62 protein-coding genes (2 of these 62 running past the window's edge) are annotated in these 57671 nt (G+C 35.4%); 33 read left to right on the plus strand and 29 right to left on the minus strand.

Annotated features, from left to right (window positions below):
• The 5 genes from BUE24_RS15320 to BUE24_RS15340 all read right to left on the minus strand — a co-directional run.
• Window positions 1-100, minus strand: partial view of a DUF1501 domain-containing protein gene (locus tag BUE24_RS15320; protein WP_073317378.1) — the 5' portion only. 1094 nt of this gene lie to the left of the window's left edge; only the first 100 of its 1194 coding nucleotides appear in the window; it begins with the start codon at window positions 98-100; its stop codon lies beyond the left edge, outside the window.
• A gap of 13 nt (window positions 101-113) precedes the next feature.
• Entirely contained in the window at window positions 114-1502 is a 1389-nt protein-coding gene (locus tag BUE24_RS15325; RefSeq protein ID WP_073317382.1) for a DUF1800 domain-containing protein, read from the minus strand.
• Between the two features lie 101 nt (window positions 1503-1603).
• Complete coding sequence (locus BUE24_RS15330) at window positions 1604-2401, minus strand: hypothetical protein (RefSeq protein ID WP_073317385.1); 798 nt, start codon at window positions 2399-2401, stop codon at window positions 1604-1606.
• An 86-nt stretch (window positions 2402-2487) separates the two neighbouring features.
• Window positions 2488-2943: a pantetheine-phosphate adenylyltransferase gene (gene coaD / locus BUE24_RS15335; protein ID WP_073317388.1), complete on the minus strand. Its 456-nt coding sequence runs from the start codon at window positions 2941-2943 to the stop codon at window positions 2488-2490.
• A 56-nt stretch (window positions 2944-2999) separates the two neighbouring features.
• Window positions 3000-3980 (minus strand): D-alanine--D-alanine ligase, encoded by a 981-nt coding sequence (locus tag BUE24_RS15340; RefSeq protein ID WP_073317391.1) that lies wholly within the window; start codon window positions 3978-3980, stop codon window positions 3000-3002.
• 95 nt (window positions 3981-4075) lie between these two features.
• Between BUE24_RS15340 and BUE24_RS15345 the strand changes: the two genes are divergently transcribed.
• The 7 genes from BUE24_RS15345 (at window position 4076) to BUE24_RS15375 (ending at window position 10325) form a co-directional block, all read left to right on the plus strand.
• Window positions 4076-4660 carry a PASTA domain-containing protein gene (locus tag BUE24_RS15345; protein WP_073317394.1) on the plus strand — a complete coding sequence of 195 codons (585 nt, stop codon included), beginning with the start codon at window positions 4076-4078 and terminating at the stop codon, window positions 4658-4660.
• Between the two features lie 2 nt (window positions 4661-4662).
• The gene (locus BUE24_RS15350; protein ID WP_425290164.1) at window positions 4663-5712 is read left to right on the plus strand and encodes an RluA family pseudouridine synthase; all 1050 of its coding nucleotides are present in this window, start codon (window positions 4663-4665) and stop codon (window positions 5710-5712) included.
• 36 nt (window positions 5713-5748) lie between these two features.
• A complete protein-coding gene (nudK, locus tag BUE24_RS15355) occupies window positions 5749-6330 on the plus strand; it encodes a GDP-mannose pyrophosphatase NudK (protein ID WP_073317425.1) in 582 nt (193 codons plus the stop codon).
• A gap of 125 nt (window positions 6331-6455) precedes the next feature.
• The gene (gene yaaA / locus BUE24_RS15360; protein ID WP_073317428.1) at window positions 6456-7217 is read left to right on the plus strand and encodes a peroxide stress protein YaaA; all 762 of its coding nucleotides are present in this window, start codon (window positions 6456-6458) and stop codon (window positions 7215-7217) included.
• A gap of 78 nt (window positions 7218-7295) precedes the next feature.
• Entirely contained in the window at window positions 7296-7799 is a 504-nt protein-coding gene (locus BUE24_RS15365) for a TRAP transporter small permease subunit (RefSeq protein WP_073317431.1), read from the plus strand.
• Window positions 7799-9145 carry a TRAP transporter large permease gene (locus BUE24_RS15370; protein WP_073317433.1) on the plus strand — a complete coding sequence of 449 codons (1347 nt, stop codon included), beginning with the start codon at window positions 7799-7801 and terminating at the stop codon, window positions 9143-9145. The genes BUE24_RS15365 and BUE24_RS15370 overlap by 1 nt, the downstream gene beginning before the upstream one ends.
• A 40-nt stretch (window positions 9146-9185) precedes the next feature.
• Complete coding sequence (locus BUE24_RS15375; RefSeq protein WP_073317436.1) at window positions 9186-10325, plus strand: TRAP transporter substrate-binding protein; 1140 nt, start codon at window positions 9186-9188, stop codon at window positions 10323-10325.
• Between the two features lie 71 nt (window positions 10326-10396).
• Here BUE24_RS15375 and BUE24_RS15380 read toward each other — a convergent pair whose 3' ends face one another.
• A complete protein-coding gene (locus BUE24_RS15380; RefSeq protein WP_073317438.1) occupies window positions 10397-11233 on the minus strand; it encodes a hypothetical protein in 837 nt (278 codons plus the stop codon).
• A 265-nt stretch (window positions 11234-11498) separates the two neighbouring features.
• Here BUE24_RS15380 and BUE24_RS15385 point away from each other — a divergent pair, with 265 nt between their 5' ends.
• A complete protein-coding gene (locus tag BUE24_RS15385) occupies window positions 11499-14951 on the plus strand; it encodes a pyruvate carboxylase (RefSeq protein ID WP_073317441.1) in 3453 nt (1150 codons plus the stop codon).
• Between the two features lie 88 nt (window positions 14952-15039).
• Here the strand turns inward: BUE24_RS15385 and BUE24_RS23980 are convergent, their stop codons facing one another.
• Both BUE24_RS23980 and BUE24_RS15390 read right to left on the minus strand, forming a co-directional pair.
• Window positions 15040-15210, minus strand: coding sequence for a hypothetical protein (locus BUE24_RS23980; protein WP_170864608.1), 171 nt, complete (start codon window positions 15208-15210; stop codon window positions 15040-15042).
• A 265-nt stretch (window positions 15211-15475) separates the two neighbouring features.
• Window positions 15476-15658 (minus strand): hypothetical protein, encoded by a 183-nt coding sequence (locus BUE24_RS15390; protein ID WP_073317444.1) that lies wholly within the window; start codon window positions 15656-15658, stop codon window positions 15476-15478.
• Between the two features lie 258 nt (window positions 15659-15916).
• Between BUE24_RS15390 and BUE24_RS15395 the strand changes: the two genes are divergently transcribed.
• From BUE24_RS15395 to BUE24_RS15405, 3 genes are read left to right on the plus strand one after another with little or no spacing between them, the layout of a single operon-like run.
• Entirely contained in the window at window positions 15917-17392 is a 1476-nt protein-coding gene (locus tag BUE24_RS15395) for an SGNH/GDSL hydrolase family protein (protein ID WP_170864609.1), read from the plus strand.
• A complete protein-coding gene (locus BUE24_RS15400; RefSeq protein WP_073317447.1) occupies window positions 17382-18659 on the plus strand; it encodes a GDSL-type esterase/lipase family protein in 1278 nt (425 codons plus the stop codon). Before BUE24_RS15395 ends, BUE24_RS15400 begins: the two co-directional genes overlap by 11 nt.
• Window positions 18652-20310 (plus strand): MBOAT family O-acyltransferase, encoded by a 1659-nt coding sequence (locus BUE24_RS15405; RefSeq protein ID WP_073317450.1) that lies wholly within the window; start codon window positions 18652-18654, stop codon window positions 20308-20310. The genes BUE24_RS15400 and BUE24_RS15405 overlap by 8 nt, the downstream gene beginning before the upstream one ends.
• 21 nt (window positions 20311-20331) lie before the next feature.
• Here the strand turns inward: BUE24_RS15405 and BUE24_RS15410 are convergent, their stop codons facing one another.
• From BUE24_RS15410 to BUE24_RS15425, 4 genes are all read right to left on the minus strand, one after another.
• Complete coding sequence (locus tag BUE24_RS15410) at window positions 20332-22464, minus strand: DUF885 family protein (RefSeq protein WP_084549582.1); 2133 nt, start codon at window positions 22462-22464, stop codon at window positions 20332-20334.
• Between the two features lie 77 nt (window positions 22465-22541).
• On the minus strand, window positions 22542-23375 hold the full coding sequence (locus tag BUE24_RS15415) for an AraC family transcriptional regulator (protein WP_073317456.1): 834 nt from the start codon (window positions 23373-23375) through the stop codon (window positions 22542-22544).
• 130 nt (window positions 23376-23505) lie between these two features.
• Window positions 23506-24159: a hypothetical protein gene (locus BUE24_RS15420; protein ID WP_073317459.1), complete on the minus strand. Its 654-nt coding sequence runs from the start codon at window positions 24157-24159 to the stop codon at window positions 23506-23508.
• A gap of 38 nt (window positions 24160-24197) precedes the next feature.
• Complete coding sequence (locus BUE24_RS15425; protein WP_073317463.1) at window positions 24198-24518, minus strand: hypothetical protein; 321 nt, start codon at window positions 24516-24518, stop codon at window positions 24198-24200.
• 142 nt (window positions 24519-24660) lie between these two features.
• Between BUE24_RS15425 and BUE24_RS15430 the strand changes: the two genes are divergently transcribed.
• Window positions 24661-25314, plus strand: a complete 654-nt coding sequence (locus BUE24_RS15430; RefSeq protein WP_073317466.1) for a uracil-DNA glycosylase family protein — start codon at window positions 24661-24663, stop codon at window positions 25312-25314.
• Between the two features lies 1 nt (window position 25315).
• On the opposite strand, the gene BUE24_RS15435 is transcribed toward BUE24_RS15430, so the two are convergent.
• Complete coding sequence (locus BUE24_RS15435) at window positions 25316-25474, minus strand: 30S ribosomal protein THX (RefSeq protein ID WP_073317469.1); 159 nt, start codon at window positions 25472-25474, stop codon at window positions 25316-25318.
• Window positions 25475-25756: 282 nt separating this feature from the next.
• Here BUE24_RS15435 and BUE24_RS15440 point away from each other — a divergent pair, with 282 nt between their 5' ends.
• Entirely contained in the window at window positions 25757-27022 is a 1266-nt protein-coding gene (locus BUE24_RS15440; RefSeq protein WP_073317472.1) for a hypothetical protein, read from the plus strand.
• A 51-nt stretch (window positions 27023-27073) separates the two neighbouring features.
• Here BUE24_RS15440 and BUE24_RS15445 read toward each other — a convergent pair whose 3' ends face one another.
• The 4 genes from BUE24_RS15445 to BUE24_RS15460 are packed head-to-tail and all read right to left on the minus strand — an operon-like array spanning window position 27074 to window position 29802.
• The gene (locus BUE24_RS15445; protein WP_073317475.1) at window positions 27074-27721 is read right to left on the minus strand and encodes a response regulator transcription factor; all 648 of its coding nucleotides are present in this window, start codon (window positions 27719-27721) and stop codon (window positions 27074-27076) included.
• Entirely contained in the window at window positions 27711-28469 is a 759-nt protein-coding gene (locus BUE24_RS15450) for a sensor histidine kinase (RefSeq protein WP_073317479.1), read from the minus strand. Before BUE24_RS15450 ends, BUE24_RS15445 begins: the two co-directional genes overlap by 11 nt.
• On the minus strand, window positions 28469-29122 hold the full coding sequence (locus BUE24_RS15455; protein WP_073317482.1) for a hypothetical protein: 654 nt from the start codon (window positions 29120-29122) through the stop codon (window positions 28469-28471). Before BUE24_RS15455 ends, BUE24_RS15450 begins: the two co-directional genes overlap by 1 nt.
• A gap of 8 nt (window positions 29123-29130) precedes the next feature.
• Entirely contained in the window at window positions 29131-29802 is a 672-nt protein-coding gene (locus BUE24_RS15460; RefSeq protein WP_139242011.1) for a hypothetical protein, read from the minus strand.
• 261 nt (window positions 29803-30063) lie between these two features.
• Between BUE24_RS15460 and BUE24_RS15465 the strand changes: the two genes are divergently transcribed.
• A complete protein-coding gene (locus tag BUE24_RS15465; RefSeq protein ID WP_073317489.1) occupies window positions 30064-30882 on the plus strand; it encodes a hypothetical protein in 819 nt (272 codons plus the stop codon).
• A 74-nt stretch (window positions 30883-30956) separates the two neighbouring features.
• On the opposite strand, the gene BUE24_RS15470 is transcribed toward BUE24_RS15465, so the two are convergent.
• From BUE24_RS15470 to BUE24_RS15520, 11 genes are all read right to left on the minus strand, one after another.
• Window positions 30957-32096, minus strand: a complete 1140-nt coding sequence (locus tag BUE24_RS15470; RefSeq protein ID WP_073317492.1) for a glycerophosphodiester phosphodiesterase — start codon at window positions 32094-32096, stop codon at window positions 30957-30959.
• A gap of 185 nt (window positions 32097-32281) precedes the next feature.
• A complete protein-coding gene (gene trpA, locus BUE24_RS15475) occupies window positions 32282-33043 on the minus strand; it encodes a tryptophan synthase subunit alpha (RefSeq protein ID WP_073317495.1) in 762 nt (253 codons plus the stop codon).
• A gap of 42 nt (window positions 33044-33085) precedes the next feature.
• Window positions 33086-33604: a DinB family protein gene (locus tag BUE24_RS15480; protein ID WP_073317497.1), complete on the minus strand. Its 519-nt coding sequence runs from the start codon at window positions 33602-33604 to the stop codon at window positions 33086-33088.
• A 29-nt stretch (window positions 33605-33633) separates the two neighbouring features.
• Complete coding sequence (gene trpB, locus BUE24_RS15485; protein WP_073317500.1) at window positions 33634-34815, minus strand: tryptophan synthase subunit beta; 1182 nt, start codon at window positions 34813-34815, stop codon at window positions 33634-33636.
• Window positions 34812-35471, minus strand: a complete 660-nt coding sequence (locus BUE24_RS15490; protein WP_073317503.1) for a phosphoribosylanthranilate isomerase — start codon at window positions 35469-35471, stop codon at window positions 34812-34814. Before BUE24_RS15490 ends, trpB begins: the two co-directional genes overlap by 4 nt.
• Complete coding sequence (gene trpC / locus BUE24_RS15495) at window positions 35468-36253, minus strand: indole-3-glycerol phosphate synthase TrpC (protein WP_073317506.1); 786 nt, start codon at window positions 36251-36253, stop codon at window positions 35468-35470. The genes BUE24_RS15490 and trpC overlap by 4 nt, the downstream gene beginning before the upstream one ends.
• Window positions 36254-36255: 2 nt before the next feature.
• Window positions 36256-37251, minus strand: a complete 996-nt coding sequence (gene trpD / locus BUE24_RS15500; protein ID WP_073317509.1) for an anthranilate phosphoribosyltransferase — start codon at window positions 37249-37251, stop codon at window positions 36256-36258.
• A 7-nt stretch (window positions 37252-37258) separates the two neighbouring features.
• Window positions 37259-37831, minus strand: a complete 573-nt coding sequence (locus BUE24_RS15505; RefSeq protein WP_073317512.1) for an anthranilate synthase component II — start codon at window positions 37829-37831, stop codon at window positions 37259-37261.
• Window positions 37832-37862: 31 nt separating this feature from the next.
• Window positions 37863-39260, minus strand: a complete 1398-nt coding sequence (locus BUE24_RS15510; protein WP_073317514.1) for an anthranilate synthase component I family protein — start codon at window positions 39258-39260, stop codon at window positions 37863-37865.
• A 227-nt stretch (window positions 39261-39487) separates the two neighbouring features.
• Window positions 39488-40054, minus strand: a complete 567-nt coding sequence (locus tag BUE24_RS15515; protein ID WP_073317517.1) for a YceI family protein — start codon at window positions 40052-40054, stop codon at window positions 39488-39490.
• Window positions 40055-40083: 29 nt separating this feature from the next.
• Window positions 40084-40542, minus strand: a complete 459-nt coding sequence (locus tag BUE24_RS15520) for a MarR family winged helix-turn-helix transcriptional regulator (protein ID WP_073317664.1) — start codon at window positions 40540-40542, stop codon at window positions 40084-40086.
• Between the two features lie 239 nt (window positions 40543-40781).
• Here BUE24_RS15520 and BUE24_RS15525 point away from each other — a divergent pair, with 239 nt between their 5' ends.
• The 17 genes from BUE24_RS15525 (at window position 40782) to BUE24_RS15605 (ending at window position 53643) form a co-directional block, all read left to right on the plus strand.
• Window positions 40782-41303, plus strand: a complete 522-nt coding sequence (locus BUE24_RS15525; RefSeq protein WP_073317519.1) for a TlpA family protein disulfide reductase — start codon at window positions 40782-40784, stop codon at window positions 41301-41303.
• Window positions 41304-41340: 37 nt separating this feature from the next.
• Window positions 41341-41967: a thioredoxin family protein gene (locus tag BUE24_RS15530; protein WP_073317522.1), complete on the plus strand. Its 627-nt coding sequence runs from the start codon at window positions 41341-41343 to the stop codon at window positions 41965-41967.
• Between the two features lie 119 nt (window positions 41968-42086).
• Entirely contained in the window at window positions 42087-42401 is a 315-nt protein-coding gene (locus tag BUE24_RS15535; RefSeq protein WP_073317524.1) for a rhodanese-like domain-containing protein, read from the plus strand.
• A 2-nt stretch (window positions 42402-42403) separates the two neighbouring features.
• Entirely contained in the window at window positions 42404-42802 is a 399-nt protein-coding gene (locus BUE24_RS15540) for a rhodanese-like domain-containing protein (RefSeq protein ID WP_073317527.1), read from the plus strand.
• A 166-nt stretch (window positions 42803-42968) separates the two neighbouring features.
• Window positions 42969-43622 (plus strand): hypothetical protein, encoded by a 654-nt coding sequence (locus BUE24_RS15545; RefSeq protein WP_073317530.1) that lies wholly within the window; start codon window positions 42969-42971, stop codon window positions 43620-43622.
• 103 nt (window positions 43623-43725) lie between these two features.
• Entirely contained in the window at window positions 43726-44199 is a 474-nt protein-coding gene (locus BUE24_RS15550) for a DUF1905 domain-containing protein (RefSeq protein ID WP_073317533.1), read from the plus strand.
• A 75-nt stretch (window positions 44200-44274) separates the two neighbouring features.
• Window positions 44275-45099: a ChbG/HpnK family deacetylase gene (locus tag BUE24_RS15555; protein ID WP_073317536.1), complete on the plus strand. Its 825-nt coding sequence runs from the start codon at window positions 44275-44277 to the stop codon at window positions 45097-45099.
• 67 nt (window positions 45100-45166) lie between these two features.
• Complete coding sequence (locus BUE24_RS15560; protein ID WP_280174037.1) at window positions 45167-46348, plus strand: serine hydrolase domain-containing protein; 1182 nt, start codon at window positions 45167-45169, stop codon at window positions 46346-46348.
• Window positions 46349-46519: 171 nt separating this feature from the next.
• Window positions 46520-47278: an NYN domain-containing protein gene (locus tag BUE24_RS15565; RefSeq protein WP_073317541.1), complete on the plus strand. Its 759-nt coding sequence runs from the start codon at window positions 46520-46522 to the stop codon at window positions 47276-47278.
• A 34-nt stretch (window positions 47279-47312) separates the two neighbouring features.
• A complete protein-coding gene (locus tag BUE24_RS15570) occupies window positions 47313-47801 on the plus strand; it encodes a YybH family protein (RefSeq protein ID WP_073317543.1) in 489 nt (162 codons plus the stop codon).
• 148 nt (window positions 47802-47949) lie between these two features.
• A complete protein-coding gene (locus BUE24_RS15575; RefSeq protein WP_073317546.1) occupies window positions 47950-48393 on the plus strand; it encodes a GNAT family N-acetyltransferase in 444 nt (147 codons plus the stop codon).
• A gap of 329 nt (window positions 48394-48722) precedes the next feature.
• Window positions 48723-49091 carry a hypothetical protein gene (locus BUE24_RS15580; protein WP_139242012.1) on the plus strand — a complete coding sequence of 123 codons (369 nt, stop codon included), beginning with the start codon at window positions 48723-48725 and terminating at the stop codon, window positions 49089-49091.
• Between the two features lie 125 nt (window positions 49092-49216).
• On the plus strand, window positions 49217-49882 hold the full coding sequence (locus BUE24_RS15585) for a hypothetical protein (protein ID WP_073317552.1): 666 nt from the start codon (window positions 49217-49219) through the stop codon (window positions 49880-49882).
• Window positions 49883-49978: 96 nt separating this feature from the next.
• A complete protein-coding gene (locus BUE24_RS15590) occupies window positions 49979-50896 on the plus strand; it encodes a phosphate/phosphite/phosphonate ABC transporter substrate-binding protein (protein WP_073317555.1) in 918 nt (305 codons plus the stop codon).
• A 90-nt stretch (window positions 50897-50986) separates the two neighbouring features.
• Entirely contained in the window at window positions 50987-51694 is a 708-nt protein-coding gene (locus tag BUE24_RS15595) for a DUF6090 family protein (RefSeq protein WP_073317558.1), read from the plus strand.
• 285 nt (window positions 51695-51979) lie between these two features.
• A complete protein-coding gene (locus BUE24_RS15600; protein WP_073317561.1) occupies window positions 51980-52732 on the plus strand; it encodes an SDR family NAD(P)-dependent oxidoreductase in 753 nt (250 codons plus the stop codon).
• A gap of 5 nt (window positions 52733-52737) precedes the next feature.
• Entirely contained in the window at window positions 52738-53643 is a 906-nt protein-coding gene (locus tag BUE24_RS15605; RefSeq protein ID WP_084549585.1) for an AraC family transcriptional regulator, read from the plus strand.
• Between the two features lie 65 nt (window positions 53644-53708).
• On the opposite strand, the gene BUE24_RS15610 is transcribed toward BUE24_RS15605, so the two are convergent.
• The gene (locus BUE24_RS15610) at window positions 53709-56939 is read right to left on the minus strand and encodes a S41 family peptidase (protein ID WP_073317567.1); all 3231 of its coding nucleotides are present in this window, start codon (window positions 56937-56939) and stop codon (window positions 53709-53711) included.
• Between the two features lie 219 nt (window positions 56940-57158).
• Here BUE24_RS15610 and BUE24_RS15615 point away from each other — a divergent pair, with 219 nt between their 5' ends.
• Both BUE24_RS15615 and BUE24_RS15620 read left to right on the plus strand, forming a co-directional pair.
• Window positions 57159-57539 (plus strand): DUF2200 domain-containing protein, encoded by a 381-nt coding sequence (locus BUE24_RS15615; RefSeq protein ID WP_073317570.1) that lies wholly within the window; start codon window positions 57159-57161, stop codon window positions 57537-57539.
• A 108-nt stretch (window positions 57540-57647) separates the two neighbouring features.
• On the plus strand, window positions 57648-57671 hold the 5' portion of the coding sequence (locus BUE24_RS15620) for a LytR/AlgR family response regulator transcription factor (protein WP_073317573.1). Its footprint extends 795 nt past the window's final position; only the first 24 of its 819 coding nucleotides appear in the window; its start codon is at window positions 57648-57650; its stop codon lies beyond the right edge, outside the window.

Here is a 57671-nt window from a genome sequence, read left to right on the forward strand (position 1 = left end):
ATTGTTCTGGAGAAAGGAATTCCATCCCTTTTAGAAATGATGGAATCAATGTCATTCCTGATGCAAAAACGGATTGTCTTAAAAAATCTCTTCTTTTCATAATAGGGTTATTTTTAGCAGAGTTGATATTCTGGTAAGCTCAAAACGGCGGTAACATAATTTTTGAGATGATCTTCACTCAAATCCAATATCGATGTCTGCGCCGCAGGCGATAGTTCAGGTTGAATGAGGTAGTCGATGAGTTCAGTTTTGTTTTTTTGTTTGGCTATGGTTAAAAAACTATTCCAGTTGGGAGTTGCTTTTACCTTCTTCTGAAGTTTGGTCTTCATCTTTTGATACAATTGCTGTTTCATCATCGTATTTTCAGAAGGAGTTTCATCCCATTCGATGACACCAATATTCAAGGTGAGCGATGGCAGTTTTAATCGAAGCATCAGTGTAGAGTTGTCTATCCAGGCTTTGCCGCCTGGCCAACCGGCTACATTTGGTGGGAAAAATAACATTTGATTTAACTTCTTTTGAAGATACAGCAACACCTTCGGGTTCTCATAGGTAACCTTGAATGGTCGACTGAGACCGACGATCAACTCAATGGGTGATTTTATTTTAGACCCAATATTAACGGGTTTATAAAACCAATTGCTTTTCAGCAAGCTTTTCATCACAGCAGAAAGATCGTAGTTCGAGTTGTAAAGTACTTCAGTAAGTTTCTCTACATGTACGTCTACAATAGTATCGTTGACAAAGTATTGATATAGCTTTTGGCAAATATATCTAGCGGTTTGTTTTTCCTCTAGCAATATTCGTATAACATCTTCTCCTGTAAAATTTCCTGTTTTTTCCAAGATAGTCTTACTCCCATAATCATGGTGTGCGCTACGAAACACAAAGCTTCCCATTTTGGTAAAATTCCATCCTGTAAATGCTCTTGCCGCTTCTTTAATGTCATTTTCAGTATATCCATTATCTCGCCCCAGTGTGAATAGCTCCATCACCTCGCGCGCAAAATTTTCATTAGGATGATCTTTTCGGTTTTGCCTGTTATTCAAGAAAATTAACATCGCAGGAGATTTAGAAACTTCCATCAACATATCGCCAAAATTTTCTAATGCGTTTTTTCTGATGACGTTATTAAGATGAATACATGCTCGTGGAGTTCTTAAACGAACTGCAAAATGATCATGAAAAAATAAAGTCATCTTTTCTCTCAGCATGTTCTCTGTTGAGATAAGTTGATTGAGCCAAAGAAGATTCAGTTCGGTCATTTTTGTATTGCGAAGCTGTCTAAGCTTTCTACGTTCCTCTTTGGATAGTTCTCTAGGATTTTTGAGCAACGCACCAAAATCCATTTGTAGAGGTGCAATGGCAGTATGATTTTCAAATAATTGATCAACAATCTGATCTTTAGAAAGCGTATTAACGGTTTCTAATTCCTGATATGAAATCCCAAATCCGGCACGCCAGTATAGGTGTTGTATTTGTTTGTTTGTAAGACGCTTCATTACCAATGCTTTTTAGTATAGGACCGTCTATTTTAAAAAAGGTTTAAAAAAAGCCTTCAAAAAATATTGAAGGCTTTAGCATATGATGATGAGCACATTACTTACTCACATTGTATTTCACTTTTGGTATCATTACCTGTAGCATCATTTTGAGTAATGTCTTCGGTAAACAAAACGAACTTGTCGATACCATGCCCTTCAGATCTTCCTGAAACCTCTATAGTATAATCACCAGGAGTATCAAAGACTACAAAAATATTATGGGCGTCATTGTCACTGGTAGAAGATTGCCAATGCCATTTATTGGCCATGTTCATATATATTTTAAACCATCCATCTTTACCAGATCCGTTTGGAGTAGTGTTTTGTTGACCAGCACTCTCGGGAATAGGATCCAAAGTAGTTCCTTTTGGGTATACAATATTTCCATTGTTTTTTCTTCCGTAAAAGTGTTTGGCATTTGGTATTCTAAGCCAGGAATCATTATGTTCTGATCCATTAGATCCTATAGTGATATAAGATCTCCAAATAAAACGATAGGTACCTGTCTTGGTAATTCTTACTTTGTAGGTTAAGGTCCCATTGCCTGGTTCACCTAGAGAATTCTCTCCATTCCATACCAGGTATCCATCACCGGAAAATTCAGCAAGATCAGTTGTTAATGTCCAATCGGTATTAGAAAAATTTCCATTTTCAGATTCAATAATCAAAACTCCGTCTTTTTCAATATAGACAGCTGTTTTGCCTTCTTCACAGGAGCCATTAGCTGGATTTGTATCCGGAGTAGGAGTAGGATCACCACCGGTTTCATTGGGAGAGGCTTCATCATCACCACTACAGGCAATAACTAAAGTAACAAGAACAAGAATATAGAGTAATTTTAGATTTTTGGTTAGCATGAATAGTAAGCGTTAAGTTGATAAATAGAATTGGGTGTCTAATAAAAGGCTATAACGTAAAAAAATAAAAATAAGTATCGCTAAGGTTACTTTACTTTTACTGTATCTGGTACTAGTCCGGTTACATCTCCACCGTTACGGATGACATCACGTACGATAGAGGAAGAAATATAACTCTTACCCGAAGAGGTTAATAGAAAAACGGTTTCTATTTCAGACATTTTACGATTGGTATGAGCGATGGCTTTTTCGAACTCAAAATCTGCAGGATTACGCAATCCTCTAAGAATAAAATTAGCGTCCTGTTTTTTGCAAAAATCTACGGTAAGTCCTTGGTAAGTCATTACTTTGATTTTTGGTTCATCTTTGAAGGAATCTTCAATAAATTTTTTTCTTTCCTCGAGAGAGAACATGTATTTTTTTTCGGCATTTACTCCTATCGCCAGGATAATTTCATCAAAAAGAGTTAGACCTCTTTCTATAATATCATAGTGTCCTAAAGTGATGGGATCAAAAGATCCGGGAAAAACAGCTCTTCTCATGAGTTTACAAATGATGATGTGTTTACAAATATAACTGAAATAAAAAATTATATAAACTATCCTTTCTGTATTGCTTCTTCAATGGTATTGGTAATTAGTTCTTGTATACTTATCCCAATAGCAGCTGCCTGCTGCGGAAGAATACTGGCTTCAGTAAAACCGGGATTGGTATTCATCTCCACAAAATAAGGTTCCCCTTCATGAAAAATATACTCGCTTCTCGAAAACCCTTTCATTTTTAAGATTTGATATATTTTTAAAGCAAGGACTCTTACTTTTTCCTCATCTTCTTTGGGTAATCTGGCGGGTGTAATTTCTTGAGATTTTCCCAGATATTTGGCTTCGTAGTCAAAAAATTCATTTTCAGAAACAATTTCAGTAATAGGTAAAACCAGATCTTCTCCTTTGTAAGTAATGACACCAACTGATACTTCCGTACCGCTCAAAAAAGACTCAATAATGATCTCATCATCTTCTTTATAGGCTACCTCTATAGCAGGAAGGAGTTCATCTTCACTTTTTACCTTAGATACACCATAACTACTGCCTGCTTTATTAGCCTTAACAAAGCAAGGTAGGCCAACAGTATTCAAGATGTCTTTTGCGTTTATTGCGTCACCTTTATTCAAAAAATAATTGATAGCCGTTGGGATTCCGTATGGTTTTAAGGTACTGATACAATCTCTTTTATTGAAAGTAAGTGCTGCCTGGTAGAAATCACAAGCGGTTTGTGGAATGCCGATCAATTCAAAATACGCCTGAAGCAGTCCATCTTCTCCTGGTGTACCATGTACAATATTAAACCCAACATCAAAAGTGATTTTTTGCCCATCAAGTAAAAGGGAAAAGTCATTCTTGTCTACAGGGTGTTTTTTGTCGTCATCATCCAGGTAGTACCATTCGTCTTTACTAATGACAATTCGAAAAGGTTGATACCGATTTTTATCGATGTGTTTATGGACCACATTTCCACTTTGAATAGATATCTCATATTCGCTGGAATATCCCCCCATTAAGATCGCAACATTTCGCTTCATTAAAATGACTTTTGAAAACAAAAATATCATTTATCTTATAAGAAAAGCTTAAAACTTTCCGTTTTTATATATTTGTCCAAACTATGAAGACATTTATGAATTTTTTCAAGGATCTTTTTGGATTTGTATATAGTAAAATATTTCTAATCCAAGTGGTTATTGCCATAGCTATGGTTGCTATATTGGCTTTTGTGGCTTTAGAATGGTTAGAAAGTACGACTAATCATCATCAACGTATTGTTGTGCCAAGTTTAAGTAAGAAGACGCTGGATGAGGTAACCGGTATACTTGAAGAGAAAGATTTGCGATATGAAGTGCAGGATTCTGCGAACTTTAACCCGGATTATCCTAGATATTCGGTGATAGAGCAAAATCCACCCGCAGGAAGTGAAGTAAAGGAGAATAGAAAAATATATGTCACTTTAAACCCATCAGGTTATCGCAAAATTGAAGTTCCGGATGTGGTTCAAAAAACGAGAAGACAAGCAGAACCAAAACTGATTGCCCTTGGCTTTAAAATTGGTTCAATTACTTATCAGCCTAATATCGCAAGAGATATGGTCTTAGAAATGCGATTTAATGGTAAACGATTAAAACCAGGTACCAAACTAATGAAGACTTCTACTATTGATTTGGTTCTGGGTGATGGAAAATCAGGCTCAATTAATCTCTCAAATTAATTTTGGAAGAACACGTAGATACAGGAGATTTTGGTGCTAACGAAGATGATCTCTACGAACACTATCGATTTGTAGCTGGAGCAGGACAAGTACCACTGCGAGTTGATAAGTTCTTGATGAACTTTGTAGAAAACGCGACACGTAATAAAATACAACAGGCAGCCAAGGCAGGAAGTGTATTTGTTAATGATGTACCCGTAAAGTCTAATCACAAGGTGAAACCAAATGATATCGTTCGGGTATTGTTTGCACATCCACCTTATGAAAATCTGTTAACACCAGAAAATATACCTTTAGATATTGTTTACGAAGACGATGTGTTACTTGTGGTGAATAAACCGGCCGGGATGGTAGTTCATCCAGGGCACGGTAACTACTCGGGAACTTTGATCAATGCATTGATTTATCATTTTGATAACTTACCCAATAACAGCAGTGATCGACCAGGTTTAGTGCATCGTATTGATAAGGATACCAGTGGTTTGCTGGTGATTGCCAAAACGGAAGAAGCGATGACACATTTGGCGAAACAGTTTTTTGATAAAACCAGTGAACGCGAATATGTAGCTATTGTTTGGGGTAATATTGAAGAGGATGAAGGTACCGTAGAAGGAAATATAGGTCGTCATCCAAAAAACAGATTGCAAAATACTGTATTTGAAGGTGAGGAGGCAGAAAAGGGGAAGCCAGCTATTACACATTTTAAGGTTTTAGAACGTCTTGGGTATGTGACTTTGGTTTCGTGTCGACTGGAAACCGGAAGAACCCATCAAATACGTGTGCACATGAAACATATCGGGCATACGCTTTTTAATGATGAACGATATGGAGGTGAAAAAATCCTTAAGGGTACTACCTTTACCAAATACAAACAATTTGTAGAAAACTGTTTTAAGATATTACCAAGACAGGCTTTGCATGCTAGAACACTCGGTTTTGTGCATCCTACTACCGGAGAAAAAATGCATTTTGAAACTTCGATACCAGAGGATATGGAACAATGTGTTGAACGGTGGAGAAACTATGCAAAAAATCAGCTGTCTTCAGAATAGCTCTTAGCAATAAGCTTATAAATTCATACATTTTTAATGAATAACCCAAGGGTTAACATAAAAGAAAAAGAACTACTATCTGATCATTGGTATAAACTCCATAAGATTACCTACGATTATCAAAATAACGATGGTACATGGGAATCGCACCAAAGAGAAGTCTATGATCGCGGCAATGGTGCCACTATCCTTTTGTATAATAAGGAACATAAAACCGTAGTGCTTACCCGCCAATTTCGACTTCCTACCTATGTGAATCAAAACGAAACAGGCCTTTTGATAGAAACCTGTGCAGGATTATTAGATGGTGATCATCCAGAAGATTGTATACGAAAAGAGACAGAAGAAGAAACCGGTTATCGAATTTCTAAGGTGGAAAAGGTAATGGAGTCGTATATGTCTCCGGGAGCGGTTACCGAGATCATTCATTTTTTTGTTGCTGAGTATTCCAAAGATATGAAGGTAAGTGAAGGAGGAGGTGTGCAAGAAGAGCAAGAGCATATTGAAGTTATAGAATTAGACTTTGAGAAGGCTTATACTATGATTGCTACTGGCGAAATTAAAGATGGAAAAACAATAATGCTATTGCAATACGCCAAACTGCATCATTTGGTATAATCAGTTTTATGCGAGTTTGAGTCTTGGATAACTTTTACAAATACCTAAATAGATAAGAAATACATCTGCAGGTTTTATTTTTGATAGTACAATTGTATTTTTGGGTATCAAAAAAGAAATAGTAAATGAAAATTGTAGTATCTCCCGCAAAATCGTTGGATTTTGAAACCGAATTACCCACTCAAAGATTTAGTGAGCCAGTTTTTTTATCAGAATCAGAAAAACTGAATGGAGTTCTTAAGAAAAAATCTCCAAAGAAACTTTCAGATCTTATGGGGATTAGTGATAAGCTCGCTCAATTAAATTGGCAACGTAATCAGGATTTCCACCTTCCATTTACTAAAGATAATGCACGACCAGCGGTTTATGCATTTAACGGAGATGTCTACACAGGTTTGGATGCCTATAATCTTCCAGAAGGTAAGCTAGATGCCTTACAAGACAAATTACGTATCCTATCCGGGCTTTACGGAGTACTTAAACCTTTGGATTTAATACAACCTTATCGATTAGAGATGGGAACCAAGCTCAAGGTAGGGCGCAAAAATAATCTTTACGAATTCTGGAAAAAAACGGTTACCGAAAAGCTCAACGAAGAGTTAGACGAAGGTGAACTGTTTATTAATTTGGCCAGTAATGAATATTTTAGTGCGGTAGATAAAAAGGCATTAAAAGTTCCTGTAATTACTCCACAGTTTAAAGACTGGAAAGGAGACAAGCTTAAAATGATTAGTTTTTTTGCGAAGAAAGCCAGAGGTATGATGGTGCGCTATATCATTGATACCGATGCAAAAACTATCGAAGATCTAAAAGGCTTTAATTACGAAGGGTACGGTTTTAGCGAAGAGCATACTGTAAAGCCAAATGAATTAGTTTTTGTGAGATAGTACGGCTATTGTTTTTTATTTTTTGCTGCATCTAATTTTAGTATCTTTCCCTCAGATATGCTTCATACAAATTCTTAGATGCAAAAGATAATCAATATCCTTGATGAGATTGGTGAAAAAATTGGCACAACGGTGAGTTGGGTGTCGGTGTTATTGGCCATTATCATAGGGTTGGATGTTATCATTCGTTATGTTTTCCAATTTACTTACGTTTGGATGATAGAGATAGAAATCTATCTATTCGGGATGCTGTTTTTGTTAGCTTCGGGATATACCTTCAAATTTGATAAGCATGTACGGGTAGATATTTTTTATACCAAACTATCTCAAAAAGGTAAAGCCTGGATCGATCTTTTAGGAGCGGTTTTCTTGCTAATTCCTTGGTGTTATGTGGTTATAGTATCGTCCTGGTACTATGGATTATCTTCTTTTATGATAGGCGAAGGTTCTCCGCAACCTGGAGGATTGCCTGCATTGTATGTCCTTAAATTTTGCATTACTCTCGGGTTTGCCTTTCTCCTGTTACAAGGAGTGTCAAGCATCCTAAAATCAATTCAAACCCTTCGAAATAAAGATAATTAATGGAATATTTAGCAATTGTACTCTTTGTAATTATTTTTATTCTGATTTTAAGAGGTTATCCTGTGGCGTTCACTTTGGGCGGGATTTCCATAGCCTTTGCCTACGGCGTTTCCTTATTAGCGCCAGATGTTTTTCAGATGTCTACTTTCTATCTGTTGCCTTCCAGAATAATGGGAGTAGTCAATAACTACGTACTTATGGCGGTTCCCTTGTTTATCTTCATGGGGATTATGCTAGAAAAGTCAGGACTAGCCCAAAGTTTGTTAGAAACCATGGCCATGATGTTTGGAAGAGTAAGAGGAGGATTAGCCATCTCGGTTGTGATTGTAGGTGCCTTGTTAGCAGCTTCAACCGGAATCGTTGGAGCAACTGTAGTGACTATGGGATTAATAAGTTTACCCACTATGCTCAAAAGAGGATATAAAACTGAGCTAGCTACGGGGGTGATCGCTTCTTCCGGTACTTTGGGGCAAATTATCCCGCCTTCGATAGTTCTGGTATTGCTCGCAGATACCATCAATAGCTCTTCCAGAGGAGCGGCTTCTGTAGATGTGGGAGCTCTATTTTCTGCAGCATTATTTCCGGGGTTGGTATTGGTTGGTCTTTATATCATTTATATTTTGATCATATCCTGGATTCGTAAAGAAGATGCTCCAAGTATACCAGCAGAAGAGATACAGGAGTTTAGAGGATCCCAATTTGGAGCGAGAGTCATAAAGGTGTTATTACTTCCGGTATTACTGATTGTTTTGGTGTTAGGGTCTATTTTTACGGGAATAGCTTCTCCTACAGAAGCTTCTGCAATTGGTGCTATTGGTGCTACTTTACTTACGATTATTCAGAAAAAGTTCTCGTTACAGATTTTAAAAGAAGTAGGGCAGGAGACGGCTAAGCTCACTTCAATGGTGTTTTTTATTCTTTTGGGAGCTACAACTTTTACCTTGGTATTTAGAACTCTTGGAGGGGATGCGTATTTGCAAGAAATCATAATGTCTTCAAACTTGACTCCGTTGCTATTTCTTTTGTTGGTGATGTTGGTGGTTTTTATAGCAGGATTTTTTATTGATTTTATTGAAATTGTATTCATTATTGTTCCGGTGGTGACTCCGGTATTTAATGCTTTTGGGATGGATATGCTTTGGGTAGGGATTTTGATTGCGTTAAATCTACAAACCTCATTTTTGACCCCGCCTTTTGGCTTTGCGTTGTTCTATCTGAAAGGGGTCGCTCCAGAAACGGTAAAAACAAGTCAGATTTACAAAGGGATTATTCCGTTTATCGTGATACAATTGTTCATTGTAAGTTTGGTGGTGTTTTTTCCTGAAATTATTTTCATATCAAAATAATAGAAATCACTTGTTGATTTCATCGATAATATAGATAACTATGCGTTTTTTAAATTTCAAACTCTTTCAGCAATTTACAAAAGCTTCTTTTTGTGCTCATTTGTTGCCATTGCTATTTTCTTCCTGTTTGGGAGATCCCCCAGCAAGTATGGATCCCAATACGGTGTACAACACTTCAAAACCGGATAAAGTATTTTATTGGAAAATGACCACGACATGGCCTCCTAATTTCCCGGTTTTGGGAGAAGTGGCAGAAAAGTATTCAGAGTGGGTTGAAGAACTATCCAACGGACAAATAAAAATCAAAGTGTATGGAGGAGGAGAATTGGTACCTCCTTTAGAAGCTTTTGATGCAGTTTCGCAAGGAACGATAGAGATGGGGTGTGGAGCGTCTTATTATTGGGCGGGTAAGACACCGGCAGCTCAGTTTTTTGCTGCGGTTCCTTTTGGTATGAATAGCCAGCAAATTACTTCGTGGTTAGAAACCGGAGGAGGATATGAACTATGGAAAAAAACCTATGCCAAATTTAATCTGGTTCCTTTTATGGGAGGAAATACAGGAGTGCAAATGGGAGGTTGGTTTAATCGCGAAATCAATTCTGTCGAAGATTTTAAAGGGTTGAAAATGAGATTGCCAGGTATAGGAGGAAAGGTCCTTGAAAAAGCAGGAGGTGCTGCGGTATTGGTGGCCGGTAGTGAAATATATACCAGTCTAGAACGAGGAGTAATAGATGCTACCGAATGGATAGGTCCTTATCACGATTATAAAATGGGATTTCATAAAATTGCGAAATATTACTATACACCGGGTTGGCACGAAACGGGTTCCCAGCTAGAGTTTTTTGTAAATAAGAATTTATACGATGGTTTACCTCCCCATTTACAAGCGGTTTTGGAGGCAGCTTCAAAACGAGCACAAGTTTGGGTGTTGGCAGAATTTGATAGACAAAATGGAATTTACCTGGATAAATTAGTAAATGAAGAAGGGGTTGAGGTAAGAGAATTTTCCAAAGAAACTTTGGATGCGTTGAGAGGATATACAGACGAAGCTTTACAAGAAATGGTAGGAGACGATCCGTTGACCAAAGAGGTGTATGAGAGTTACTCCAACTTTCAGGAAAAAATCGCAAAATGGTCAGAAGTTACCGAAAAAGCATACTACAATAAGATACAGAAATAGCGTAAAAAAACCGTTTTGGCAAGGGGAGCCAAAACGGTGAATACCACAATATGACGATGTTTACTATGGTATTATAACTCTATGGTTGTTTCATTTCCGTCCTTATCGGTTAGTGTAGCTAAATTGTCGCAGGTTCCATCTCCATAATCCAAAGTAGAAGTATCGCTGTTTTCCGAAGTCACAACAACTCCACTCACCGTGTAGACACATCCTCTTTCATTTCGTAGCGGTGTTGTAATTTCTACCGAATACACATCTCCATTACTAAACGTTGTAGTACTAGTTCCAGAAGTAAGGTTGTAGAAATCAAAATTACCTGGGGCATCTGCATTCATTTCAAAGAAAGTTTCGTTTACAAAATTGGTAGCGCTAGTGGCAGAAAGACCATCTCCCCAACCAAAGGTGAAATTAGAATCAGTAGTGAATTTTCGAGTACCAGCATCACGATCAAACGTAAATATTGAGGTGGCAGTTCCGTTAACAGAAATATCTTTGTAAGTAAAATTCTCTACGGTGTAGGTAATGGTAACCTTATTTTCAGCATCCAGATCTACACTAAAACTCATTCGGATCAACCCGGTGATCACTTCATCTTGACCTACTTCGCATCCGTCTCCAAAATCTATAGTTATAGTTCGTGTAGTTTCGGTAACCTCAGAAGTTGTAGTCACGCAGTCGTTGGATTTTGTGGGTACTATTCGATTCGCAACAAAACCTGATTCTAAAGTAAATACATCCTGAACAAATGCTTGAATTCTTTGATTAGCCGCTTCAATATCCTTATATTGTATAGAGGTCGTGACCTGTTCGGTTGGAATCTCTTGCTCGTTGTCATCATCCTGGCAGCCAACAAATAAAAATAGACCGAAGCATAGCAGACTTAAAAGCGTAATTACCCTGTTTTTCATGCTTAATTGATTTTTTTAATTAGTGAATATTATATTGGAATGGTTGTTTTTAAAACGGTAAAGCGGCTGGTAATCTTATTATAGGATTCGTTAATTTATGTTAAGGTTATGTTAGAGAAAATGTATTGAAAAAGGAAAAAAGCTCAAAAAAGAAACTTTATATTCTTTTTCTAATATTTTAAAATATCTATTGCAAAGAATTTATCTTATCAATATCTTCGCAGCGAATGTTCGCTAAAAGTGTTCTAAACTCAAAATTTAAATTATGCAAATTAAAAAGGTTTTAGTTGCCAATCGTGGTGAAATTGCCATTAGAATTTTTAGAGCTTGTACAGAAATCGGGCTACAAACTGTAGGGGTGTATACCTACGAGGATCGTTATTCTTTACACCGATATAAAGCTGATGAAGCCTATCAAATTGGAGAAAATCACGAGCCATTAAAACCTTATTTAAATATTCCTGAGATCATTAAAGTTGCCAAAAGAAACAATGTAGACGCGATTCATCCGGGATATGGTTTTCTTTCTGAGAACGCTGACTTTGCAGAGCAATGTCAGGAAAATGGAATCATTTTTATAGGACCAAAAGTATCAGTATTGCGTTCGTTAGGAGATAAGATCACTGCAAAGAAGGTGGCTATAGAGAATAACATTCCTATCATCGAAAGCAACAAAGAAGATCTTGTAGATATAAAGGTAGCATTGAAAGAAGCTAAGCGAATTGGATTTCCGGTAATGCTGAAAGCAGCATCTGGAGGAGGTGGTCGAGGTATGCGTGTGATTAGAAATGCAGAAGAATTAGAAAAAGCGTATCCCGAATCAAGAAGAGAGGCTCTTAATGCATTTGGAGACGATACGGTGTTTCTTGAGAAGTTTGTGGAGAATCCAAAACATATCGAAATACAGATTGTAGCAGATCATCATGGTAATATGGTGCATCTTTTTGAACGAGATTGTTCGGTACAAAGACGCTACCAAAAAGTAATCGAATACGCTCCTTCGTTTGGCGTAGCTCAGGATATTTTGGACAATTTGTATAATTACGCACTTACGATATGTAAGGCAGTAGATTATAACAATATCGGTACAGTAGAATTTCTGGTAGATGATGATGGAAGTATTTATTTTATAGAAGTAAACCCAAGAGTACAGGTAGAACATACAGTTACCGAAATTGTAACTGGGATTGATTTAATCAAAGCTCAGATTTTTATTGCAGGAGGATACCAACTTTCTGATAAACAAATTAAAATAGGAAGTCAGGAGAGCTTAAAAGTCAACGGATATGCAGTACAGTGTAGAATCACTACAGAAGATCCGGAAAATGACTTTAAACCAGATTATGGAACCATTTCTACCTATCGTAGTGCTTCAGGATTTGGGATTCGATTAGATGCTGGTAGTGTATATCAAGGGGTAACAATTTCTCCTTTCTTTGATTCGATGCTAGTAAAAGTTTCTGCCAATAGTAGAACCTTAGACGGTGCTTGTAGAAAAATGAGGAGAGCGCTCTCTGAGTTCAGAATTAGAGGGGTGAAAACCAACATGCCTTTCCTGGATAATATTCTGAATCATGATACCTTCAGAAAAGGTGCGGTAACGGTAAACTTCATTAGAGATACGAAAGAACTTTTCAAAATAAAAGAATCTCGTAACAGAGCAACCAAACTGGCTAATTTCTTAGGGGATGTTATCGTAAATGGAAATCCAGATGTAAAGAAATTAGATCCAACCAAAACTTTTGTAACGCCACAAGTACCTAAGTTTGATGAAAAAGGTGGATACCAGAAAGGAACCAAAGACTTGCTTACAGAACTAGGGCCAGAAAAGTTTGCAGAATGGTTAAAAAATGAGAAAAAAATCCATTTTACAGATACCACAATGCGAGATGCGCATCAAAGTTTGTTGGCAACACGTATGCGAACCTATGATATGCTGAAAGTGGCAGAAGGTTTTGCAAAAAACCATCCACAAGTTTTCAGTATGGAAGTATGGGGTGGAGCAACATTTGATGTATGTCTGCGATTCTTAAGAGAAAATCCTTGGGAGCGTCTTAGACTGCTTCGTGAGGCGATGCCTAATATTCTGTTGCAGATGTTAATCAGAGGGTCAAACGGAGTTGGATATACAGCATACCCAGATAATTTGATTGGTAAATTTGTAGAACAATCCTGGGAAAACGGAGTAGATGTATTCCGAATTTTTGATTCTTTAAACTGGATGCAGTCTATTGCGCCTTGTATCGAGCATGTTCGGACTAGAACTGGAGGATTGGCAGAAGGGTCATTATGCTATACCGGGGATATTTTGGATCCAAAAAGAACAAAATACACCTTGGAGTATTATGTGCAATTGGCAAAGGATATAGAAAATGCTGGTGCACATATTTTAGGAATTAAAGATATGGCTGGGTTGTTAAAACCTTATGCAGCCTATGAGTTAGTTTCTGCATTAAAGTCAGAGATTAATATTCCTATTCATTTACATACGCATGATACCTCTTCGGTACAATCCGCTACATACCTCAAAGCTATGGAAGCAGGGGTGGATGTAGTAGATGTGGCTCTGGGAGGACTTTCAGGATTAACGGCGCAACCTAATTTCAACTCTTTGGTAGAAGTGCTTAAGTATCACGAAAGAGAGAACGAAATGGATATTCAAAAGCTTAACGAATATTCTAATTATTGGGAAGCGGTGAGAGAATACTATTATGTATTCGAATCTGGATTAAAAGCTGGTACGGGAGAAGTATATCAACACGAAATTCCAGGAGGACAATACTCAAACCTTAAACCTCAAGCTCAAGGTTTAGGATTAGCAGATCGTTTTCATGAGATTACAAAGATGTACGGAGAAGTAAACGAATTGTTTGGAGATATTGTCAAAGTAACACCAAGTTCTAAAGTGGTTGGGGATATGGCGCAGTACCTAGTGAGTAATAACTTGACCATAGAAGATGTAAAAGAAAGGGGAGAAACCATTTCTTTTCCTCAATCTGTAGTAAGCTTGTTCAAAGGTGAACTGGGGCAACCAGAAGGAGGATTCCCTAAAGAGCTTCAAAAATCAATATTAAAAGATCAAAAACCTTTTACAGATCGACCCAATGCGCATCTGGAGCCTATTGATTTTGAAGAAGAATACAAAGATTTTGAAAAGGTATTCAAAAAAGGAATGGGAAGAGAGTTAGACATTACTGATTTCCTATCTTATAAATTGTATCCAAAAGTATTTGCAGGAGCTTATAACCATCACTTAAAGTATGGGAATGTAATGAATATTCCAACAAAGAATTTCTTCTATGGGATGACTCCGGGAGAAGAGATTATTGTACAGTTGGATAAAGGAAAAATACTATTGATCGAATTAGTATCGATAGGAGAGCCTAATGAAGAAGGTAAAGTAACCGTTTTCTTCAAAGTAAATGGGCAAACTCGAAATGTACAGATACAAGACAATTCGATAAAAGTGGATAAAGTAGTACATGCCAAAGCAGATAAAGCCGATGCCAAACAAATTGGAGCACCGCTTCAAGGTTCTTTGTCCTCAATATTGGTGAAAACAGGTCAGGAAGTCAAGAAAAATGATCCATTATTTATCATCGAAGCGATGAAAATGGAAACTACCATTACAGCCAACGAAGATGCTGTAGTCAAAAAGATTGTCCTAAAAGGTGGAACAATGGTGGAAGCAGATGATTTGGTGATTACTTTAAAATAGCATTCTCATTACAGCTTAAAAACCTTATCTAGAACCTTGCAAAACTTAGTTTGCAAGGTTCTTTTTTTATAACAATAAACGGTTGTTATTAATGACAGGCAAAAATGCAATTATCATTATGAACACTGGATCTGCAGCCAAGTACATCCGGCTTAACACTTGGAAGATTGTCATAATTACCTCCTTGTACACTTTTCTTCTGAAGGTCAGAAATAACATTTTTCTTGAATGCCAGTTTGTTTAAATTCTGTTTTTTCATTTTTTAAATGATTTATGTATTAATGTGCCTGAACAGTTATAGACACTCAGGTTTGTGTCTAGAATAATATTCTTGAAAGACAGTACTGTTCTTTATTAATGTCGTGATAAAAAGAAATGTTATCCTAAAACTGAAACTTTTTTAATTCTTTTGAATATTGATTAGAAGTAGATGTTTGTTTATCTCTATGAAATAAGGTCATATGGATCAATTAAAAACGGGGCTTTCAAAAGCCCCGTTTCTTACTTATAAATAATTGGTTGGATTAACCAAAATGGCATGGTGCAGGAAAAGCTTCCAAACTTTCACCTGGGCCACAGGTACCTAAATCAGAATGACAAGTTCCTCCAATAGAACCAGGTAAGTTACCTCCATTTAATGTTTTCTTTTGAAGGTCAGAAATAATGTTTTTGTTTAAAGACAATTTGTTCAAATTTCTCTTTTTCATTGTGAAATATTTAAGGTTAATAATTATTAAACTAAAGTTAGGTTTTATGTTTATTAAGTTTTTCTCAACTTCAGTTAAACTTAACCCAAAATGGAATTTAATTAGCTTGATCCTTACCTCATTAAATTCATATAAAACTGTTTTTAATAATGATCAATGAGCAGTAAAAACTTTGAAGTTTGCAAAATCTTTCTATTTTTACTAAATAAGAGGAAAATACCCCGGGAAACGTTGAAAATTAGGCCTATTCAAATATCATTGTTTATATTTTTGGTGTTAGGAGCATTGTTTGGATTAATGTTCTTGAGTCAGAAAGGAGGAGTGCAAAAAGAGCAAACTCAGGATGATGGTTTTTCCTACGAAGGCGTTTCGTTGAAATATCCTACCTACACCACCTTTTTGGGCTTAGAAAAAGATTCGTCGCTTACCAGACAAGATATTCTGGAAGTTACTGAGATCGTTACTCCTTTGGAAATAGAAACTCCAGAGGATAATCAGATTGCAGAAGTGCAACAAATCAAACAATTACCGGATTTTTCGAAAATTGATACTACCCGGTTAGTACGAATACGATATCCCGATAGCAATCCGGATTTTGCTAACCAATTGCGTAGAAAGTTATCTTCAAAATCATGTAGAATTCTACATTATGGAGATTCTCAGATCGAAGGAGATAGAATTACCGCCTATTTACGAAACCGATTACAGCATATGTACGGAGGTAGCGGTCCTGGATTCATACCATTATTGCCTGTTTACCGTCAAATAAGTGCTATTGTAGAACCTAGTGAAAATTGGGAACGATATGCCTTTTTCGATCCTACAAAAAAGAAGTTTTCGCATAGGAAGTATGGAGCTTATCTTTCGGTATCTCGTTTTACCGAGTATCAGAAAAAACTACCTGATAGTGCTGTACTAGATTCCTTGCCAATAATCAAAGCTTCGGTTACCATTGGGAAGTCCAAAAAAACCTATGCAAAGTTTCGAAGGTTTACTGACATTGGTTTGCATTATGGCAATTGTAACGTTCCTATCAAGATTTCTGTGTACAATGAAGGGGAACTGATTCAGCAAGATAGTTTAATACCTGATGGACGATATCATCAATACAAAATTAGGACATTAACTACACCAACCAACCTCAAAATAGAATTAGAAGGGAAGGTAAGTGCAGATTTTTATGGATTAACACTGGATGGTGGATCAAGAGTACAAATTGATAATATAGCCATGCGTGGAGCCTCAGGAACCATATTTGCAAGGGCTAATGCAACTACTTACTCACGAATGGTGAGACAGTTGAAACCCAAAATAGTGATCATGCAGTATGGGGGTAATACTATGCCTTATCTCAAAGATTCTACCGATGTCGATAAATACGCAAATCGCATCAAAACCCAGGTCAATTGGATACGAAGAAGAGCCAAAAATGCTAACTTTATATTTATAGGCCCTACAGATATGTGCTTACCAGTTAATGGTAAAATGGAAACCTATCCCTTATTGCCTTATCTCAATACTAAGTTGATGGAAACCTGTTTGTCAAATGATGTAGCATATTGGAGTATGTATGATGCTATGGGAGGGAAAGGATCTATGGAGTTATGGGTAGAAGAAAAACTTACTGCCAAAGACTATATGCATTTTACCTGGAAAGGAACCAAAATAATTTCTGAACTATTTTTTACTGCCCTATACCTAGACCTTAAAGAACCCGAAAAAAATGAAGTGTAAAAAACTGTTGTTTTACCTATACTTAGTTGCGGTACCTGCTATGGCGCAAACTTATGTGTTAGATTCTATAGAAGGAAAATATCCCTTTGTGAACTGGAAAGCCAATACGATAAAAATGGCAGAGTATTCTCCCGCTTTCAAGACTCTTTTTCATAAAATGGACACCATAGCAAAGGGAGGAAAAACCGATTTGCATATTTTTCATATCGGAGGCTCTCATATCCAGGCAGATATTTATTCTAATCGTTTGAGATCGTATTTACAGACCATGGGCCCAACGGCCAAAGGGCAAAGAGGTTTTATCTATCCTTATAAAATTGCCAAAACCAATAATCCCGGTAACTACAGAGTAGAACATGATGGAGAGTGGCAAGGATATCGCTGTTCGGTAAGAAAAGATAGCGTAGCTTGGGGACTCTCTGGAGTAACCGCTGTATTCAAAGATTCTTTGGCCAATGTAAAAATTAAGGCTAATGGGAACAACTATCATCAAGATATGTATGATTTTGACAAGATCAGAATCTTTTATGATGATTGGAGTACGGACTACGAAATTGCTTTTAAAGAGGCTGGATTGGTCTCAGAAATAAAAGAGAACAAAGATGCGCACTTTATCGAGTATAAACTGACCAAAAAAGTAGAGGAGATCGACTTCTGTATTCGAAGAGTTGAAGATCATGAAGAAGCTGAGTTCTTAATGATGGGAATAGAATTGATGAATGATAATAAAGGAATTCAATATACCTCTATCGGAGTGAATGGAGGAAGTTTTTCATACTACGAACGATGCGAATATTTTGATGATCAACTGTTATTGTATAAACCGGATCTGTTTATTGTTTCGGTGGGAACAAACGATGCCTATCATCCAGATTTTGAGCCTCAGGAATACAAACAACAATATACCAATCTGATAAAACTGATTCAAAAGGCAAATCCCGAGTGTGCAGTACTGCTTACCGTACCCAACGATTCTTATTACAAAAAGAAAGTGCCAAACCCTAGAACGAGAATAGCAAGAAAAATGATTTATGAAGTTGCCAAAGAACAACAAATGGCAGTTTGGGATTTTTACGAAATTATGGGTGGCTTTAACTCATCTAGAGATTGGTATAATAACAAACTAATGCCCAAAGATCGAATACATTTTACCGTAAAAGGATATCGAATCAAAGCAGATTTGTTATTACAGGCATTAGCGAATGCCTGGGAAAAAGAACTGCAAGTACCGAACAATTCGATTTTGAATAACATTATTAATGAATAGATTATTAGACATATTTTCATTTTCAGAGGACTCTCCTTTAATCTTTACTCAAGCAGATTTTTGGGTGTTCTTCTCGGTGGTCTATTTTATCTATGCGATTGTTTACAGTAAAAAAAGCCTTAGGAGTGCATATCTTTTTGCGATAAGTATCCTTTTTTATTACAAAACAAGTGGGCTTTTTATTGGGATTCTGCTTTTTAGTACGATCAATGATTTCTTTTTGGGAAAAGCTATTTACAGGAGTAAATCGGTCATTTTGCAAAAGTTCCTGGTAGCGATTAGTGTAATTATCAATTTGGGTACACTCTGCTACTTTAAATATGCCTATTTTTTTACAGATTCCTATAATTATTTGTTTCAGACCAATTATGAGGTTATCAATTATCTTGCGCAATGGGCCAACACCTGGGGAGAGGTAGATTATTTTACAGTTGATAAGATCATTTTACCAGTGGGGATTTCGTTTTATACGTTCCAGACGATTAGTTATAGTGTAGATATTTATAGAAAGCAAATTAAACCGCTCAACTCTATTATCGACTTTGGCTTTTTTGTAAGCTTTTTTCCGCAGTTGGTTGCCGGCCCAATTGTACGAGCGGCGGATTTTGTTCCACAGATCCGAAAGGAAATAAAGATCACCAAAGTAGAATTCGGACAAGCAACTTATATGATCCTAAAAGGATTGATCAAAAAAATGTTGTTTGCAGATTATATCGCGGCAAATTTTATGGATCGGGTTTTTGATGTACCCGAAATGTTTTCTGGATTTACCAATATTATGGCGATGTTTGGATACTCCCTACAGATTTATGGAGATTTTTCTGGGTATACGGATATCGCAATAGGCTTGGCATTATTAATGGGATATAAATTACCGATCAATTTTGATTCTCCATACAAAGCGATTCACTGTGGTGATTTCTGGAAACGTTGGCATATTTCTTTATCAAGTTGGTTAAAGGATTATCTATACATTCCTATTGGAGGTAATCGTAATGGGAGTATTTTTTCATATGCTTTTATTTTGGTTTTTACCTTTCTTGGGGTATTTGCAGTGTCTGATTATGGAATAGCTCTGATAGCGGCTTCGGGGGTAGGTTTCATGTTGATTATTACTTTGTTTTCTTCGCGATTAGCTTGGCATTTTAATAGAAATGTAAATATTATGATCACCATGTTGATCGGAGGGTTGTGGCACGGAGCTTCCTGGAAATTTGTCATATGGGGAGGACTTAATGGAGTGGGAATTGTGGTGTACAAATACTGGAGAAAGATTAGTCCGTACGAAAATTCTAAAGCCTGGTATGCCTTATTATGGAGAATTGCATTGACTTTTGTTTTTATCACATTTACTAGAATCTATTTTAGAGGAAATAGTATGGATCATATCGAACGGTTTTACCAGCAAGTAGCAACAAACATGGACTGGGGAAATGCATTGGCTGTGCTTTGGGAATATAGAGTGGTATTTATCGTGATGCTTATAGGCTATATTACCCATTGGTTGCCATATAAAACAAAGGATTGGATAGAAGCTTTATTTATAAAGAGTCATTTTATCATTAAAGCTATAGTGGCTACTTTGGTAGCAATTATTTGCTATCAAACCTATGCTGCCGATTTCCAGCCATTCATATATTTCCAGTTTTAGAGATTTTTGCAAGCGTTATGCTTACATCTTTTCTGGTGCCTCAGAATATTTTTGAATAAAATCAGTAATCAAATCTCGGTATTCGCTTTTGGGAGCTTCTGATAAGTTTCTCCAAAGTTCGCCATGTGTTAAATCAACGTGACGTACTTCCAGTTTTTGGAAGTTCCGTTTTTTGATCCCTTTTTCAAAAATTCGAGTGTAATTAAATGTCCCTGTATCCGAAAGAAGTAATATTGGTACGGATAGATGATCCAGATATGAAGTGGCAGAAGCGGTTTCAAAATGTTTTTTGGTGTCACCAAATACGGATTGTACATGTAACTTGGCGAGATGAGGTCTGCTTCCATTAAGAAAAGCTTCATGATAGTTCTCAATGTCATAGGTGCCACTAACAGGAATGATGCCTTTAATGTGATTTTGGGTTAATCCATGTTCTTTTAAGAAACGTTCATCCAATGCGAGCATTGCAGTAAGATGTGCTCCCGAAGAAAACCCACCAACAAATATATGTTCTTTGTCATAGCCATACTCATCTGCATGGTCGATTAACCATTTTAACGCAGTACTTACATCTTTAACATGATCCGGATATTGAATGTCTACCACTGGATTAGGATCACGCCAATCTGCACTTAGGCGATGCCCAACAGAGGCAACGGCGATTCCTTTTTTGGCAATATTGCGCACTACATTCATTTCAATATTCCTATCTACGTAGGCCCAGGCTCCACCGCCAATCCAAATGAGTAAAGGAGCTTTTGTTGTGGTTTGTGGAAGCACAAGATTCAATCTTTGCAGAGGGTCATCTACTGCTCGAGTAGCTTGAACATAGGGGATATTATGAATTTCTCTAATATCGGCTATACCAATATGTTTTTCTAAAACATAAAAGGGGATATCTCCATATTGTAATATCTTTTTATGAAATTCTAGTGTTGAAAAATCTGCTTCTTTTTCATAAAGGCTTCTCCATTTTAGTATTTTATCAGCTCCGTATTTATAGGTAATCACTTGGGCAGGCCATTGCTTCATTCTCTTTATTTCCCGATGTGCGATATGATCCTGTTCTTGTATATGCTGTTGCCAAAATGCTAAAGCTTTTTCATCAGACCAACCAAAGTAGTTTAACCCTACATCCATGGCTACTCGAACAGACCGGATAAGGTCCCATTCCCATTTTCCATATTCATCGTAGCTGTTTTTATAAGCACCTATCTCATATCCAATTTCTTCAATGTAAGCAGCCCATCCTTCTTTATAACAAGCAGAACCTACAAGTTTTTGTATCTCTGATAACTCAAGTTTTTCGGCATATTTAATTTGGTAGTGGTGTCCAGGTAGTCCTTCATGAGTGTATAACCATCCTATTTGTCTTTTACTGTAGGGCTTCCCAAAGTATTTGAAATAAAGCGAATTCTCTCTGCTCCGATAAAAACCAGGGGTTTCGATCAGAGTTTCTTCTTTGTATTCTTTAATACTTACATCGGGTATCGAACTTAAGCCTGGAAACAACTCGGTAATCTTATGCCCAACTTCCCTCTTCTTCTCCTGGTAAGCTTTCAAAATTTCAGCAGGGTCATTGAAGAAGAAATCAGGCTTTGTAAGATGTTTTCTGAAACTAAGACTATCCATACCGGACGTACTTTGGATATCCTTCATTTTGTTTTTTACCCTTGCGATCTCTTCCAGACCAAAATCAAACATCATTTCAGGCGTTACTTTTACATCGACCCATTTTTTCAAAAAATAAGTATATAATAGTTTACCGTTGGGCACATTAACAATCCCCGTAGTAGGAATTTTATCCTGTTTTTCTTCATTCCATTTTTTCTCAAGATTGATTCTGAATTTGTTGAGGGCTATTTCATACTTCATTAAATTGAAGTCTAATCGTTCGCTTTCTGATAAATGACTGGTGTTAATTTTGATGAGTGCTGCTTCCAGGTCGTTAAACGTTTTTTCTTGAGCGAGTACTGCATCTTTGTTTTGGATATTGTTGAGGTTTTCTATGTAATCCAAAGTCAATGGAGGTAAGTCCATTGTTTGGTAAGCTGCTACAAATTGCTGGGATACCAACTCCAGACCTTCGGATTGAGCTTTGGTCTTACATGAAAAGAAGATGACGAGGGTAGAAAGACATAAATAAAAATGCATACCTGGCTAAATGATTTAAATGATACTGTACTTCATAAAATTAAGATGACAGGAACAAGGAGGCTTGTAAAATATTGCTAATTTGTCATTTTCCTGCGTTCAGAAGGAGATATATCGTAGTAGTTTTTGAATTTTTTGGAAAAACTTGCCAAATCATGATAACCCAGATCATAGGCTATAGTATTGAGCTGCATGGTATTGTTTTGAAGTAGCTCAATTGCCTTATCCATTCTTAACTTTTCTTGTAGTGCCTGGGGAGATTCCTGAAAACACAACTTAAACAATCTTGAAAAATGGTACTTAGAAATGCCGGTATAGATAGCCAGCTGGTCTAATGTTATCTTTTGGTTGAAATGTTGATAAATGAAGTTCTTACAAGAAATCATTTTAATGAGAATAGCTCTTTGTGTATCTGTGTTTCGAGACTGAACGAAGAGGCGTTCATGAAGACCTGTAATCTCTTTAGCGAAGCTGTATACCTGCTTGCTTAGAATAGTTAAGGTTTGATACAGTTCTGAGTTATTGTCTTTATTTGAGTGGGTAGTATGCAATTTTTTGACTAAAGGTGAAAAATGCAAACAATCAAATGGAAGATTAAAAAGTAGAGGATTGGCATACATTTTTGCAAGATCGATATCAAGAGCAGTGGGATTTAAGTCAATACATAGTCCATGGATACTTTGGGAAGCTAATTTAGATTTTGCTTCAAACGTTTGCCCTTCAGGAACCAGAATAAACTGTCCTTGTTTCACACGAAGAACTTGATCGTTTATTAAATAATCTTCATACCCCTGCTTGACATATTTTAGCGCAATACCTTTGGTCTCACCTTTGAAATAAAATTTTTCATAGGCATAGGATTCCTTGATTTCGCCATATTGACTTTGATATTTACTTTGATTACTAAACATACAATACAATCACGAACTATTTTTGTGTATTCTTAAGGCTTGTCTTGTTCTAATAAACTTAATACAAAATATTTACGGTTGCAAATCTTCTTAAGTTACTAGTGGTTATGAAACGAGTTAATAGGTTTTCTTATTCATTTATCTTGATGGTTTTGAAATCGAAATGAAACGTATCTTTTTTTGCTTGAATAATTTCGACCTTCTTGGCAAGTTTTCCATACATACTTTCTTCCCATTGTTGATAGACTACTTGGATGGTTTCGGTTGTGTCCATCATATTTAGAAACTCGACGGTTTTAATCTGTTCTATAGCGTTGTCATAATAGATTTTTACTGGGTTGTTCAATCTATCAATCCCTGAATATAAATCAATCCCGGGTTCAAAGTTTTTTTCATATTTGATTTGATTAAAAAAAGACCAAGGATTGGTTTGTAACCTATGGAAATCATGACTTCTAATCATCTCTACGGCAACATTTGATAAGGTGTCTAAAATTTTCCCGTCCTTATCAACAGCGTAGCCTTTGTTATCTGAGCTTAATTCCCCTATGAATGGGGAATCTCTATATTCGTAAACTTGAGAAAAAAGGAGGTATCCATTCTTTTTTGAGATTACTTGTGTAGTGTACCTGCCATTGGGGCCATTGCAATGGGCAAATGTGTTTATACTTTTGATATGAAAGTATCTTGGGTCAAGAGATAACTCATTTACGGTAATGTTTTTCTTTTTAGCGCAGGAAATCGATAATAATATTGAAATGATAACAAATGATCCTCTTTTCATAAATGTTTGTTTTGCCTGTACTATGAAAGATACTGGTTTTATTCTACTAATTTAATAGATTCGATGATAATTCCATTACCACAATATTCATCAGATGCTTCCCAATTTAATTGTACAGTTATTGGAAATGTAGAATTTTCTAAATCAATGATAGTGTTTTGTGGCAATTCAGAAAAACGCCTAGCAGATTCCTCTTCATCGATGTTAATAATCCATCCTCCACAGCAGGCACATAATGTTAAATCTAAACCTGAGATTGTTGCAGTTGATTCGAACTGGATTGTAGCGTCATCATCATTTTTGCAACTCAAAGCGATACATCCTAAAGCTAAACATAAAGTCAACATATTGATTTTCATTGTTTTTTTGTTTTTTGATTACGTTTAATAGATCCATTCACCATAGAAAAGTTGCGTGGGACTGAAGAATGCCGTAGTTCTTTTATTCTGTAGTTTTATATGTTAGTTTTTGTTTTTTAGAGAATACAGTTACATTCGTAACATGTTTCAACATATTCATCCGTACGAGCCTTTTTTTCCTCCAGAAGCAACAAAATTGATTGTGGGTACTTTACCGCCTCCCAGGTTTACTACGGGAGCACTTAATGATAAAGATGTAGATTTTTGCTATGGTAGCAGTAATGGTTTGTTATGGCCGGTCTTGGATCGAATTTTTGATCTTAGTCTTAAGTATGAGACGACCCACGAAGCCGCAGAGCAACGAAGAAGATTTTTGACGGCAAATCGAATTGGTGTTTGCGATATTGTACAACGTTGCGAACGTGACAAAGTCGATGCTTCAGACCTGGGAATGCAAAATGTTCAATTAAGAGATCTGGTAGGCTACTTAGAAAAATATCCAAAAATAAATCGTTTGATCTTTATGGGAGGCAACAGTAAAAATGGACCTGAGTATTTTTTTAGAAGGCTCTTAAAAGAACATGATCTAAAATTAGAAGTAGTTTCTAATACGGTACCTAGAATACATAAGGTGGTAATAGCTAATAGGGTGATTAAAACCGTATCACTTACAGCGCCTTCGGGTTCTGCAAATCGGGCTATTGGAAGTATGCAAATCTATAAGGATCTAAAAAGCAAAGACCCCAAATTCAATACCATCGATTTTAGAGTCATGCAATATCAAGAATTCTTTTAATTTACTCTGTTTCTTCCTCTTTGGTCTTTTTTGTAGTTTTTTTCGCGGTGGATTTTGCCTTCGGAGGAATTATGGAAACAGATTTTTTTCTTTTTCTTCGTCTTCCAAAGGTGCCCATATGAATCTTACCGCGTTTTGTCTTTTTATCTCCTTTGCCCATAAATCTTAATTTTTGTATTAAACTGTCTAAAAATTAAAGTGTTACTAATTTAATGAATTAAGACAGAAAAACGAAAAGAGTAGAATAACCTTTTCAGTTTACAGATCATTTTAAAATTAATTTCAGTGATTTGATCTATTTTATTAGATGTTTGTCGAAAGGTTTTGTTTTATAACATATTAATTCTTTTTTTTGGGAGCAGAATCCAACTACCCCTGGATCTTTCATCCTAACCAACCTCTTGAGTGATGGCTTAGACTAAAAGCTATACACCAACTAAACATGAAAATTAATTTTTTCACTTTACTTTTTTGTGCCCTTTGTATTCCTATATCTGCACAGCAGATTGATGAGAAGTTTGCTAGAAATGGACTTTACTTATTCAAGGAATTGGGGATGAATACCTCTCGAATCATCGACTACAATTTAACAGACAACGGCGAACTTTATGTCTTGCATTTATCTGATGATAACGGTAATTTGATTCGTTTGCTTAAAAATGGTCAGAAGGATACCTCTTTTAATTTTACTTCGGCCATTTTAAATAATGAAGGAACTACTCCGGTTGCGATGAGCGCTACGCCTTATGGTACCATAGTAGTGTTATCCAATTTGTGGAATGGATTGAGTTGGATGATCCATATTAATGAGTTTTTTGAAGATGGAACGCTGAATACTCAATTTGGTAGAGGGGGTATTTATACCAAAAGCATATTAGATAACTCTGATGATAATTTTGGTCAGTTTTTATATACCTCATCGAATGGAGAAATTGTAGTGGTTGCAAAAATCAATGATTTTAGTGTGTCTACTACCGAAGAGAAAATTGCGATTCTCAAATTGAGTAGTGAGGGAAGGACTTTATCCTCGGACTTGTATGCCAATCATTGTTATCGATTAGACAGTTCTGCTATGCGGGATGACTATTTATTTTTGGCGTATTCTGGAAGTTCCGAAAATGAAGTCGACCATGCTACTTATTTGGCTGGCTTGAACAGTGAACGAATGGAACGTCAAAACATACATTGTTTGTCGGTAGAAGGGGATTATGAAACTATTGATCATATAGTATTGACAGATGCTGCAGTGTATATTTCTCAAATAAAAACGAATTCTGAAGCATTATATCTTATTAATAAATACGATGTAGATGGTAATCGGGATAAGACCTTTAGAGATAGCGGACAGGTAGATGGCAATGCCGATTTGTACGATTCTAATTTTGTTGTAAACAAAAAAGGGGAACTATTTGTGGTGTCCAAAAGTCTAAATGATGATGCTGAAATATTGATCAAAAAGCTTAAGAACGATGGAACCATAGATGAAACTTTTGGAGTTGATGGTATTGCATCTATTATGCTTAGGCATCCAATGATAACATTGGGTAAAATGCAGATTGACGAAAATGATCTATTGTATATCGCAGGAGAGATGTCTATTGATGGTAATCCTTATGGTTTTATTACAAGAATCGATACCAGTATAATGCTTCTGAAAAGGGAAAAACTGGATAAGTTTATTCGTAATCTTTTTGTGAAACGAGAGTAAGATATCAAAAAAGAAAACAACCAAAATTATTGGGAATTAACGTTTTGTCTTTTATTCATCTAATGAAAATCCATTTTTGATCGCATAAACAGCCAAACCTACTCTTGTTTTCAAACCTAATTTGGTAAACAAACTATCTCTATAATTTTCAACCGTACGTGGGCTGCAGAACATTTTCTCTGCCATTTCTTTATAACTCATCTCGGTTGTGGAATATTTAAGGAATTCAATTTCACGGTTGGATAGTTTGATATTGTTTTTATCATCGTTATCTATATCGTTTAAACTTTCGAATACTTTTATAGAGGCCCATTCTGGAAAATACCTTCTCTTTTTGATCAGTTTTTGTAAAGACACTTCTAATTCCAAGGGTTGGATGTTTTTTAGCATATAACCTTTAGCTCCATTTTTGATCATTTTAATCAAACTAGCATCGTCATTTTGCATGCTTAAGGCCATGATCAAAATATCCGGGTATGTTTCGCTTAACCACTTGGCAGTTTCAAAACCATCCATTTCTGGCATACTCACATCGAGTAATATAATATCTGGTTTTATAGTAGAGTTGATTTTTTGCTGTAAATCCTTCCCGTTTTCACAAGTGTAGATCACATTAAAATCTTTGAATTTTGAAATGATTTCGGCCAGAGCATTGGCGATAAGAACATGATCGTCTACAATAACAATATTATAATTCATTTTCTGATATTTCTAAAGTTAATTGGGTCCCATGATTAATTTTGCTGTCATAATGTAGGGTAGCCCCAATCCATTTTGCCCTTTTTTCAAAATTATTGATTCCGATTCCTCCGTTTGTAATACTATTCATATCAAATCCAATCCCATTGTCTGTCAGATGCAAGACAATTTTATCAGCATTCTGAGCAAGTTTGATGGAGATAAGGGAGCACTTAGCATGTTTAATGCTATTTTGAATAAATTCCTGAGTAATACGATAGATGACGGTTTTTACGGCGACTGAATGTATTTTGATAGGATGAGGGTATTCAAATTTCACCTCGCATTTGTCCAAATGATTGACTCTGCTACTTAGTTGTTCAAGTAGGTCGACAACACTTTGATTTTTGATGCTACTTTTAGCCAGGGATCTGGAAATTTGCCGAAGTTCTTCCAATGAATGATCTACAAGGTCATTTATCGATTGTATTGAGGTGGTGTATTGTTCTAATTGATCGATAGGTAATTGTTTGATGTATAGACTGGCCAATGTAAGTTTCTGTCCAACGCTATCATGAATTTCTTGACCTATGTGATTCATGGTATTGGTTTGAATTTCCATCTGTACTTTAAGTATCTCTTTTTTATGGGTTTCATCTTTGTGAAGCAATTGTTGATTATGCTTTTTCTTTTTTACCTGATATTGATAGATAAATATGATGATGCCTGCAATAAATGCAAGAAAGATCACATTAAAAAGTACTAGCATTATTTTGAAAGATGTTTCCCCCATATAAACGAAATTGCAAATAGTATGTACATGATACTGTTAGCTATCAAAAAATAAGCGAAATACAGTTCCCAGATTCCTCTGTAGTGATTTCGCAATAAACCGTAAAAGCAAAATAAGGGGTAAGTGCCTACGTAAAGCATGATGACTCCCAAATTTATGTAAAACATCTTATTATCCCTAAAGTGCAAAATACTATCATCTTTAATCTGTTTTAAAAATTCTAGTATCACGAAGATGATCAAAAATAGGGTGCCCACAGACGGATTTAAAGAATACACAACTTCGAGCTTTTTAAAGAATAACTCTATAGGGAGATAGGTCAATAAATATATGCTGATGCATATGGTGAATAGCTTTCTGTTATTCAAAGATTGTACTCCATAGAGCCAATACAGAAAGGTATACTGAATGGGAATGCCTACATAGGCATAATACACTTGTTTTATTCTGGCGCCTATTCCGAGATCAAAATGCCAAAAAGCCTCTTGGGTAGCTATAAAAACCAGGTAATAAATAAAAAATCTCCAAGGACTATTTTTCAATTTAGATACATAAAACAATCCTACTACTGCAGCCATAATCTCAGACAATAGCAGGATAGGTTTTAAGATGTAAAAGTAGTCTGGCATAATATGGACTAAAAAGATTCTCCAGATCCATCAGCAGGAGGGATAAGACTTCCGTGATTTTGTGCAGAAATATTACCTGAAGCATTTGATCGTTTGGTAGAAGTTAAGGCAAAGATTGAGGTTGCAGTATTTGTAGACTGATATTCTGGAAATCCACTCATTTTTTCTCCGTATGTTCTTACATCCAAGGGGTGAAAATCCATATGAGTCTTTCCGTTCTGTATGGTAGGGACCATTACGAGTGTATGGTGTTCTTCAAACTTTTTTGTCAAGTCACTTCCCGCTAGATCCCTTAAATCAGGATATTTTTTCTCCCAGGTGCCATTATTCGGATATCTTGAATAATAAATTCGAATTCCCAAGTTTCTTTCTTCTCTGGCATTGCTATCAGTGTTCTTTTCAACTTGGTATAAAAACTTTTTTAAAGTCTCCAGATCAAACCAAATAGAGTGTGCGTCTTCTTGCATTACTGTTTTTATGAATCGAAGTTGGTTCTGTTTATAACCATTGGTCATAGCATGAACTAAATCTACGTTTAGGGTATTCAAAGGTTCACCAGAATAATCCATGCAAATTGTATTTTGATTCGAAGAGTTGGATTGTGATCTCTTTGGTGGGTTATAATAAACGTAAGATGCAAAGCCTGCTGTAACAGCAATTAAAAGTATTGTTGAAATCATTTTTTAGGTTTTAAAGAGTTAACATATTGGTTTTGCAAATAACGAAAATCTAAGCTAGTATTGAGCCCGAAAATGAACCTAAATTGGTAGGGTTAAACAACCTAAAATTTGAGGTTGATCATATAGAGAATTAAGGTTTTTGAGCGTTGCCTGCGATCAGCAAAATGATTGAATTTTGTCCTGTTAACAAAAAGTATCGGAATGCATAAAGATCGAGGAAGCCGAAAATCGTAAGAGTAGGCAATCTTAAAACCATTAATTATGAAAAATCTAAAATTTTTAATTGTACCTGTTATTGCATGCTTTTTTTTCTTACTAAGTTGTGAAAATGATTCACCAGATAACTTTAAGGAAGAAACAAAAGTGGATTTGAATCAGAATAGGAGGGATGCAGAATTCGATTTTGCGAAGGTAGAAGAACTTTCTCTAGAAGAAATTTCTGCCATTGAGAAATCTTTTATCGAAGAAACCAAAGATATAAGTCTAGTCAAGGCACTACAGGATTATGACGGACCAGATGAAGTAGATCATTCTATAGTAAATGATTATTTGGTGTATAAAGGGGAAAAACCTATTGATACGCGAGAATATTATCTAGTAACCGAAGAAATTATTAGAAATCCAGAAGCATCGGTAGAGGAGTTTACATCTGTATTGCAGGAAACTGGGGTGTATTCTGCAGTTCAATTGGAGTTGTTTACAGAACTGGATGCACAAATGGTTACTGCTACTACTTTTGAAGAGGCAATAGAAACGCTTACCGCCTTTGAAGGAGTAATCAAAGAAAACAGAGAACTAAACACTTTTGATAGAAACACAATGTTGTTGTATATGTCAACCATGAAAGGATTAATGTATACCGACTATGCAGCTCAAAAAGGGTTTTGGGATTGTGTGAATTGTGTTTGGAGAAATGGTTGGAAAATTCTTGGATGGGGTGTTTTCAGAAGTATACCAAAGGTAATAGGATGTATATTTTCGAATTTATCAAACGGATGGGGGATGTTTTGGTGTATTCTAAGAGCTTTAGGTTCTGGAGTCGCACATTCATTTAATCGCTTTTGCGGATCTGTTTGTTAAAAGTGGGGCTACAAAAAGAGAAACCGGGAAGAAGGCTTCCCGGTTTTATTTATTTTATCAAGTGATCCTTATGTCTAATCCTCCCAGGTGCTAACGGCTTGAACAGCTTCGTCTGTATAATCCGAAAATACACCATCTACACCTGCATCAAAAAACAAGTGATATTCTGCTTCAGGATTGCCCTGGCTCCATTGCATATTTTCATTTCTAAACGTGTATGGATGTACGAGTAAGTCGTTGTCATGTGCAAGATCTATAAAGTCCGTTGGCTCTAGTAAAGTTAGTTCTCCAGAGTCTTCGGTTCTATATGAAATGATAAAAGGTTTCCACGGACCAATACCATCTGCATAGGTAGTTGTAAACTTCATTCCTTCTTCTGTAGTAAAAAACTCATAGGTTCTGTCATCTCCATTTACGAAAAAATCATAGGGAGCACCATACGAGATGAAGTCTCCATCGGGTACATTATAGTCTAAAGATCCATCTTTGTTAATGTTGTAGGTGGAGATAAGCTGTACCAATTTTACAGTAGATTTTGAGTTGATGTATTGCAATGGCGCTACCTCAAAACATTGTACAAATACTGGTGCATTTTTGTGATTCCAATGCGCTTTAGAAAGCGCTTTCAACAGTTGATCTTCCATAAAATATGCTCCGAATATTTCATTGTGAAATAAGGGGTGTTTGATTTCAGGATAGATCCCTAATACTTTTCCTCTTGTCAGGGATTGTGCTTTTGCCAATTGTATCACCTCTTCAAAAGTTGGGATTTCAAAAAGGTTATCAAAGTCTGTTGGTCTTCCGCTAAATGCTTGTTTGGCTCTTAAAGTTTTGATTTCCTCCAGGGTAAAATCAGAGGCAAACCAATCGGTTACCATTTTACCATCTAGGTTTTTGGTTGTTTTTAAGTGTGCAAATTCGGGAAGATCTGCAACGTTGGTAGTACCAGATAACATCGGTTCATGTCTAGCTACCAGATGTCCGTCCTTGGTCAACACCAAATCCGGTTCGATAAAATCTGCATTCCATTCTGATGCTTTGGTATATCCTTCAAGTGTATGCTCTGGGAGTACGGACTGTGCTCCTCGATGTGCAATCACAATGGGAAGATCGGTATCAGGTCCGGGATTACCGGAGTTGTCATCGATAAGATCGCAGGAGGTTATCATCATAAGGGTAATAAGACTAAATACGGTGGACATGTGTTTTATCATTTCTTGGGTTTTAAGTTAGTAAACGCCTGACAAGAAATGAAACTGAAATTATGAAATTGTGAACTAGGTATTACTCTATGGTCAAGAAAAGGATAAGAACGTTAAGTTTTATGAGCTACTTTCATTTTAACGTGCAATACAAAAGCAAAGGAGCAAAACTAACTATCTAATTTCGCTCCTTATCATTATCTGATCTCTTCTACAAACTGGTTGATGGTATCCACTCCATTGTTGGTCAAATGCTTTATGAAAGCCGAACCAATAATAGCTCCCTTTGCCGTCTTTGTGGCTTGAGTAAAAGTTTCATTATTACTTATCCCAAAACCAACAATCTGTGGGTTTTTGAGGGCTAAAGCATCGATACGCTCAAAATATTGTTGCTGTACATCTCCAAACGTATTTTTGGCTCCTGTGGTACTGGCAGAACTCACCATATAAATAAAACCGTCGGAAACGCTATCAATAAATCGAATTCTTTCTTCTGAAGTTTGCGGGGTGATCAAAAACACATTGATTAACCCGTATTTTTCAAAAGTCTCTTGGTAGTGCTCGTGATATTCGGCTACAGGTAAATCGGGAATGATTAATCCATCAATTCCGATTTCTTGGCATTTTGCACAAAAGGCTTCTACACCGTACTGCATCATAGGATTGAAGTATCCCATGATAATCAACGGGATATTTACCGTTTTTCGGATGTCTTTTAATTGCTCAAACAATAGGGTAGTGGTCATCCCATTTTTTAGGGCGATAGTAGAGCTTTCCTGAATGGTAGGACCATCTGCCAAAGGATCACTAAAAGGTAATCCGATTTCTATCATATCAACACCGTTTTTTTCAAGATCCTGGATGATTTGAGCGGTATCGTTCAATGATGGATACCCTGCGGTAAAATATATAGATAATAACTTCTTATTCTCAGCTAATTTTTCTTTGATTCTATTCATTGTTATAAGTTTCGAGTTGCTCTTCAAAAGAGAAACACGTTGTTAATTTAGTCCAAAACTATATGGATTATTCATTACTCGTTTCAACATCGCAATTTGTCCGCAGTGCCATAGGGTGTGCTTGATGTTCCAATCGATTGCTTCAAATTTGGTCTTGGCTACCGGATGAGGTTGATCCAAAGGTTCTAATGACTTGTCAAGATCATCTGGAGACAAGTTTTGTATGATTTCAAGAGATTTAGCTTGCATGAAAAGCAAGTTTTTCTCCAGATTTCCTACAGTATCTTTATCATTAGTCTGTGATGCTGTCGATTTAAAAGTATACCAATCTGCATATTTTCGAATAGGCACTTGCTCAAAAACGTCTGGTTGATGACCGGTTATAGATAGTATGCTATGATAGTAATAGCTAATGATTTGATGCCCTACTTGCCAGGCAATGTTGGTTTCCATAACGTTAGGTGAGTACTCCCATTCATCTTTGGGAACAGATAGCGCCAGCTTATTAAACCATTCGTATGCACTTTTTGTCTGTGTAACCAATACCGAAATCGTATCCATAATTGTGTGAATATTTGATTGTACTTTATTTATAGTCTAAAATAATCAATATATGTATTCAAATCTTTATCGCCTCTTCCCGAAAGGCTGATCACTACCACATCCTCTGGTTTGAATTTTTTATCATTAAATATGGCTAAAGCATGTGAGGTTTCTATGGCCGGTATGATCCCTTCTAATTGCGATAACTCTAACCCAGCAGCCATGGCATCATCATCGGTAACCGAGTAAAACTCTCCTCTTCCGGTACGATATAAATGCGAATGCAGCGGTCCTACACCAGGGTAATCCAACCCAGCAGAAATAGAGTAAGGTTCTGTTATTTGTCCATCTGCGGTTTGCATCAATAAGGTTTTGCATCCATGGATAATTCCTTCTTTACCTAGCTGTGAGGTTGCCGCGCTTTCTCCACTATCCACACCTTTACCCGCAGCTTCGACCGCAATAATACCCACACTTGGTTCATCCAAAAAGTGATAGTAGGTACCGGCAGCGTTACTTCCTCCACCTATACAAGCCACTACATAATCAGGATTTTCTCTTCCTTCTTTTTCTTTAAGTTGCCATTTGATTTCTTCGGATATTACCGATTGAAAACGGGTTACCATATCTGGATAAGGATGAGGTCCGATAGCAGAACCAATGATGTAGTGCGTATCTACAGGATTATTGATCCAATCTCTAATTGCTTCGTTGGTGGCATCTTTTAGGGTTTTACTACCTGATTTGGCAGGACGTACTTCTGCCCCTAGCATTTTCATACGAGCTACATTTGGGGCTTGACGTTTAATATCAATCTCACCCATGTATACAACACATTGTATTCCCATAAGTGCACAAACGGTAGCAGTGGCTACTCCATGTTGTCCGGCTCCGGTCTCGGCAATGATTCTATTTTTGCCAAGTTTTTTTGCCACTAGTATTTGACCGATAGTATTGTTGACTTTGTGCGCTCCGGTGTGATTTAAGTCTTCGCGCTTCAGGTATACTTTGGTATTGTGCTTTTCTGAAAGCCGTTTTGCAAAATATAAAGGAGAAGGGCGACCCACATAATCTTTTAGTAATTGATCGAATTCTTCTTTAAAAGAAGGGTCGTTCATAATATCCAAGTATTGGGTACGTAATTCTTCTACATTAGGATATAACATTTCTGGGATATATGCACCTCCAAAATCACCATAATATCCTTTTTCATTTACTTGATAACTCATAGTTTTATTTTTTGATCCCTAGAGATAAGGGTTAGTTGGTTTTTAAATTTTTCTAATACAATTTCTTCTTTTAGTCCAGGCTCAATTTCGAACTTACTGTTCACATCTATTGCATGAATAGGTAAATCAGTTTTTAAGATTTCTTGTATTTTTTCAATTTCGTCAAGGCCAATTCCACCACTCAAAATAAATGGGGTTTTAGAATTGTATTCCTTCAATACATTCCAATCAAAAGTATAGCCGTTACCACCTTTTTCTTTTCCTTTGGTGTCAAATAAGAAATAATCTACAATACCTTCATACGGCTCAAGGATAGAAAAATTGAATTCATCTTTGATGGAGAATACTTTCCATAGGTCAATAGTGGTATCTAGTTCTGATAAACTTGATTTTAGTTCTTTGCAATAGGCTGGAGATTCATCTCCATGTAATTGTATTGCTTTGAAACGGAATTGTTTTACTTTTTCAACAATATTTGAAATGGTACTATCCACAAAAACTCCTACTTTTTTGATCGAATCTGGTAATACCGGGATTTCTGCATTAAAATTCCTTGGTGATCGATCATAGAAAATAAAGCCTAAATAATCGGGTTCTAAAGAAGCGATGGCTTCGATATTATCCGAGTATTTCATTCCACACACCTTGAGTTTCATGATTGTAAGTTTTTTATAAATTCTACAGCACTAGCCCCAGGATTTTCAGTTTTCATAAAGTTTTCACCAATCAAAAAACCTTGATATCCATATTGTTGTAAATCTTTTATGGCTTCGATATTGCTAATTCCACTTTCAGAAACTTTTACAAAATCATCTGGTATTTGTGTACTTAACGTTTTGCTTACATCGGTACTTACTGTAAATGTTTTTAGGTTTCTATTGTTTACCCCAAGCATATCCAAAGAGGGCATAATAGATTTTTGCAATTCTTCCTCATTATGAACCTCCAGTAAAACATCCAATGACAGGCTTTTGGCAAATTCAGAAAGTTGTTTGATTTGCTCTCGTTCTAACACCGCTGCAATCAACAGAATAACATCAGCCCCATGCGCTTTGGCTTCTAGTAACTGATATTCATCAATGATAAATTCCTTACGAAGCAATGGTAAGTTTACCGCTGATCTCGCCAGCAATAGGTCATCCAGAGAACCACCAAAATATTTACCATCTGTGAGTACAGACATACCTGATACACCGGCAGTTTCATAACCCTCTGCAACATCTTGAACGCTTACTTTTTGATTTATCACTGATTTTGAAGGGGATCTGCGTTTATGTTCTGCAATAACTCCAGTATCACTATTTTGTAATGCAGTTGCTAGTGAGTGGGTTTGCTTGTCAAATAAAACCGAAGATTCTAATTGCTTGACAGGAATCAAGCTTTTCTTCAATTCTACCTCTTTGTACTTATCAGCTACTATTTTATCTAATATATTCATTGTTAGTTCTTGCTAAGCTCTTGTACTTTTTTCAATGTTGTCAAACCTTTTCCTGATAGCAGGGATTCTTTGGCTCTTTCAAATCCTTCTTTGGGTTGTAAGCCTTCTACCGTTGCAATTGCGATCCCAGCGTTGGCGCAGACCACATTGTTCTGAGCTTCCGTTCCTTTTCCGTTAAGGATATTCATAAAAATTTCTGCAGATTCTTCTACCGAATCTCCCCCATGGATTTGTTCTTGTTTCAAAACTGGAACACCAAAATCTTCGGGAGATAGCATTCCTTCGGTTTGGTTGGAAATCGTTTTTGTATTTCCGGTTAACGAAATCTCATCATAACCATCCAAAGCATGAACGATAGTAAAGTTCTTATCGGTATTTTGATAAAGATATCCATACATTCTCGCCAATTCTAGATTAAATACACCCACCATTTGATTTTTCGGAAAAGCTGGATTTACCATAGGTCCTAACATGTTAAAAAACGTTTTTACCCCCAATTCTCTTCGGATCGGAGCTACATTTTTCATTGCAGGGTGAAATAATGGAGCATGCAAAACGCAAATTCCTGCCTCATCCATACTTCGTTTTAAAAAGTCTATATCATTACTAAATTTTATCCCCAAATATTCCATTACGTTAGAACTTCCGCATTTTGAAGACACACCATAGTTTCCGTGCTTGGTTACTTTGATGCCTGCTCCGGCAGAAACAAAAGAGGATAGTGTTGAGATGTTAAAAGTGTCTTTTCCGTCACCTCCGGTACCACATAGATCAATAGGGTTGTATTCGCTAAAATCTACTGCTATGCACAGTTCTAACAAAGCATCTCTAAAACCTTCTAGCTCTTCGATGGTAATGCTACGCATCATAAATACCGTTAGGAAAGATGCGATCTGACTTTGATTATATTCTCCTCTAGAGATATTCACCAAAACGCTTTTGGCTTCTTCTTTGGAGATGGTTTCGTGATTAATTAATCGATTAAGTAACTTCTTCATAGCTGATTTAATTATTAATCCAGTTTTCTAACATTTTTTTACCGTCTGGAGTGAGTACGGATTCGGGGTGAAATTGTACCCCGCGCACATCCAGTTCTTTATGGCGTAACGACATGATTTGTCCATTTTGATCATAAGAAGTCACCTCCAGGCAATCGGGTAAGTTATTATCTGCTACTACCCAGGAATGATAACGTCCTACATCAAAATTAGAGTCTAAACCTTCAAAAAGCGGCTCGTCGGTTACAGACAAAGTAACATTGGTAGCAACCCCGTGATATACTTCATCCAGGTTGATCAATCGACCTCCAAAGACTTCGCCTATGGCCTGTTGGCCAAGGCAAACTCCAAAAATACTTTTTGTATCTGCATAGGATTGAATGATATCTTTCAAAAGACCTGCTTCATCAGGTATTCCTGGTCCGGGAGAAAGTAATATTTTTTGAAAAGGTGCAACATCATCTAATTGCAGCTGATCATTGCGTTTTACAGTTACTTCACAACCCAGATCTTCCAAATAATGCACCAGGTTGTAGACAAAAGAATCGTAGTTGTCTATTACTAATACTTTTTTATTCATTTTATATTTTTTTGTCCTAAGGGATTCAACATTATATTTCTTCGGCTAGTTGCAAGGCCTTGGTAAGCGCCCCTAGCTTGTTATATACTTCTTGTAATTCGCTTTCTTCGTTGGATTCATTTACCAATCCAGCACCTGCTTGCCAGTGAAGTTCATGATTCTTACTTAAAAATGTTCGAATCATAATGGCATGATTAAAGTTTCCATCAAAATCCATAAACCCGATGGCTCCTCCATAGAAATCTCTGTTTACCGTTTCATATTTTTCGATAAGCTGCATTGCCATGTGTTTTGGGGCACCACTAAGTGTTCCAGCCGGGAAAGTGTCTGCTACCACCTGCATGGTTGTAGTATCCTCATGCTTTTTGCCGGTAACTTTACTCACCAAATGGATCACATGCGAGTAAAACTGAATTTCGCGATACGTCTCGACAGTAACATCACTTCCGTTACGACTCAAGTCGTTGCGAGCAAGATCTACCAACATCACGTGTTCTGCATTTTCTTTTTCGTCTTTTGAGAGTTTTCTGGCTAATTCGGCATCTTGTTCATCATTACCAGTTCTTTTGAATGTTCCTGCAATAGGGTGTATTTCTGCGATACCTTCTTTTACGACTAGTTGAGCTTCTGGAGAGCTTCCGAATATTTTGAAGTTACCATAGTCAAAATAGAATAGGTAAGGAGAGGGGTTAATGCTGCGCAACGCTCTGTATACATTAAACTCGTCTCCTTTAAATTTTTGTGAAAAGCGTTTGGATAGTACCAATTGAAAAACATCACCACGTTGGCAGTGTTTTTTGGCCAGGGCTACATGCTCTTTGTATTGTTCGTCATCAAGGTTGGAAGTAGTTTCTCCAACAGTGGTGAAATTGTAAGATGCGAAGTTCTTTACATTAAGAAGAGATTCTATTTCGGCAATATTGCTTTTAGAGTTATAACAATGTGCAAAAATATAGGCTTCATTATTAAAATGGTTGATGGCAATAATATTTTGATATACCGAATAGTGCATATCAGGAATTTGAAGACCTCCTTCTTTTTTAGAAATCGAAATGTCTTCAAAATATCGTACTGAATCATAAGCGATGTATCCAAAAAGCCCATTATTGATAAACTTGAAATCACTTTTGGAAGTCGAAAACTGTTGACCAAATTGTTCAATGATCAGTGGAACATTGGTGGTTGCTGTGATAGGGATTTCCGAAGTGCTTTTATCTGGGAAAGATTGGTAGATCACTTCATTTTCAATTTTGATACTTGCAATCGGGTTACAACAGATATAAGAGAAACTGTTTTCATTACCTCTATAATCGCTACTTTCTAGCAGTAAACTATTTGGGAAACGATCTCTGATTTTAAGATAAACACTTACCGGAGTAATGGTGTCAGCTAAGATTTGCTTGTAATGTGTGGATAATGTATAACTCATTTTTGCATCATGTGGTTTTGTTTTTCGACTTTAGTTTTTAAGCAATAAAAAAAGGCTTGTCGTGAATGACAAGCCTTTTTGTATGTTTACTTAACACAATAACAGGGCTATTTCACGACGTTTACGTTTCGCGAAGACCACCACCAGTTATTTGTTAAGAATAATTTCATATTTGCTCTTATTGAGTTCAAATATATAAATTAATTATAATTCGAAACAACAAAAAATTACATTTTTAAATTTACTGCCAATTCGAACTCATCATTGATTGCTTTATCTCCTAAATTGTCGAAAAAACTTCCCGATCCATACTTGATACCGTATTTTGTTCTATCTACAGATAAGGTAGTAGATGCAGAATCACCGTTTACCGCTAGGTTAAACTGGATTGGATTTGTTTTACCTTTGATCGTCAGATCTGCAGCGATCTTGTATCCATCACTAGTTTTTTTGGCTTTAGTAATTACCAGTTTAGAGGTCTTGTGATTCTGTACACCAAAGAAATCATCAGAGTTCAAATGTCCTTCTAATTTTTCTTTTCCTTTTCCGGCTTCAAGATCTGTTACCTGTAATGAAGTCATATCCACAGTAAATTCTCCTCCGGTAATGGTGTTGTTTTCGAATACTAAATATCCATCAGATAAATTTAGCGTACCTGTATGTTGTCCTGTAATTTTTTTTCCAGTCCATTCGATGGTACTTTTTGAAGCATCTACTGCTTTTTTCTGCGCAAACGCAGAAGAAGTTGCAATAATAGCAAGGGCTACGATGAATGATTTAAGTTTAGTTTTCATGATTTTCTAAAATTTGATGTTTATATATATTAAATTGATGTTCTAAGCTTGTTTAAAAGTGTGTTGAGAGTGGTTAGATCTTCTTCACTGAGTGCAGATGTTAATTTAGTTTCAAAATTGTGGATCGCAGGACTTACCTTGTCTAGAAACGTTTTTCCTTTTTCTGTAATATGAATTTCTACTTTTCTTCGGTTAGAAGGGCAGGTAGCGCGGGTTACATATTCTTTCTGAATCAATTTATCCACTAATCGCGTTGTATTGCTCATCTTGCTCACCATTCGTTCTTGTATAGTGCTGAGGTTGGCGGGTTTCCCTTTTTGTCCTCTTAAAATTCGCAATACGTTGAATTGTTGGATAGAAATATCATAAGTCTTTAGTTCGAGGTTAATTTTGTCTCTCACCCAGTTTTCGGTATACAAAAGATTTACTATGGCTTTGCGAGAAAGCGGTAGTTCGGCTTCTGTTTTTATGATCTTTTCAATATTCACTTGTCTGTACAATATTTGTATATACAAATGTAAAAGAATAGATGTTTTAGAAATTATAAATTGATATTAATTCTTTGTTAAAGTTCAATTTTAGAAGCTTTTAAATGGATAATATTGCGGCATGAATGCTATTTGCAAGGGGTTAAACATTTGTAAAAAATTCTGAAAATATTTAGATAAAAGACAGAAACCTTGTTAATTTTCTTTTAGTTAATTAGCGGTTTTGATAAATTCGTATTATGCCAAAATATGCTATATATCTTGTTTTTTTAGTTACTCTTGTCAATTGCAAGGGAGAGCAGAACGTTGCTCTGGATGCAACAGATGTATACAAGAGTAAAGGGGTTGAAATACCGATGTATGATTTTGAAAGTTTCAAACCCTTGTTATCCATAAACGATGGAAAAACCAGAGTCATTAATTTTTGGGCTACCTGGTGCAAACCTTGTGTGGCCGAATTGCCTTATTTTGAATTAATCAATAGTAGATACCCTGATCATGAAGTGGAAGTGATTTTGGTAAGCCTGGATTTACCCAAACAAGTAGAGACGAAATTGGTGCCATTTTTAAGAAAGCAAAAGATAGAGAGCAAGGTCATCTTGTTAGATGATCCAGATGCCAATAGTTGGATCCCTAAAGTGAATAAAGATTGGTCGGGTTCTATACCTGCTACCATAATATACAAAGGAAACACTGTTAATTTCTACGAAAGATCATTTACCTATAATGAGCTGGAAAAGGAATTGAAAAAAATATTATAAGCATAAATTGATTGACAGATAACAAAAACAATTACTCATGAAAACATTAAAAATTCTTGTCGGAGTGGCTTTTATAATAGCAATTAGCGCTTTTGCTATAGATAAAGTTTCGAATCCTCCCGTCACAGGAGGATATGCAGTTGGAGATGTTGCGACAGATTTTGAATTAAAAAACATAGATGATGCTATGGTTTCTTTGGCAAATTATAAAGATGCCAAAGGGTTTATCGTAATCTTTACGTGTAATCACTGTCCATATTCAGTAGCTTATGAGGATAGAATCATTGCTTTGGATAAAATGTTTAAAGACAAAGGATATCCTGTTGTTGCTATTAATCCTAACAATCCAAAAGCTTACCCGGATGATAGTTTTGACAATATGAAAGTTCGCGCAAAGGAGAAAGGGTTTACTTTCCCGTATTTGTTTGACGACGGACAAAAAATATACCCTCAATACGGGGCTACCAAAACTCCTCATGTGTATATCTTAGAAAAAACCGCAAAAGGGAATATCGTGAGATATATAGGCGCAATTGATAATAACTACAAAGATGCTTCTGCTGCAGACAAGAAGTATGTAGAAGATGCGGTGAATGCACTTTTAAGTGGGAATAAAGTTCCGGTAGAGCTAACCAAAGCGATTGGTTGCAGTATCAAAGCGTAAATCTTCGCGCAAAGTTTATCGAATTGAATGTATTTTACGCAATACATTTCAATAAGGACTGTTATATTTGTAAGGAATATAAAAAATAACAGTCCAATTTTAGTATAAACAATTTTATAATGGCAGCAGACATTACCCAAGAAGAGTGGCAAGACTTAATCTCCAAAGATGATAATGCAGTAATTTTAGATGTTAGAACCGAAGAAGAAGTAGAAGACGGTTATATCCCTAACATGATTAATATTGATATCAGAAAAGGCCAGGGTTTTTTGGATGAAGTAGGTCAACTCGATAAATCCAAGAATTATTATGTGTATTGCCGATCGGGAGGGCGTAGTGCTCAGGCTTGTACATTAATGGACCAAATGGGATTCGGGACCACGTATAATCTGTTAGGAGGTTTTATGAATTGGGACGGAGAAACTGCTGAATAAATATGAAATTTAGAATACTCACACTAGCACTCATCTTTACCCTTCCCCTTGTTGGATGTAACAATTCGTCTGATGATGGAACTACAGTAGAACTTATTACCGTAGAGGAAATGGATTCGTTGTTGAAGCTTGGAGAAGTAAAGCTTATCGATGTACGAACCCCGCAAGAGTTTGCCCAAGGACATATCGAGAGTGCCATCAATATCGATTTTCGAAATGAAAATTTTGAAGAATTAATTGCCAAGGTTGACAAAACTAAGCCTGTAGCGGTATACTGCGGCAAAGGAGGTAGAAGTGGTAAGTGTTCTTCGTTTATGAAAAAAGCAGGCTTTACCAAGATTTATGACCTGGATGGCGGTATTACCGAATGGAAATTTAACGGAAAAAAGGTGGTAAAGTAACTCACCTTTCATATGATACTATAGAAAACCACCAATTTTGGTGGTTTTTTTGTTTTATAAAGCATCTCATCTTTTTGTCAAAAGAGGGACTTATATTTTTTATATTTATGGGTATACTTACAGAAGGTTACTATATGTATACTTTAGATAACTTTAGAATTCAATAATGAAGAAAATCATATTAATTTTATTTATAGTTGTGCTTCCAGCTCAAACTTTTTCTCAAAAAATATTTGGAGAAGGAGTTATCAATATTGGATTCAATGCTAATACAATTGTTGAATTTTATGACTCAATAGAAAGTGATACTCCAATAAAAATCATGGAATTTTTCAACAATACGTCAACTAAAAGTTGGGATATCAAAGATTTAGAAATACATAGAAAATGGACTAACGCAACAATCCATCTCGATTATTCTATTTTCGAGTTCCAATACACACAAATTATTGATGATTGCATTGAAATTGTAGTAAATACAGAGACTGGAAAAAAGTATTGGATAAAGAAAACTAATAATATAGAAATAAAACCTTGGTTTGAATACCTTTCTGGAATGTTTACCGTTGGTTTGAAAAAAAAATATCCACAAAAATTCTATTTGGAACCTAAAAAAGAATCAAAAGAATTTAAAATTACAAAAGAGTATCAAAGGTGTTATTTTGTAAAGTCAATGAAAGGAGAATGGATTGAGATATCTACTCATGGACGTTGTGAAATTGATGATGTTTATGAGAGTAAAAGAAAAAAGATTCCTTCAGTTTGGATAAAATGGAGAGAAAATGACGAAATAATAATAGATTATTTTCACATATCGTAAAACATTACCTAACAATTTGTATAGTTCAATAGCTTACTTCGGGAAGCAAACGGAACTTAAAAGGGATGTCAGGTACAATTCCGGAAAAATCAAACAACAATAAATGACATCATATCAAGGGAAACAGGAAATAAAACAACTTGAAAAAAGAAAAGGTGGATATTTCTATTTGAAAATTGATTCAGATATAATAAATCAGTTCAATAGAAAACGAGCAACACGAATGATTTGCACCATTGATCATATTGTTTCCTATCGCTGCGGTTTGAATCACTTAGGAGACGGGAATTTTTATATAATCGTTGCAGGGAAATACCTCGAAAAGTTAAATAAAGAACTTGGAGAGGAAGTGAATTTTAAAATTGAGGAAGACCCTGATCAACTGGGAGTGGAAGTTCCCGAAGTTTTAACTGTATTTTTAGAACAAGATATAGATTCAAAAGCCATTTACAATAAATTGACTGATGGAAAAAAGAGATCGCTGATCTACAGTTTCAATAAAATTAAAGACATTGATAAACAAGTGAAAATTATCATGAACTTTCTGGACGCAGAAAGGCTCAAAATGAAAAAATAATACCCCTAATAAAATGGAAACCACATTAAAATGTAGTTTAGCTAAAACATTGTGTAACAACTAAAACTAACGCAAATGAGTATTGGGAACAACATCCGGCTTTTAGTGAGAGGAGATGATATAGGATCTTCACACTCTGCAAACTTGGGGTGTATCAGATCTTACACCCATGGAATCGTAAAAAGTTTGGAGTTAATGACCGTTTGTGCTTGGTTTGAAGAAGCTTGTATTATGCTAAATCAGCATCCAAACGTGGATGTTGGAATACATCTTACATTGACATCAGAATGGGAAGGTGTTAAGTGGAAACCTATCACATCAGCCTCAAGTTTGATTGAAGATAATGGCTGTTTTTTTCCAATGCTCACTGGTGAGAAGTACTACCCAAAAAGAAGGTCACTTTCCAATAACGATTGGAAAATTTTTGATATTGAAAAGGAGTTCAGAGCACAAATCGAACTAGGACTCAAAAGAGTAAAGCAAGTTTCACATTTAAGCTTCCACATGAATTGTCATATGTTGGATTCTGAAGTAACGAATCTTTGTGTAAAGCTGGGAGAAGAATACGGACTCTCTAATTTAGAAATAGGTGCTCAAGATATTAAGCAAATTAGGGGATATAAAGGAATAATTGACCATGAAGAAAGAATTGATAAGTTTATAAGCTCATTATATGAATTAAATGAAGGAGACTATCTTTTTATAGACCATCCCAGTTTAGATAGTGAAGAAATGAGAGCTACAAAACATAATGGGTATGAGAATGTGGCAGAAGATAGATTTTCATGTTTGAAAGTATTTACAGATCCTAGGGTCAAACATGCGATCGAGGATTTAGGAATTAAATTAATCAGTTATGCAGATATGAAAAAGAAAACTTTACATGACGACAAAGCATAACCACAATAAAAAAACTGATGGTTATGCGAGACGGTTACCAACAATATTTATTAATCTTGATAATTTAATGAAGCTAATATTAAATCTATTTTTTTGTCTCTTTTTGTTGAATTTGTTTGGGCAACAAACAAATAAAATCGACAAAACCATTAATAGTTTTATGAATAAATGGGAAATAGAAGGCTTGTCTATTGCAATTATCAATGCCGGAGATCTCGTATATACAAAAGGTTACGGATATAGTAATATAACCACAAAAGAAAAAGTAACACCAAAACATAAATTTAGAATTGGGAGTATTTCTAAATCAATAACCGCGGTTACTATTTTTACTCTGATGGAAGAAGGAAAACTTAGCTTGTCAGACAAAGTTTTTGGGAAAAATGGTATTTTGAATGATTCACCATATTTAAAAATTCTTGATCAAAGAATTTTAGAAATCAATGTACAACAACTTCTAGAGCATACTGCTGGCTGGGGGAAAAATAAAAGTTTTGATCCTATGTTTAAGAATCAACTAGTTTCAGACTCTTTACATTTAGGCAGATCGCCTACCCCAAAGGATGTTATTATATATATGCTACAAAATCATTATCTTGATAATGCTCCAGGCTCTAAATTTATGTATTCAAATTTAGGATATTGTATTTTGGGAAGGGTCATTGAAAAATTGACAGGGTTGGATTATGAGAATGCTGTAAAAAAACAAGTGCTCAGTCCATTAAAAATGTTCGATACTAAGATAGGTGACTCCAAAAATTCTGGTAAAAACGAATCGGTATATTATAGTGAGGATAGTTATATATCCAGTTCGGCTTTTTATCCTTTTCAGGAAAAGGTAAAACCAGAATATGGAGGCTTTGATCTATCCCTATTAGATTCCTGTGGCGGGTGGACTTCTTCGGTTATAGTTTTAGCAAAACTAATTTGCGCTTTAGATGGTTACACTAATAGAAAAGACATTGTTTTGCCCCAGTCCTTAAATACTATGTTTGCGGCCTCCCTTGAGAATTCTAACTATGCTAAAGGTTGGTTTGTAGATACCCATAAAAACTGGTGGCATAATGGGTCTCTTATTGGTTCATATGGAATGATGGCAAAAATAAACGATGGAAGGGGATGGGTAATTTTAATGAACAATAATATATGGAACAATAAAAAGTTTTATAAAGATGTAGACAAACTACTATTCAAACCCACCAAGAAATTAGCTTTTTCAAAGCTCATAAATAACTTTACTAATTATTAATCCTGATATAGAGTTGGTAACAAGATGTATAAGTAAGAACTGTATTAGATTATAAAAAGAAACAATATATATAAAATAAAGGTCAGTGCAAAAACGAACAATTTGTAAGTAAAACACCGCTACTATACCAACATGAAACCGTTACAGACAATTCACAATAGAAAGAAATAAATGACTCAGAATATAAATATAGCCGTTCTAATAGATGGAGACAATATCCCATCGGCCAATGTAAAAGAAATGATGGAGGAGATTGCCAAATATGGTAATCCAACAATTAAAAGAATCTACGGTGATTGGACGAGACCAGGTTTGACTAAATGGAAAAATTTGCTATTAGAAAATGCAATTACTCCAATTCAACAATATGGATACACAACGGGAAAAAATGCAACAGATTCTGCAATGATAATAGATGCTATGGACATTCTTTATAGTGGAAAAGTTAATGGATTTTGCCTTGTTTCTAGTGATAGTGATTTTACTCGTTTGGCTACACGACTTAGAGAAGCAGGAATGCTAGTTATCGGAATAGGAGAGAAAAAAACACCGAACCCGTTCATCGTAGCATGTGATAAGTTTATTTACATAGAAATTCTTAGGAAACAATCTGAAGATAAAACAGATGCGAAAGAAACGACTAAATCTTCAGTAGATAAAATCACCAATAAAGAGATTAACTTAATTTCATCTTCAATCAATGATTTGTCAGATGAGGAAGGATGGGCTTTCCTTGGAGATGTTGGAAGTTTGATCCAGAAAAAACGCCCCAATTTTGACTCTAGAAATTATGGATTCGAAAAACTCACACCACTTATTAAATCAATTAACAAGTTTGAAATAGAACAACGTGAAAACCCTAAAGGACGAAGTAAACTGATTTATGTTAAAATAAAAGAAAAGCGTACAACAAGGACTAAGAAATCTTAGCCAAGACATTGGAGAGTATTTAAAACCTTTTGATATGAAAAAACAAATTTTGTTAGTCTTGTTCATTGGATGTGCACTTGGATGCAATTCGAATAAAGAAGAGGTGAACATAGATAAAGCTATAGAATCCGAAAAAATAATTCGAACCATTGATAACTGGAATGAAGGGTGGGATAAAAAAGATGTTGAATTAGCAATTTCTGACTATTCCGAAAATACGGATTGGACGAATGCTTTTGGTGATAGAATGCAATCAAAGTCAGAGCTGAGAGAACTACTTAAAGAAATTTTTGCTATGGATTTCGTAATGGAAGGAACTGACAATTACCAAAATGAAGATGTCCAATTTCTGACCGATAACTATGCTATTCTTCGTTCAACCAATATTAGAAAAGGCCAAAAGTGGAGCGATGGCTCAGTAATGAATGACAGACATATTCACCATTTAAGAGTTTATAAAAAAGTAAACAACAAATGGGAAATAATTAGTCATATGATAAACCAGGCTTACGAAAAAAAATAAAAAGGGTTTGCCAACAATGGCTATAATTCATTGTGAATAGAGTAATAATATTGAATTAATAAATATGGTCGATTTCATATGCAAAATGTTTCCTACGAAAAATTTGACGACGAAATCATAGCCGAGACGTTGTACGTTATTTAACTTAATGGAAATAATAAGAACAAATTCTCAAACCCCGGAATTTAAAAGACTTGTGCAATTACTAAATTTAGATCTTGCAAAGAGAGATGGTAAAACCCATCCGTTATCTCAATTTAATGATATCTCTAATTTAAATTATGTCGTTTTAGTATTTAAAAAAGACAAAGCAATTGGTTGCGGAGCAATCTCTCCATATAATTCTAGTTCTATGGAAATTAAAAGAATGTATGTGTCTCCAGAAGCTAGAGGTCAAAGAGTAGGAGAAAAAATCTTAACAGAATTAGAAAATTGGTCTAGAGAATTAGGAAATTCCAGATGCATCCTCTTTATGGGATCAAAACAACCTGAAGCGGGTAAACTTTATCAAAGAAATAATTATAATTCTATTGAGAAGTATGGTAAACTAAAGGATATTCCGGACAGTATATGCCTAGCAAAAGATTTATAATTGAAAAACGAACATAGAACAATATGTGTATAGCTTATTGCAGCTGAATTGCTTGCTTCGACAAATTAGTCCTGAGCATATCGAAACACTCAGTAGAAGTGAATTCATTACAATTTTGCTACCTTGGTAGTCATAGGAAATTACTTGATGGAATTTCCAACGATTTATATACTAAACGTTTACAAGCAGTAATAATGAACGTAAAACTAACTGTACTATTAATAACATTGATTATTGCCAGCTGTAATTCAAATGAACGCAGTTTTAGAGATGAATTGAGCAAAGAGAACCTTGTCAAACGGGAACTAGAATACCTTAAAATTAAGATAATGATTCCTAAAGAGTGTACCATTCTCGAAAACAATGACAACATCTTAATTGACTGCAACGCTAAAGGAAGAACAATAAGGCAGTTCAGTATTTCTAAAATACAATCAACACTTCAAGAAGATCAATACGAAGCATTATTTTCTTTTGAAAATGGAGCAACTTTACAATACTACATGTTTGAAGGAGGAGCAGGAAGTGGTGGCACTGAATATCAACTGGAAGGAGTCTTTAAAATTGGAGGTAAAACGTTATTGATTACTTCATCAGACCAAAAAGAGTTCGGTAAAGGTGAACCTGAATTTTGTCTAAAGTACTTATCTACGATAGAGATAATAAAACGTCTACCAGCAAAAGATAAAATGAATTGAAACTCATTTTATAAGATCTGACGTATACAATATCATTCGATTCTTAATTGAAAATTTCATAAACTCATTTGGCATTAAAATTGTGCCCAATAAGCTAAAGATGTAACTTAACTAAACGTCAGATTATGAAAAAAGCCTTTACCTTTTTAATAATTTTAGCTGGAATTGGATGTGCTAAAGCAGATGATCTTTTCACAGCTCAATACCCTGATAAAATAAAATATAACGGAATTGAATATGACTTGAATTCGAATCCTCTCGAACCATACTTTGACAAACATCCTGATAAAAGACCAGGAATGATATCAACGGCTCTTTGGCGTGGATATGTAGGGTATTTTGAGATCATTGATAACGAGTTGTATTTAACAGATATGAAAATACCTAGATTTACTGATGGTAAAGGGAATTACAATGAAAAATGGTTTTCCATCTACAGAAGGTATTTCCCAACACAAGAAAAAGTCAGAATTGATTGGTTTAGTGGAATTCTCATATTACCATATGGAAAACGTATAAAATATGTCCATTCAGGATATGCGTCTATTTATAGCAACTATTTCTTGCTCGAAATAGAAGAAGGTGATTTTAAAAAAGATAAAAACTACAGTTACGAACAGTTTTTAAATTTCAAAGAAAAGCAGTTTGCAGAATTCAAAAAAACAAAAGATTACCAAACACGATTTGACAACCTAAAAAATAGTTATCCTGATGAAAGTGACACAAAATTTATTGAAAACTTTTTAAAAGACAATGTCATTAATTATACATCCCGGTTTTTGATTGAATAAAATAAAACTGCATGCAACAATTTGTATATTGCGTATGATGCCTTTACTAGCAAAAAAATATAAAAGAGACATTGATCATTATTCTTAAAAACACAAATGAAAGGAAAACTGTATTTAACAATCTCAATATTTTTTACAGGTCTAGCATTTTTTGGATGCAATCCGAATAAAACACCAGTTAGACTTGCTACATATACCTATGCGACCAATGACAGAGTTGGGAATCTGAAATTATTATCACAAGAATTAGAGAACCGATTAGAACGTAAAGTAAAAACAACAAGTTATCCAGATGTTGAATCTTTAATTGAAGGAATAAAATCAAATGATGTTGATATTGCATTGATCAACACATTAGGGTATTTAATGCTTTCATCAGACAACAAGCATATGATACCTTTGGCTAACATGCACATAAAGAAAGGTGCTGTTGACAATTATAAAACAGTATTTCTGACTACTAACGACAGTGTAAAAGATTTGTATGAATTAAAGGAAAGAGCAAAAACGCTGAGGATAATGTTTGTAAAGGAGGGATCAACATCGGGGAATCTTGTTCCAAGACTCTTTTTAAGTGCTATGGATATACCTTCTCCAGAATCTGAGTTCAAAGAAGTAAAATATGGAGGGACTCATACTTCAACTTTTGAAAAACTAATGCGTGGGGAAACAGATCTATGTGCTATCGGTAGTAGCGAATATTATAAACAAATCCAGGCAGATTCAACATTTAAAAATAAGGTTAGATTATTATGGGTGTCAGATGAAATACCCTTAGGTCCTGTATTGATCAATAAAGCGTTTTCTTCTGAAGAAAAAGAGATAGTTTCCAATTTATTGTTGAATATGCACACAGAAAATATAGATGCTTTTGAATCAATAAAATTGGGATGGTCTGAGGCCAAGCAAGCAGATATGTTTCAACTAATATCAGACGAATATTATAACTCATTTAGAGAGGTTGATGGAAATAGAACTCATCTTGATAACATTTTACAAATGTTTATTAATTAGTGAGGGACTATATCATAGAGGTAATAATGCTATTTCCAATTGTACTATATCTATAAACCATTGCGCTCTTTTATTACAAAACATTGACTAATGATAAAATTCTTTAGAAAAGTCAGGCAAAAATTGCTCTCTGAAAACAAATTTGGAAAATACTTGAAATACGGATTAGGAGAAATTTTTCTTGTAGTTATAGGAATATTGATTGCTGTTTACATTAATAACTTGAATATAAAGCAACAAAATGAGGAAAAAGAGATTCTCTATCTTACAAGACTTACCACAAATTTAGGTTCTGACAAAGAACTTTATGGATCGATTATGAGCAAAGATAGTTTGCTTATTGATAAATTAAATCAAGTCAATAAGAACTTGCCAAATTACATTAAATCCATAACCGACAATGTTAAAGATTTCAATTTTCTGACCACAGGATATAAGTTTAACGCTAATACAACAGTGATTGATAATCTAATATCATCAGGACAAATAGAATTATTACGGAGTAATTATTTAGTCGAGGATATTCTAGTGTATTATAGACAAACAGAGCATGTTGAAGAAACAATTGATGCAGCAATTATTTCTCAAAATACAGAAACAGTTAATAATTTAATATTAAAGTTTAGTTCCAAGAGTAAAACCGATAAGTACTACCATGAAACTCTTAAAAACTATATAAATTTTAGAATTAACTTAATTGAAAAACAAATCAAAAGTTATGGTTCTCAAAAAATACGAACTGAAAGATTAATTGATCAAATAAACGAGGAAATTAATTTGATTGAAACTGTTTACTAAAAAAACGAAAACCAAAGCAGAACAACATATGTAACCAATTATAACTCAATTTCCCACTTATAAATTAAATACATCATATAACCTAAATTAATTCTTTGACAATACATTGACTGCCGCCTCTAATTGTTGATTTTTAATATGTTTACCTTTTGTAATCATATATAACTATTGTTTGCAAGCTTAATATAAACCGTAAAAAGTATTAGAATACCTGTGATTAGATTTATTGTCTTTTAACTTACTAAATGAACTTTGCGATACCCGTAAATCATAACAATTTAAAAGATGAATAAAACAGTTATTATCACAGGTGGTTCCACAGGAATAGGTAAAGCCACAGCAAGAAAATTTGCTTCAGAAGGTTATAATGTTGTAATCTCTGGAAGAAATGAAGAGAGAGGGAATCACGTGGCTCAAGAAATAAGCAAAACAGGAGCGACGTGCATTTTTCTAAAAACAGATGTTCAAAAAGAAGAAGAAGTTATTAATTTAATTGGCAAAACGGTTGAACTATTTCAACATTTGGATTGCATCGTTAACAATGCCGGTATTTCAGGTGATAATTCTTGTTTTTTGGCAGAGGGGACAACAGAAAATTTTAGAGAAGTTATAGAAACTAATGTAATTGGTTTATTTTACTGTATGAAACATGCAATACATAAAATGAAAGATAATGAACAAGGAGGTTCTATCGTAAACCTTGCGTCTATTGCAGGATTAAACGGAATCCCTTATGCAGTACAATATTGTGCGTCAAAGCATGCTGTTGTTGGCCTTACCAAAGGTGCAGCTGTTGAGTATGCCACACAAGGTATTCGTGTAAATGCTATTGCACCTGGAGCGATAAAGACTGATATTTTACAAGCGGCAATCGATTCAGGAAGTTACACCGAAGAAAGTATAGCAGAAACGCATCCGATGAAACGGATGGGAACTGTAGAAGATATTGCCAACGGGATTTTTTATCTTGGCTCCGAGCAATCTCCATTTATGTCAGGAGCAATCTTAAGTGTCGATGGTGCGTATAACGCCAACTAATAGGAGTGAAAGAGTTTATAAACATAAAATCCATTAGTGAAATGCATAAGCTGTTGGGACTTGGTAAACCTAGGCACCCAGCAATTTCACTGGTCCAATCCAAAGATGTGGACTGGACTTTAGATCTTTATGATAAAAATTATATCTGGGATTTTTATATGATTGGATTTAAATACCATGACAGCTCATTTTTATATGGCCGTAAATATTACGACTTCGAAGAAGGTACCATGGTATTTACTTCACCGGGACAAGTTATTAAAAGTACCAATCCTCCCACTAAAGGATTTGACGAGGGTTGGACCCTTTATTTTCATCCCGATTTTATTCAACAATCGGAATTGGGAAAAAAAATTAAAAAGTATTCATTCTTTTCATATGCTTCTAATGAAGCTCTTCATTTATCCGAAAATGAAAAGACGAAAATTTCCCAATGTGTAAATGAAATAGAACAAGAATATAGTCAAAATATTGATACGCATAGTCAGACATTGATCATTTCTAATTTAGAATTACTACTCAATTATTGTAATCGTTTCTATGACCGTCAATTTTATACGCGAAGTAATAATCAACAGGATATTGTTGTGAAAATAGAGGAATTTTTGACTAATTATTATAATTCTGAGCAAGCACGACAAAATGGTATTCCTACAGTTAAATTATGTGCCGAAAAAGTCAACCTTTCTCAAAATTATTTAAGTGATTTATTAAAAAAAGAAACAGGTAAAAATACGCAAGAACAAATACACTTTCATCTTATTGAAAAAGCTAAAAATATGCTCCTTAATTCAAATGCTACGGTTAGCGAAATTGCATATGATTTGGGTTTCGATTATCCTCAGTATTTTGGTAACTTATTTAAAAGCAAAACAGGAGTGTCTCCAAATAAATATAGAACGATAAATTAAATACGTTATATAACTTAAATTCTCCTAGCAAAATAGTGCTTGTTTTTTGCTAGGAGAATTTACAATTAATTCTTTGACAATACATTGACTGCCGCCTCCAGTTGTTGATCTCTTCCTGTAATAACAACTTCAGGATCTAGTGCAACTTTAACATCTGGTTCTAATTGTTGGTTTTCAAGGTATTTACCTTTGGTATCAATAATACCGACCATCGGTATTCCGAACCAAGCTCCATTTTGTAACCCTTCCCACCATACGGCAGTACCGGTTCCTGGTACTGGCATACCTACCAACTTTCCGATACCCATTGCTCGATACGTAACAGGAAACATATGTGCATCGGAGTAGTTGCTTTCACTCATTACAACAACCGATGGTTTACTCCATTTAAATTGAGGTTCTGATCCTAAATTTTGACCTCTAGGTCTAAAATCCATATAAGGTTTTCCATTTAGAAATGTAGCAAGATCATCATGTAGCCAACCTCCACCATTAAATCTAGTGTCTACAATCAATCCTTTTTTGTCGTAATGCTTTCCTAAAGCATCGTCATATACTTTTCTAAAACTCTCATCATTCATTCCGCGAACATGTACATAACCTAACTTACCACCAGAAAGTTGTTCGACAAGCTTATTACAATTTTTAACCCATCTTTCATACAACAGTTGGCTTAATTTTCTTCTATTAATTGGTTTTACGGTCTCCTTCCATTCTTTTTTTGATGTAGGATCATAGAAAGTAAGTAATGTATTTTTACCAGCCTTACGGTTAAGGAGTGGATAATAATTCATGTCCTTATTAATTTTCACACCGTCTATAGCTTGTATGATGTGACCAGCTTTGGATTTGTTGTCTTTACTTTTTAACGGACTCTTGTCCATAATTTCAATAATTTTTAATCCATCACCAGTGTACGATGGATCTAAGAATATTCCTAATGAAGCGGTTTGATCTCCATTGGGTTTCGAAGCTCTATAGCCTGCACCCGTATGAGAAGCATTTAGTTCACCTAACATCTCACTCATTAGCTCTGCAAAATCAAAATTATTATTGATATCCTTCAGTTTAACAAAATAAGCTTCTTTATAAAAATCCCAATCTACGCCTTGCATATCTTTACGGTAAAACTTCTTTTTCGTTTGACGCCAAATATGCTCAGCCAAGTAAGCACGCTCGGCCATTTCGTCAAGTAACATTTCACCTTTTATAGAAATACCTTCTGTCTTTCCTTTTTTCAGATCAACTTTACTTATTTTACCGTTTGATAGGATATAAAGGTTTTCTCCTTTTGGTCCCATCTCCATATCTCCTGGACTTTTGGCATTTAATGAGGCAAGAATTTTTGTTTCTTTAGTACGAAGGTTAGTTTTCCATAGATTGTAACCTTTCTCAAATTTGGCAAGGTAGTAGAGCGTTTTACCGTCTTTCGAAATAATAGCAGCTCCAAGATCCGAAGAATGAGTGGTCAATCGAGTGATTCTATCCTTGCGTCCATCGAGCTCAAACTCAATAGGATCTGCCTTCTTTTCTTTATCCTCACCTTTCTTTTTATCTTTTGAGTCATCTTTATCACCTTCAGAATCTGAATCCTTCTTCTCTTCAGACATTAACTCTGATTCAAGTTCACTTAAGTTGAAATCATCCCAGGCAGCTTGTGTTAAAAACATGCCATAAAAATCCATTTCGGTTCCCCAACTTGCATGGTTTTTCATTCCATTTCGGCTAGAATACCACGTAATCATTTTACCACCCATCATCCACTGCGGAATATGAGCTCCATACCCAGTAGGAACAATATTAATAACAGGTTCTTTACCAGAGGCATTGACTAGACCTGCCTGGTCTATCCATTGACCATCTCTTAAATAATTTACCAAGAACCATTTGCTATCAGGAGACCACTCATAAAACTGATCCCCATCTGCATAAGAATAGTTATTATTGCCGGGCATAATCTCGCGTACTTCCTTACTTTCTAAGTTGATGACCTTCAGATTGGTGCGTTCTTCAAGAAAAGCGACTTCCTTACCATCAGGAGAATAGCTTGCCTGAAAAGTTTCAGCAGCTGAGTTGAGAATGATTTTCTCCACTAAAATTGTTGAATTAAAAAAGTACTTTTCTTCTTCACGGCTCAATGAAGTTTCATATAGATTCCAGCTTCCGTTGCGTTCACCAGCGTATAATATAGCCCTTCCATCGGGGCTAAAGGATACACTTCGCTCTTGTTCCGGAGTATTAGTAATTCGTTTTGTGGTTCCATCTTTAATCGAACTAACGAATACTTCACCACGTTTGATAAAAACTATTTCTTTTCCATTGGAAGAAACATCAAATTCACTAAGGTTATTATTTACAGATATTGTTTTTACAGGTAGATTACGTAAGTCCGAACGGATATCTATTTCTACAAGTTGAGGTTCTGATCCTTCCGTTTGTAAAAATATTCTACCATGATAGCCATAACAGAGCTTACCATCTGATGCTATGCTGAGATGACGTACAGGATGTTTGGTGAAATTTGAAATTTGTTGAGCAGCTCCACCAGAGAGACTTGCTTTGTATACATTAAAACTACCTGAAGATTCACTCAAGAAATAGTAAGAATTTCCATCTTTCGCAAAAACGGGGTCCATGTCTTCTCCATTAAACGTACTCAGTTGCGTGTACGTTTTAGATTCCACATCATATTTCCAAATATCTCGGGTAACAGATGATGTATGGTGTTTACGAAGTGGATCTTCATACCCTTTGGAGTCTTGAAAAAGTAATGTCTTTCCATCACTACTCATCTTAGTGTTAACCGCAGGAGTAGTTAGAACTTGAGTTACTCTGCCTCCGGTAATGGGTACTTCGTATAATTCTGGTAATACCCCAGACGGAAATTGTTGATTAGTATGTAAATCTAAACGTGAAGAAGAAAATAACACGAAATTACCATCAGTACTGAAATCGCTTGGACTATCATTAGAAGAGTGAAATGTTAATCGGGTAGCAGTACCTCCTTTGGATGGCATAACGAAAACATCAAAATTACCATGCCTGTTTGAAGCAAAAGCAATTTGAGAACCATCAGGAGACCATACAGGCATATGATCATAGCCATCATTTATAGTAAGAATAGTAGCTGTCCCTCCAGTAGAAGGTACGGTATAAATGTCACCATGATAACTAAAAGCTATAGTTTTGCCGTCAGGAGATATGGCGGGAAAGCGTAGCCACTGAGAACTATCTTGAGCTGATGAAATTTGTAATGAAAAGATAAAGGTAAAAAACAGAAAGATTGATTGTCTCATAATAAAAATATAAGGTATTCTAATTGTTTGATTCGTAAATTTGAGTAAACTTTAAAAATTAAAGCGAGCACAACATCAGATGCAGTTAATTTCTTCCGTAAGCGCTTATTAGGAAAATTTCGTTAGAATTTTCTCTTACTTGTTCTTGTTTACTAAATTAGATGCTAAACAAATAAATAATCACGCATAAGTTGTTAAAAAAACAATAAATTATAAGTCATGCCAGAAGTAACAGCCAAAAAAAATGAGCAAGTCGCAAAAATGAATTTCGGATCTATCTACCCACATTACCTCAAAAGAATAGAAAAGCATGGAAGAACTAAAGAAGAACTCGACCAGGTTATTTTGTGGTTAACGGGTTATGATCAGAATACATTAGCATCCTTTATTGATGGTAATGGGACTTTCGGAGATTTTTTTGAAGGAGCCAAAATGCATGAAAATGCAGACATGATCAAAGGTGTAGTATGCGGATATCGTATTGAAGAAATATCTGAAGAATTTGCCTTATACCGGGATTGCAGACGTATGGAAAAGCTGATTGATGAGCTGGCAAAAGGTCGTAAAATGGAGAAAATTTTGCGTGAAGAAAAAAAGTAACAACTGGAGCTAATACTATCTAATTTGTATTGAAATGTAGTTGAATCTAAACCTTATTCATAAGTTTGAAAAATGCAATACCATAGACTAAAATTTCGATAAAAAACAATGATTAAAGCCTTAAAAAAACGT

Origin of the sequence: Aquimarina spongiae, assembly GCF_900141785.1 — a bacterium.
Taxonomy (GTDB): Bacteria; Bacteroidota; Bacteroidia; order Flavobacteriales; family Flavobacteriaceae; genus Aquimarina; species Aquimarina spongiae.

Excerpts from the sequence above, each read along its gene's own strand:
- BUE24_RS15535 (WP_073317524.1), top strand. The coding sequence starts at position 42,087 with ATGGCAGCAGACATTACCCAAGAAGAGTGGCAAGACTTAATCTCCAAA.
- BUE24_RS15465 (WP_073317489.1), top strand. The coding sequence starts at position 30,064 with ATGAAAAATCTAAAATTTTTAATTGTACCTGTTATTGCATGCTTTTTT.
- BUE24_RS15575 (WP_073317546.1), top strand. The coding sequence starts at position 47,950 with ATGGAAATAATAAGAACAAATTCTCAAACCCCGGAATTTAAAAGACTT.
- trpB (WP_073317500.1), bottom strand. The coding sequence starts at position 34,815 with ATGAGTTATCAAGTAAATGAAAAAGGATATTATGGTGATTTTGGAGGT.
- BUE24_RS15345 (WP_073317394.1), top strand. The coding sequence starts at position 4,076 with ATGAATTTTTTCAAGGATCTTTTTGGATTTGTATATAGTAAAATATTT.
- BUE24_RS23980 (WP_170864608.1), bottom strand. The coding sequence starts at position 15,210 with ATGAAAAAACAGAATTTAAACAAACTGGCATTCAAGAAAAATGTTATT.
- BUE24_RS15425 (WP_073317463.1), bottom strand. The coding sequence starts at position 24,518 with ATGAAAATCAATATGTTGACTTTATGTTTAGCTTTAGGATGTATCGCT.
- BUE24_RS15430 (WP_073317466.1), top strand. The coding sequence starts at position 24,661 with ATGTTTCAACATATTCATCCGTACGAGCCTTTTTTTCCTCCAGAAGCA.
- BUE24_RS15600 (WP_073317561.1), top strand. The coding sequence starts at position 51,980 with ATGAATAAAACAGTTATTATCACAGGTGGTTCCACAGGAATAGGTAAA.
- BUE24_RS15450 (WP_073317479.1), bottom strand. The coding sequence starts at position 28,469 with ATGCTAGTACTTTTTAATGTGATCTTTCTTGCATTTATTGCAGGCATC.
- BUE24_RS15515 (WP_073317517.1), bottom strand. The coding sequence starts at position 40,054 with ATGAAAACTAAACTTAAATCATTCATCGTAGCCCTTGCTATTATTGCA.
- BUE24_RS15505 (WP_073317512.1), bottom strand. The coding sequence starts at position 37,831 with ATGAATAAAAAAGTATTAGTAATAGACAACTACGATTCTTTTGTCTAC.
- nudK (WP_073317425.1), top strand. The coding sequence starts at position 5,749 with ATGAATAACCCAAGGGTTAACATAAAAGAAAAAGAACTACTATCTGAT.
- BUE24_RS15385 (WP_073317441.1), top strand. The coding sequence starts at position 11,499 with ATGCAAATTAAAAAGGTTTTAGTTGCCAATCGTGGTGAAATTGCCATT.
- BUE24_RS15580 (WP_139242012.1), top strand. The coding sequence starts at position 48,723 with ATGATTCCTAAAGAGTGTACCATTCTCGAAAACAATGACAACATCTTA.
- BUE24_RS15470 (WP_073317492.1), bottom strand. The coding sequence starts at position 32,096 with ATGATAAAACACATGTCCACCGTATTTAGTCTTATTACCCTTATGATG.
- BUE24_RS15405 (WP_073317450.1), top strand. The coding sequence starts at position 18,652 with ATGAATAGATTATTAGACATATTTTCATTTTCAGAGGACTCTCCTTTA.
- BUE24_RS15375 (WP_073317436.1), top strand. The coding sequence starts at position 9,186 with ATGCGTTTTTTAAATTTCAAACTCTTTCAGCAATTTACAAAAGCTTCT.
- BUE24_RS15585 (WP_073317552.1), top strand. The coding sequence starts at position 49,217 with ATGAAAAAAGCCTTTACCTTTTTAATAATTTTAGCTGGAATTGGATGT.
- BUE24_RS15530 (WP_073317522.1), top strand. The coding sequence starts at position 41,341 with ATGAAAACATTAAAAATTCTTGTCGGAGTGGCTTTTATAATAGCAATT.
- BUE24_RS15380 (WP_073317438.1), bottom strand. The coding sequence starts at position 11,233 with ATGAAAAACAGGGTAATTACGCTTTTAAGTCTGCTATGCTTCGGTCTA.
- BUE24_RS15595 (WP_073317558.1), top strand. The coding sequence starts at position 50,987 with ATGATAAAATTCTTTAGAAAAGTCAGGCAAAAATTGCTCTCTGAAAAC.
- coaD (WP_073317388.1), bottom strand. The coding sequence starts at position 2,943 with ATGAGAAGAGCTGTTTTTCCCGGATCTTTTGATCCCATCACTTTAGGA.
- BUE24_RS15550 (WP_073317533.1), top strand. The coding sequence starts at position 43,726 with ATGACATCATATCAAGGGAAACAGGAAATAAAACAACTTGAAAAAAGA.
- BUE24_RS15440 (WP_073317472.1), top strand. The coding sequence starts at position 25,757 with ATGAAAATTAATTTTTTCACTTTACTTTTTTGTGCCCTTTGTATTCCT.
- BUE24_RS15455 (WP_073317482.1), bottom strand. The coding sequence starts at position 29,122 with ATGCCAGACTACTTTTACATCTTAAAACCTATCCTGCTATTGTCTGAG.
- BUE24_RS15370 (WP_073317433.1), top strand. The coding sequence starts at position 7,799 with ATGGAATATTTAGCAATTGTACTCTTTGTAATTATTTTTATTCTGATT.
- BUE24_RS15420 (WP_073317459.1), bottom strand. The coding sequence starts at position 24,159 with ATGAAAAGAGGATCATTTGTTATCATTTCAATATTATTATCGATTTCC.
- BUE24_RS15555 (WP_073317536.1), top strand. The coding sequence starts at position 44,275 with ATGAGTATTGGGAACAACATCCGGCTTTTAGTGAGAGGAGATGATATA.
- trpC (WP_073317506.1), bottom strand. The coding sequence starts at position 36,253 with ATGAATATATTAGATAAAATAGTAGCTGATAAGTACAAAGAGGTAGAA.
- BUE24_RS15400 (WP_073317447.1), top strand. The coding sequence starts at position 17,382 with ATGAAGTGTAAAAAACTGTTGTTTTACCTATACTTAGTTGCGGTACCT.
- yaaA (WP_073317428.1), top strand. The coding sequence starts at position 6,456 with ATGAAAATTGTAGTATCTCCCGCAAAATCGTTGGATTTTGAAACCGAA.
- BUE24_RS15615 (WP_073317570.1), top strand. The coding sequence starts at position 57,159 with ATGCCAGAAGTAACAGCCAAAAAAAATGAGCAAGTCGCAAAAATGAAT.
- BUE24_RS15415 (WP_073317456.1), bottom strand. The coding sequence starts at position 23,375 with ATGTTTAGTAATCAAAGTAAATATCAAAGTCAATATGGCGAAATCAAG.
- BUE24_RS15390 (WP_073317444.1), bottom strand. The coding sequence starts at position 15,658 with ATGAAAAAGAGAAATTTGAACAAATTGTCTTTAAACAAAAACATTATT.
- BUE24_RS15340 (WP_073317391.1), bottom strand. The coding sequence starts at position 3,980 with ATGAAGCGAAATGTTGCGATCTTAATGGGGGGATATTCCAGCGAATAT.
- BUE24_RS15545 (WP_073317530.1), top strand. The coding sequence starts at position 42,969 with ATGAAGAAAATCATATTAATTTTATTTATAGTTGTGCTTCCAGCTCAA.
- trpA (WP_073317495.1), bottom strand. The coding sequence starts at position 33,043 with ATGAATAGAATCAAAGAAAAATTAGCTGAGAATAAGAAGTTATTATCT.
- BUE24_RS15365 (WP_073317431.1), top strand. The coding sequence starts at position 7,296 with ATGCAAAAGATAATCAATATCCTTGATGAGATTGGTGAAAAAATTGGC.
- BUE24_RS15435 (WP_073317469.1), bottom strand. The coding sequence starts at position 25,474 with ATGGGCAAAGGAGATAAAAAGACAAAACGCGGTAAGATTCATATGGGC.
- BUE24_RS15330 (WP_073317385.1), bottom strand. The coding sequence starts at position 2,401 with ATGCTAACCAAAAATCTAAAATTACTCTATATTCTTGTTCTTGTTACT.
- BUE24_RS15410 (WP_084549582.1), bottom strand. The coding sequence starts at position 22,464 with ATGCATTTTTATTTATGTCTTTCTACCCTCGTCATCTTCTTTTCATGT.
- BUE24_RS15540 (WP_073317527.1), top strand. The coding sequence starts at position 42,404 with ATGAAATTTAGAATACTCACACTAGCACTCATCTTTACCCTTCCCCTT.
- BUE24_RS15525 (WP_073317519.1), top strand. The coding sequence starts at position 40,782 with ATGCCAAAATATGCTATATATCTTGTTTTTTTAGTTACTCTTGTCAAT.
- BUE24_RS15590 (WP_073317555.1), top strand. The coding sequence starts at position 49,979 with ATGAAAGGAAAACTGTATTTAACAATCTCAATATTTTTTACAGGTCTA.
- BUE24_RS15510 (WP_073317514.1), bottom strand. The coding sequence starts at position 39,260 with ATGAGTTATACATTATCCACACATTACAAGCAAATCTTAGCTGACACC.
- BUE24_RS15560 (WP_280174037.1), top strand. The coding sequence starts at position 45,167 with ATGAAGCTAATATTAAATCTATTTTTTTGTCTCTTTTTGTTGAATTTG.
- BUE24_RS15325 (WP_073317382.1), bottom strand. The coding sequence starts at position 1,502 with ATGAAGCGTCTTACAAACAAACAAATACAACACCTATACTGGCGTGCC.
- BUE24_RS15490 (WP_073317503.1), bottom strand. The coding sequence starts at position 35,471 with ATGAAACTCAAGGTGTGTGGAATGAAATACTCGGATAATATCGAAGCC.
- BUE24_RS15610 (WP_073317567.1), bottom strand. The coding sequence starts at position 56,939 with ATGAGACAATCAATCTTTCTGTTTTTTACCTTTATCTTTTCATTACAA.
- BUE24_RS15565 (WP_073317541.1), top strand. The coding sequence starts at position 46,520 with ATGACTCAGAATATAAATATAGCCGTTCTAATAGATGGAGACAATATC.
- trpD (WP_073317509.1), bottom strand. The coding sequence starts at position 37,251 with ATGAAGAAGTTACTTAATCGATTAATTAATCACGAAACCATCTCCAAA.
- BUE24_RS15570 (WP_073317543.1), top strand. The coding sequence starts at position 47,313 with ATGAAAAAACAAATTTTGTTAGTCTTGTTCATTGGATGTGCACTTGGA.
- BUE24_RS15445 (WP_073317475.1), bottom strand. The coding sequence starts at position 27,721 with ATGAATTATAATATTGTTATTGTAGACGATCATGTTCTTATCGCCAAT.
- BUE24_RS15460 (WP_139242011.1), bottom strand. The coding sequence starts at position 29,802 with ATGATTTCAACAATACTTTTAATTGCTGTTACAGCAGGCTTTGCATCT.
- BUE24_RS15480 (WP_073317497.1), bottom strand. The coding sequence starts at position 33,604 with ATGGATACGATTTCGGTATTGGTTACACAGACAAAAAGTGCATACGAA.